This window comes from Pseudooceanicola nitratireducens, assembly GCF_900109195.1.
GTDB lineage: Bacteria > Pseudomonadota > Alphaproteobacteria > Rhodobacterales > Rhodobacteraceae > Pseudooceanicola > Pseudooceanicola nitratireducens.
Window position 1 is genome coordinate 924657 of record NZ_FNZG01000002.1, and the last position, 55868, is coordinate 980524.

At 61.0% G+C, this 55868-nt stretch carries 56 protein-coding genes and 2 pseudogenes (2 of these 58 cut by a window edge); 30 read left to right on the forward strand and 28 right to left on the reverse strand.

Features of this window, described 5'->3' with window-relative positions:
* On the reverse strand, window positions 1–806 hold the 5' portion of the coding sequence (locus BMX99_RS10320) for a mechanosensitive ion channel family protein (protein WP_244525518.1). The gene continues 214 nt to the left of window position 1, outside the view; only the first 806 of its 1020 coding nucleotides appear in the window; it begins with the start codon at window positions 804–806; its stop codon lies off the left edge, out of view.
* Window positions 807–1176: 370 nt separating this feature from the next.
* The gene (gene rnk, locus BMX99_RS10325) at window positions 1177–1617 is read right to left on the reverse strand and encodes a nucleoside diphosphate kinase regulator (protein WP_093450901.1); all 441 of its coding nucleotides are present in this window, start codon (window positions 1615–1617) and stop codon (window positions 1177–1179) included.
* A gap of 1013 nt (window positions 1618–2630) precedes the next feature.
* On the opposite strand from rnk, the gene napE reads away from it, so the two are divergent.
* From napE to BMX99_RS10365, 7 genes are all read left to right on the forward strand, one after another.
* Complete coding sequence (napE, locus tag BMX99_RS10335; RefSeq protein ID WP_093451353.1) at window positions 2631–2819, forward strand: periplasmic nitrate reductase, NapE protein; 189 nt, start codon at window positions 2631–2633, stop codon at window positions 2817–2819.
* A gap of 6 nt (window positions 2820–2825) precedes the next feature.
* Window positions 2826–3317: a ferredoxin-type protein NapF gene (locus BMX99_RS20080; RefSeq protein ID WP_093450907.1), complete on the forward strand. Its 492-nt coding sequence runs from the start codon at window positions 2826–2828 to the stop codon at window positions 3315–3317.
* Window positions 3310–3585, forward strand: a complete 276-nt coding sequence (locus BMX99_RS10345) for a chaperone NapD (RefSeq protein WP_093450910.1) — start codon at window positions 3310–3312, stop codon at window positions 3583–3585. Before BMX99_RS20080 ends, BMX99_RS10345 begins: the two co-directional genes overlap by 8 nt.
* On the forward strand, window positions 3570–6077 hold the full coding sequence (gene napA / locus BMX99_RS10350) for a periplasmic nitrate reductase subunit alpha (RefSeq protein ID WP_093450913.1): 2508 nt from the start codon (window positions 3570–3572) through the stop codon (window positions 6075–6077). Before BMX99_RS10345 ends, napA begins: the two co-directional genes overlap by 16 nt.
* On the forward strand, window positions 6077–6535 hold the full coding sequence (locus BMX99_RS10355; RefSeq protein WP_093450916.1) for a nitrate reductase cytochrome c-type subunit: 459 nt from the start codon (window positions 6077–6079) through the stop codon (window positions 6533–6535). The genes napA and BMX99_RS10355 overlap by 1 nt, the downstream gene beginning before the upstream one ends.
* A gap of 1 nt (window position 6536) precedes the next feature.
* Window positions 6537–7229, forward strand: a complete 693-nt coding sequence (locus BMX99_RS10360; RefSeq protein ID WP_093450919.1) for a NapC/NirT family cytochrome c — start codon at window positions 6537–6539, stop codon at window positions 7227–7229.
* Window positions 7230–7361: 132 nt separating this feature from the next.
* Window positions 7362–7532, forward strand: coding sequence for a twin-arginine translocase TatA/TatE family subunit (locus BMX99_RS10365; protein WP_088626385.1), 171 nt, complete (start codon window positions 7362–7364; stop codon window positions 7530–7532).
* 217 nt (window positions 7533–7749) lie between these two features.
* Here BMX99_RS10365 and BMX99_RS10370 read toward each other — a convergent pair whose 3' ends face one another.
* From BMX99_RS10370 to BMX99_RS10380, 3 genes are all read right to left on the reverse strand, one after another.
* Window positions 7750–8928 (reverse strand): HNH endonuclease, encoded by a 1179-nt coding sequence (locus tag BMX99_RS10370; RefSeq protein ID WP_093450924.1) that lies wholly within the window; start codon window positions 8926–8928, stop codon window positions 7750–7752.
* Entirely contained in the window at window positions 8912–9274 is a 363-nt protein-coding gene (locus BMX99_RS10375) for a hypothetical protein (RefSeq protein WP_244525520.1), read from the reverse strand. The genes BMX99_RS10370 and BMX99_RS10375 overlap by 17 nt, the downstream gene beginning before the upstream one ends.
* A gap of 134 nt (window positions 9275–9408) precedes the next feature.
* On the reverse strand, window positions 9409–10650 hold the full coding sequence (locus BMX99_RS10380; RefSeq protein ID WP_093450930.1) for a nucleotidyltransferase domain-containing protein: 1242 nt from the start codon (window positions 10648–10650) through the stop codon (window positions 9409–9411).
* 355 nt (window positions 10651–11005) lie between these two features.
* On the opposite strand from BMX99_RS10380, the gene BMX99_RS10385 reads away from it, so the two are divergent.
* The 10 genes from BMX99_RS10385 (at window position 11006) to BMX99_RS10430 (ending at window position 22909) form a co-directional block, all read left to right on the forward strand.
* Window positions 11006–13186 (forward strand): NosR/NirI family protein, encoded by a 2181-nt coding sequence (locus tag BMX99_RS10385; protein WP_093450932.1) that lies wholly within the window; start codon window positions 11006–11008, stop codon window positions 13184–13186.
* A gap of 13 nt (window positions 13187–13199) precedes the next feature.
* Window positions 13200–15098 (forward strand): TAT-dependent nitrous-oxide reductase, encoded by a 1899-nt coding sequence (gene nosZ, locus BMX99_RS10390; RefSeq protein WP_093450934.1) that lies wholly within the window; start codon window positions 13200–13202, stop codon window positions 15096–15098.
* A 17-nt stretch (window positions 15099–15115) separates the two neighbouring features.
* On the forward strand, window positions 15116–16369 hold the full coding sequence (locus BMX99_RS10395; RefSeq protein WP_093450936.1) for a nitrous oxide reductase family maturation protein NosD: 1254 nt from the start codon (window positions 15116–15118) through the stop codon (window positions 16367–16369).
* On the forward strand, window positions 16366–17274 hold the full coding sequence (locus BMX99_RS10400; protein WP_093450940.1) for an ABC transporter ATP-binding protein: 909 nt from the start codon (window positions 16366–16368) through the stop codon (window positions 17272–17274). The genes BMX99_RS10395 and BMX99_RS10400 overlap by 4 nt, the downstream gene beginning before the upstream one ends.
* Window positions 17271–18098 carry an ABC transporter permease gene (locus BMX99_RS10405; RefSeq protein WP_093450944.1) on the forward strand — a complete coding sequence of 276 codons (828 nt, stop codon included), beginning with the start codon at window positions 17271–17273 and terminating at the stop codon, window positions 18096–18098. The genes BMX99_RS10400 and BMX99_RS10405 overlap by 4 nt, the downstream gene beginning before the upstream one ends.
* Entirely contained in the window at window positions 18095–18628 is a 534-nt protein-coding gene (locus BMX99_RS10410) for a nitrous oxide reductase accessory protein NosL (protein ID WP_093450947.1), read from the forward strand. Before BMX99_RS10405 ends, BMX99_RS10410 begins: the two co-directional genes overlap by 4 nt.
* On the forward strand, window positions 18625–19542 hold the full coding sequence (locus tag BMX99_RS10415) for an FAD:protein FMN transferase (protein ID WP_093450949.1): 918 nt from the start codon (window positions 18625–18627) through the stop codon (window positions 19540–19542). Before BMX99_RS10410 ends, BMX99_RS10415 begins: the two co-directional genes overlap by 4 nt.
* Before the next feature lie 83 nt (window positions 19543–19625).
* Window positions 19626–20774, forward strand: coding sequence for a copper-containing nitrite reductase (gene nirK / locus BMX99_RS10420; RefSeq protein WP_093450952.1), 1149 nt, complete (start codon window positions 19626–19628; stop codon window positions 20772–20774).
* Between the two features lie 98 nt (window positions 20775–20872).
* Complete coding sequence (locus BMX99_RS10425; RefSeq protein ID WP_170848822.1) at window positions 20873–21685, forward strand: SUMF1/EgtB/PvdO family nonheme iron enzyme; 813 nt, start codon at window positions 20873–20875, stop codon at window positions 21683–21685.
* 78 nt (window positions 21686–21763) lie between these two features.
* Window positions 21764–22909, forward strand: coding sequence for an HPP family protein (locus BMX99_RS10430; protein ID WP_093450955.1), 1146 nt, complete (start codon window positions 21764–21766; stop codon window positions 22907–22909).
* 163 nt (window positions 22910–23072) lie between these two features.
* Here the strand turns inward: BMX99_RS10430 and BMX99_RS10435 are convergent, their stop codons facing one another.
* The 9 genes from BMX99_RS10435 to BMX99_RS10475 form a co-directional block, all read right to left on the reverse strand.
* Complete coding sequence (locus BMX99_RS10435) at window positions 23073–24194, reverse strand: MFS transporter (RefSeq protein WP_409371775.1); 1122 nt, start codon at window positions 24192–24194, stop codon at window positions 23073–23075.
* 362 nt (window positions 24195–24556) lie between these two features.
* Window positions 24557–25912 (reverse strand): oxygen-independent coproporphyrinogen III oxidase, encoded by a 1356-nt coding sequence (gene hemN / locus BMX99_RS10440; RefSeq protein WP_093450960.1) that lies wholly within the window; start codon window positions 25910–25912, stop codon window positions 24557–24559.
* 50 nt (window positions 25913–25962) lie between these two features.
* Complete coding sequence (locus BMX99_RS10445; protein WP_093450963.1) at window positions 25963–26655, reverse strand: NnrU family protein; 693 nt, start codon at window positions 26653–26655, stop codon at window positions 25963–25965.
* On the reverse strand, window positions 26655–26870 hold the full coding sequence (locus tag BMX99_RS10450) for an NnrT protein (RefSeq protein WP_093450965.1): 216 nt from the start codon (window positions 26868–26870) through the stop codon (window positions 26655–26657). Before BMX99_RS10450 ends, BMX99_RS10445 begins: the two co-directional genes overlap by 1 nt.
* A complete protein-coding gene (locus BMX99_RS10455; protein WP_093450967.1) occupies window positions 26867–27052 on the reverse strand; it encodes a hypothetical protein in 186 nt (61 codons plus the stop codon). Before BMX99_RS10455 ends, BMX99_RS10450 begins: the two co-directional genes overlap by 4 nt.
* Window position 27053: 1 nt before the next feature.
* Window positions 27054–28928: a nitric oxide reductase activation protein NorD gene (locus BMX99_RS10460; RefSeq protein ID WP_093450969.1), complete on the reverse strand. Its 1875-nt coding sequence runs from the start codon at window positions 28926–28928 to the stop codon at window positions 27054–27056.
* 4 nt (window positions 28929–28932) lie between these two features.
* Window positions 28933–29727, reverse strand: a complete 795-nt coding sequence (locus BMX99_RS10465; RefSeq protein WP_093450972.1) for a CbbQ/NirQ/NorQ/GpvN family protein — start codon at window positions 29725–29727, stop codon at window positions 28933–28935.
* 4 nt (window positions 29728–29731) lie between these two features.
* The gene (locus BMX99_RS10470; RefSeq protein WP_093450974.1) at window positions 29732–31087 is read right to left on the reverse strand and encodes a cbb3-type cytochrome c oxidase subunit I; all 1356 of its coding nucleotides are present in this window, start codon (window positions 31085–31087) and stop codon (window positions 29732–29734) included.
* Between the two features lie 21 nt (window positions 31088–31108).
* Entirely contained in the window at window positions 31109–31561 is a 453-nt protein-coding gene (locus BMX99_RS10475) for a c-type cytochrome (protein WP_043747686.1), read from the reverse strand.
* A 125-nt stretch (window positions 31562–31686) separates the two neighbouring features.
* On the opposite strand from BMX99_RS10475, the gene BMX99_RS10480 reads away from it, so the two are divergent.
* A complete protein-coding gene (locus BMX99_RS10480) occupies window positions 31687–31932 on the forward strand; it encodes a DUF1858 domain-containing protein (RefSeq protein WP_093450976.1) in 246 nt (81 codons plus the stop codon).
* A 66-nt stretch (window positions 31933–31998) separates the two neighbouring features.
* Here BMX99_RS10480 and BMX99_RS10485 read toward each other — a convergent pair whose 3' ends face one another.
* Window positions 31999–32694, reverse strand: a complete 696-nt coding sequence (locus tag BMX99_RS10485; protein WP_093450980.1) for a Crp/Fnr family transcriptional regulator — start codon at window positions 32692–32694, stop codon at window positions 31999–32001.
* A gap of 102 nt (window positions 32695–32796) precedes the next feature.
* On the opposite strand from BMX99_RS10485, the gene BMX99_RS10490 reads away from it, so the two are divergent.
* Window positions 32797–33225, forward strand: coding sequence for a pseudoazurin (locus BMX99_RS10490; RefSeq protein WP_093450982.1), 429 nt, complete (start codon window positions 32797–32799; stop codon window positions 33223–33225).
* Between the two features lie 76 nt (window positions 33226–33301).
* Window positions 33302–34492, forward strand: a complete 1191-nt coding sequence (locus BMX99_RS10495; RefSeq protein ID WP_093450985.1) for an NnrS family protein — start codon at window positions 33302–33304, stop codon at window positions 34490–34492.
* A gap of 343 nt (window positions 34493–34835) precedes the next feature.
* Here BMX99_RS10495 and BMX99_RS10500 read toward each other — a convergent pair whose 3' ends face one another.
* Complete coding sequence (locus BMX99_RS10500; protein ID WP_093450988.1) at window positions 34836–35264, reverse strand: hypothetical protein; 429 nt, start codon at window positions 35262–35264, stop codon at window positions 34836–34838.
* 354 nt (window positions 35265–35618) lie between these two features.
* Here BMX99_RS10500 and BMX99_RS20005 point away from each other — a divergent pair, with 354 nt between their 5' ends.
* The gene (locus BMX99_RS20005; protein WP_302846892.1) at window positions 35619–35744 is read left to right on the forward strand and encodes a hypothetical protein; all 126 of its coding nucleotides are present in this window, start codon (window positions 35619–35621) and stop codon (window positions 35742–35744) included.
* 534 nt (window positions 35745–36278) lie between these two features.
* Window positions 36279–36875 carry a site-specific integrase gene (locus BMX99_RS10505; RefSeq protein ID WP_139199485.1) on the forward strand — a complete coding sequence of 199 codons (597 nt, stop codon included), beginning with the start codon at window positions 36279–36281 and terminating at the stop codon, window positions 36873–36875.
* A 53-nt stretch (window positions 36876–36928) separates the two neighbouring features.
* Here BMX99_RS10505 and BMX99_RS10510 read toward each other — a convergent pair whose 3' ends face one another.
* From BMX99_RS10510 to BMX99_RS10535, 6 genes are all read right to left on the reverse strand, one after another.
* Entirely contained in the window at window positions 36929–37288 is a 360-nt protein-coding gene (locus BMX99_RS10510; RefSeq protein ID WP_093450994.1) for a hypothetical protein, read from the reverse strand.
* Window positions 37289–37790: 502 nt separating this feature from the next.
* Window positions 37791–38183, reverse strand: coding sequence for a hypothetical protein (locus tag BMX99_RS10515; protein WP_093451000.1), 393 nt, complete (start codon window positions 38181–38183; stop codon window positions 37791–37793).
* 247 nt (window positions 38184–38430) lie between these two features.
* The gene (locus tag BMX99_RS10520) at window positions 38431–39711 is read right to left on the reverse strand and encodes a tyrosine-type recombinase/integrase (protein ID WP_170848704.1); all 1281 of its coding nucleotides are present in this window, start codon (window positions 39709–39711) and stop codon (window positions 38431–38433) included.
* Window positions 39712–39910: 199 nt separating this feature from the next.
* The gene (locus tag BMX99_RS10525; RefSeq protein WP_139199487.1) at window positions 39911–42361 is read right to left on the reverse strand and encodes a site-specific integrase; all 2451 of its coding nucleotides are present in this window, start codon (window positions 42359–42361) and stop codon (window positions 39911–39913) included.
* A gap of 22 nt (window positions 42362–42383) precedes the next feature.
* Window positions 42384–42650 carry a hypothetical protein gene (locus BMX99_RS10530; protein WP_093451013.1) on the reverse strand — a complete coding sequence of 89 codons (267 nt, stop codon included), beginning with the start codon at window positions 42648–42650 and terminating at the stop codon, window positions 42384–42386.
* A complete protein-coding gene (locus BMX99_RS10535) occupies window positions 42647–43003 on the reverse strand; it encodes an excisionase family DNA-binding protein (RefSeq protein ID WP_093451016.1) in 357 nt (118 codons plus the stop codon). Before BMX99_RS10535 ends, BMX99_RS10530 begins: the two co-directional genes overlap by 4 nt.
* 255 nt (window positions 43004–43258) lie before the next feature.
* Between BMX99_RS10535 and BMX99_RS10540 the strand changes: the two genes are divergently transcribed.
* From BMX99_RS10540 to BMX99_RS10570, 7 genes and pseudogenes are all read left to right on the forward strand, one after another.
* On the forward strand, window positions 43259–44356 hold the full coding sequence (locus tag BMX99_RS10540; RefSeq protein ID WP_170848705.1) for an AAA family ATPase: 1098 nt from the start codon (window positions 43259–43261) through the stop codon (window positions 44354–44356).
* A 106-nt stretch (window positions 44357–44462) separates the two neighbouring features.
* Window positions 44463–44696 (forward strand): hypothetical protein, encoded by a 234-nt coding sequence (locus BMX99_RS10545; protein WP_093451027.1) that lies wholly within the window; start codon window positions 44463–44465, stop codon window positions 44694–44696.
* Window positions 44656–44901 (forward strand): annotated as a pseudogene (locus BMX99_RS10550) (transposase); the annotation flags it as partial. The gene BMX99_RS10545 and the pseudogene BMX99_RS10550, both read left to right, overlap by 41 nt.
* 228 nt (window positions 44902–45129) lie before the next feature.
* Window positions 45130–46491 (forward strand): IS110 family RNA-guided transposase, encoded by a 1362-nt coding sequence (locus BMX99_RS10555; protein ID WP_093451033.1) that lies wholly within the window; start codon window positions 45130–45132, stop codon window positions 46489–46491.
* Window positions 46469–47394: pseudogene (locus tag BMX99_RS10560) on the forward strand (IS3 family transposase); the annotation flags it as partial. The gene BMX99_RS10555 and the pseudogene BMX99_RS10560, both read left to right, overlap by 23 nt.
* Window positions 47364–47741, forward strand: coding sequence for a three-Cys-motif partner protein TcmP (tcmP, locus tag BMX99_RS19865; RefSeq protein WP_244525631.1), 378 nt, complete (start codon window positions 47364–47366; stop codon window positions 47739–47741). The pseudogene BMX99_RS10560 and the gene tcmP, both read left to right, overlap by 31 nt.
* Window positions 47738–48025 (forward strand): class I SAM-dependent methyltransferase, encoded by a 288-nt coding sequence (locus tag BMX99_RS10570; protein WP_093451041.1) that lies wholly within the window; start codon window positions 47738–47740, stop codon window positions 48023–48025. Before tcmP ends, BMX99_RS10570 begins: the two co-directional genes overlap by 4 nt.
* Before the next feature lie 247 nt (window positions 48026–48272).
* On the opposite strand, the gene BMX99_RS10575 is transcribed toward BMX99_RS10570, so the two are convergent.
* A complete protein-coding gene (locus BMX99_RS10575) occupies window positions 48273–48950 on the reverse strand; it encodes an NYN domain-containing protein (RefSeq protein ID WP_093451357.1) in 678 nt (225 codons plus the stop codon).
* Between the two features lie 292 nt (window positions 48951–49242).
* On the opposite strand from BMX99_RS10575, the gene BMX99_RS10580 reads away from it, so the two are divergent.
* Window positions 49243–50097: a DUF3800 domain-containing protein gene (locus tag BMX99_RS10580; protein ID WP_093451044.1), complete on the forward strand. Its 855-nt coding sequence runs from the start codon at window positions 49243–49245 to the stop codon at window positions 50095–50097.
* 234 nt (window positions 50098–50331) lie between these two features.
* Here BMX99_RS10580 and BMX99_RS10585 read toward each other — a convergent pair whose 3' ends face one another.
* From BMX99_RS10585 to BMX99_RS10605, 5 genes are all read right to left on the reverse strand, one after another.
* Window positions 50332–51093 (reverse strand): abortive infection family protein, encoded by a 762-nt coding sequence (locus BMX99_RS10585; RefSeq protein WP_212632864.1) that lies wholly within the window; start codon window positions 51091–51093, stop codon window positions 50332–50334.
* Window positions 51093–51905, reverse strand: coding sequence for a hypothetical protein (locus BMX99_RS10590; RefSeq protein ID WP_093451048.1), 813 nt, complete (start codon window positions 51903–51905; stop codon window positions 51093–51095). The genes BMX99_RS10585 and BMX99_RS10590 overlap by 1 nt, the downstream gene beginning before the upstream one ends.
* A gap of 545 nt (window positions 51906–52450) precedes the next feature.
* Window positions 52451–53650, reverse strand: a complete 1200-nt coding sequence (locus tag BMX99_RS10595; protein ID WP_093451050.1) for a methyl acetate hydrolase AcmB — start codon at window positions 53648–53650, stop codon at window positions 52451–52453.
* Between the two features lie 96 nt (window positions 53651–53746).
* A complete protein-coding gene (locus BMX99_RS10600) occupies window positions 53747–54769 on the reverse strand; it encodes an AraC family transcriptional regulator (RefSeq protein ID WP_093451052.1) in 1023 nt (340 codons plus the stop codon).
* Between the two features lie 378 nt (window positions 54770–55147).
* On the reverse strand, window positions 55148–55868 hold the 3' end of the coding sequence (locus BMX99_RS10605) for a site-specific integrase (protein WP_093451054.1). Its footprint extends 1202 nt past the window's final position; only the last 721 of its 1923 coding nucleotides appear in the window; the start codon falls outside the window, past its right edge — the gene reads right to left on this strand; its stop codon occupies window positions 55148–55150.

A 55868-nucleotide genomic window follows, 5' to 3' on the forward strand; every position in this document is an offset into this window, starting at 1 on the left:
TTGTCCACATAAGAAAGAACTTCGTCGCGACTGTCGGCATCAGTCTCAAATTTCGTCAGCCAGAACCGCAGCGCATACGTCGTCGTAACCGGCCCAAGTTCCACTACCTTCACGTCGGGTGCAGGCTCTGACTTAATGAGCTTCGCTGAAGCGGTGGCTTCCAGCAGCAGGCCCTTCGCTATTTCTACGGAAACCACCCGCGACAGCTTGACCAAGACATGTGCTCGGTATTGCGGCTTGGGTGCCGAGTAGTTCGTAATACGCCGCCGAGCGATCTGACTGTTAGGTAGGATGACGTAGGTTGAATCAAGAGTAAGCAACCTGGTCGTTCGCCATCCTATCTCGATGACTCGTCCGCGAGCAGCTTCATCGATGTCCACCCAATCGCCGATCCTGTATGGGCCTTCGATGCCAAGTGCGACCCCTGACAAGGTGTCTGCCACGACGTTCCTGACAGCGAACCCGAGCACGGCCAGTATAAGGCTTGATCCAGCAAGTGCGCCGACTAATCCTTGTTCCAGCATGGATGCAGCTGATGCGAAGAGAGCGGCAAAGAAGAAAAGAACCGCCATCAAGTCTTTGAATAGTTTTGGGTAGGGGCGATTTTGTGAGCGTCCGTGATCCATGGCAAAGCCGAAAATACGACTGCCGAACCACGCTACGCCGATATAGGTCAGTAGTGAACCGGCGGTTTCAACGCGGAAACCGAGGTATGGTTCTACTTCATGACGATAGATCCCGATGAGCACACCGCTGGTCATGATGCCAAGTGGCCATGTGAATCTGCGCGCGATGGACCAGATCATTGCACCAACTCCTTTGCCAACCGGGATGGACGCTGCTTGCGGCAAGAAAGACAGACAGCAGAAGTCGTCGGTTGAACAGTAGTCTCTCCGCATCTCACACAGAGATGCCCAGTTCTGGTGCTGGGAACTCGTAGAGGGTGGTGGCAACTCGGGCAGCGCGTGGCGGCGGCACGCGGCACGGATTCCTTACAAGCGGGGCAGGTGTTTGGTAGGAAGCGCATTATGACACTCTTGTCGTTCCGTTCTTGGTAGGGCGTGCAGTCACACGCGAATTCCGACCCGGAAGGAGTGTCAGCGTGGCTAATGCCGCTGGAACCTCCCTCCGGGCGCGACATGCGCGTCGTTCAGCCCTCTCGCCTGATGTCGCATCTCAGCCCTCATTCGGTGCTGCACAGGCAACATCCGCCACGTTCAAAATTGACAGTTCCCGGACCTCGCCCGAGCGGGTCTGCCAGGCGAACTTGGCACCTTGGGCGAGGCCAATGAGAGCGACTCCAATGGGGGTCATCACGGATATCTTTCCAACCGAGATGTCGGCGTCTTCGGGATATACGGGCGTAACCGTTTTCTCTTCGCCGGTTGTTTCGTCGCGATACGTGACGTTTCGGCCAATTGCGACGACATCATTCGGCACCTTCCGTGTTGGAACGATGCGAGCTCGACCCAGCTCGTCCAGCAGTAGGTCCGCAATCATCGGATTGCGGGAATAAGCGGCTTCAGCCATGGCTTCGAGTCGGCTCAGTGTCCTCTCATCAAGGACGACTTTGGGTCTGCGAGATGTTGCAGTCTTCGTTCTCAGAGGTTTGTTCATTGGTTTCTCCTTCGCCGCGACAGAGATGTGCGGAGTCTGAAAATTGGTTCTTCTAATACTATCTGGATCAGGTCGCGTTTGGACTGACGTCGAGCACGACCACTGTGTCGATCTGGCCGTCTTCCCGAAGCAGGGGGACCTTTTGGAGGGCCCGCATGCCGATAAGCGTAGCTCCCAACAGAGATGTGACGAGAATGTTTCCCGGGTGCGGGAGTGGGTCCAGACTTAGGACGCCGCTACGGGCACCCTCTCCGCTGATCATGTAGGATACCAGTCGACCTGAAATGGCCAGATCCGATGGGACAGGCTCGTCGACATGCGCCGAAATCCTGAGCTTGTGTCGCAGAAAGCCCTGGAGCATCGGTGGGTTTGCGGCGAAGCGCGTCCCCTGTGTGTCAAGCAAGGTCTGAATCCCACGTCTGTCCTTGGTTGTCAGGAAATACCCCCGACGGCTCGTGGCACGACGCACACGTTGGCGAAAAGTCTCATAGTGGCTCGGCTTGGGTATGGGGGCGTTGAACATGCCATTTCTCCCGGGGCGCTAAAGCCCTCGATCTCAAGTTGCATTTGTTTGAGATGCCCCGGTTGGTCGTGGACGCGACTATGCGCGGACCGCCCGGGGGACCGGGCGGTTCAGAAGCTGAAACCGAAAATGATTCTCATGCTTGACCATGCCACCCAGCGTAGACTCCGCGCCCAGTAAGTCAACGCCGCCATCAGCGGCTTCTCGCCCGGCAGATCGAGGAACTTTTCATTGACTGAGGCTCGTAAAGCTATGGCCGATTGATGGTGCTCAGATCTCTTCTTTCTTGATCGTTGAGCGTGAGAGACCATCCAGATGGTTTCCGCTCATTTTGAGTTTTCCATCGCCTCACGGTTGCGTGATGCCATGCAGAGCTGCCAATATGCATCAAAGATGCTGATTCATGGAGCGCTTGCTTCAACAGTTCCAAGACCGTGCATCGGCCGGATCGATCTGGCTTTCGCATCGCGGCGAGTATCGCAGGGGCATAATGATAGATAGCAGCAACAATCCGCCAGATGGCCCTCAAATCCTTAACAGGCGGCAAGAATTATTCAGGTTCTTCGTGCTCGCATTTGGCATATGGCCGATTGTAGCCGTGGGCGTTGTCGGCGGTTATGGCTTTCTTGTCTGGATGTATCAGATCATCGCCGGCCCACCGGGTCCCCTCGGGCATTGATCCTGAATGCCAGCCCAAGCCAGCATATCCCGCCGCCAACTTCTGAAAGGGTCTCCTCGACCGGCTGATTTCAGGCCGAGGCCGCCAGGTGTGACCGTGGCGTCGCTTGGTGAATGCACGCGCTGCGGGGATTGTGTCTCGGCTTGCCCGGAGGGGGTTCTCGGCCTTGCCGATGACGGTGTGGTCCTTTTACCGGATCGGGGTGAATGCACCTTCTGCGGCACCTGCGCGGAGGTTTGCGAGGAGCCGGTTTTTGCGACGGATCTTCGCATGTCCCACACGTTCGTGATTTCGAACGATTGCTTTGTGCAGGCCGGTATCACCTGCATGTCATGCCGGGACGCCTGTCCCGAGGAGGCCATTTCTATGCAACCGCGGATCGGTGGGCCTTTCCTGCCGGTCCTTAACCAGTCGGCCTGCACGGGCTGCGGCGCTTGCGTCGCACCGTGCCCGGCAGATGCCATTCATGCCGTGAGAAAGGAGCCCGCCGATGCCTGAGCGCTGGCACGTCTCGTCCGCTGTCGTGAGCGTCAGGGACACGCAACGCGATGCCGTTGCAGACAGTCTCATGAGCCTGGAAGGGGTGGAAATCCACGGTGGCGATGCGACCCGGCTGATCATCACGATCGAGGGTGGCAGCACCGGCCAACTGGGGGACCGGCTGACCGAGATAAATCTCATGCCCGGCGTGCTCGTGGCGAACATGGTTTTCGAACACGCAGAAGACCCCGACGAAACGGAGGAGCCAATATGCCACTCGACCTGAATCGACGTCAGCTTCTGAAGGCACAGGCGGCTGCGCTCGCCGCATCCGCCGCAGGGATTCCGCATGATGCGCTTGCACAACCGGTTCCAGGCGGTGTCGAAGCCCTGAAGATCAAGTGGTCCAAGGCGCCCTGCCGGTTCTGCGGCACCGGCTGTGGCGTGATGGTCGGCGTGAAGGAGGGCAAGGTCGTCGCCACGCACGGGGACATGCAGCATGAGGTCAACCGCGGCCTCAACTGCGTGAAGGGCTACTTCCTGTCCAAGATCATGTATGGCGAGGACCGCCTGACCACGCCGCTCATGCGCAAGACAAACGGTGAATTCGACAAGAACGGCGAATTCGAGCCGGTTACATGGGACGAGGCCTTCGACGTGATGGCCGAGCGGGTCAAAAAGCAGCTCAAGGAGAAGGGGCCGGAGAGCATCGGTATGTTTGGCTCCGGCCAGTGGACCGTGCTGGAAGGCTACGCCGCGACCAAGCTGATGCGGGCGGGGTTCCGGTCGAACAACCTTGATCCGAACGCGCGGCATTGCATGGCCTCTGCTGCCGTTGCTTTCATGCGGACCTTCGGCATCGACGAGCCCATGGGCTGCTACGACGATTTCGAACATGCGGATGCCTTCGTGCTCTGGGGCTCCAACATGGCCGAGATGCACCCGATCCTCTGGACCCGCCTGGCTGACCGTAGGCTCGGCACGCCCGGCGTGAAGTGCGCGGTGCTGTCGACCTTCACGCATAGGTCCATGGACCTTGCCGACATCCCCATGGTGTTCAAGCCGGGCACCGATCTGGCGATCCTGAACTACATTGCCAACCACATCATCCAGACCGGCCGCGTGAACGAGGAGTTCGTCGGCAAGCACACCACCTTCATGAAGGGGCAGACGGACATCGGCTACGGCCTGCGCGACGAGGACCCGCGTCAGCAGGCTGCGACGGGCGCGGCCAATGCAGGGCTGATGGAACCGTCGGACTTCGAAGCGTTCAAGGAGCATGTCTCGACCTACACGCTCGAATACGTCAGCGACCTGTCGGGGGTCGAGCCGGGATTTCTGGAAGAACTGGCCGAGCTTTATGCCGACCCGGACACCAAGGTCATGTCACTCTGGACCATGGGCTTCAACCAGCACGTCCGCGGCGTCTGGGCGAACCAGATGGTCTACAACATCCATCTTCTAACCGGGAAGATCTCCGAGCCGGGCAATTCACCTTTTTCGCTCACTGGTCAGCCCTCGGCCTGCGGCACGGCGCGAGAGGTTGGGACCTTCGCGCACCGTCTGCCTGCGGACATGGTGGTGACCAACCCGGAGCATGTGCACCACGCGGAGGAGCTTTGGAAGCTGCCACACGGCCTGCTGAATACCAAGCCGGGGTTCCATGCGGTGCTTCAGGACCGGATGCTGAAGGACGGCGTGCTGAATTTCTACTGGGTGCAGGTGAACAACAACCTGCAAGCGGCACCCAACTCGCAGAACGAGACCTACCAGGGCTACCGGAACCCCGACAATATGATCGTGGTCTCCGACGCCTATCCGACAGTTACCGCCATGGCCGCCGATATCATCCTGCCCGCCGCCATGTGGGTTGAGAAGGAAGGCGTCTACGGCAATGCTGAACGCCGGACACATGCCTGGCACCAGCTGGTCGATGCGCCGGGTGAGGCGCGGTCGGACCTCTGGCAACTGGTCGAGTTCTCGAAACGCTTCACGACAGACGAGATCTGGCCGGCCGAAATCCTCGATGCGCATCCTGAATACCGGGGGAAAACGCTCTACGATGTCTGCTTTGCCAATGGTCAGGTCGATGCCTTCCCCCTGGATGAGGTGCGCGACGATTACGAAAACCAGGAGGCGAAGGATTTCGGTTTCTACCTCCAGAAGGGTCTGTTCGAGGAATACGCCGCCTTCGGGCGCGGTCACGGCCATGATCTGGCGCCCTACGACACCTACCAAAGCGACGAGGTGCGCGGGCTGCGCTGGCCGGTCGTTGATGGGGAGGAGACAAAGTGGCGCTTCAAGGAAGGCTATGATCCTTATGTGACGCCAGGCAGCGGTTGGGAGTTCTACGGAAAGCCCGACGGCCGGGCCGTCATCATCGCGGTTCCCTACGAGCCGCCGGCGGAAAGTCCGGACGACGAGTTCAACATGTGGCTGGTGACGGGCCGGGTGCTGGAACACTGGCATTCCGGGTCGATGACGATGCGCGTGCCCGAGCTCTACAAGGCGTTTCCGGGGGCCAAGGTCTTCATGAACGCGATCGACGCAAGGGAACGCGGGCTGAACCAAGGGATGGAGGTGCGGGTGATCTCACGCCGGGGGGAGATACGCAGTCGGGTCGAAACACGCGGTCGAAACCGGATGCCGCCTGGCGTGATCTTCGTGCCGTGGTTCGACGCCAGCCAGCTGATCAACAAGGTGACGCTGGATGCGACTGACCCGATATCGAAACAGACGGACTTCAAGAAATGCGCTGTGCGCGTGGAGAAGGTCTGATGAGACATCTTCGCCTTCCCACTATCCTCGGCGCCTGCCTTACGGCGACCTTCGTTCTGGCTCAGAACGTGCCGGAGCTTTCCGGACCGTCCCCCAACCCGATGGAGCCTGTGCCAGCCGCCCCGTTGGAACGCTATGTGACCGACGACGTGCGCCAGATGCGGGCTTATCCAGAACAGCCGCCGGTGATCCCGCATTCGATCGAGGGTTACCAGCTGTCGGTCAATGCGAACCGCTGCATGTCCTGCCATAAACGCGAACATTCACTCGGGTCCGGGGCCCCGATGATCTCGATCACGCATTACATGACGCGCGACGCTCAGATGCTCGCCGACGTGTCCCCTCGTCGGTATTTCTGCACCCAGTGCCATGTGCCGCAGGCCGATACGTCGGCCCTGATTGGGAATACCTTCACGGACATGTCCGAAATGGGTGCGTCCGGCGCGGGGAGCGAGTGATATGCGCTGGATATTTGCCCCTTTCCGCTGGTTCTGGGACGTCCTTTGGACCCCTGCCGGAACGCTCGGGCTCGGGTTCCTGACTCTGGGCGGGTTCGTTGGCGGGGTGATCTTCTGGGGCGGTTTCAACACTGCGCTCGAATACACCAACACCGAGGACTTTTGCGTCTCCTGCCACGAGATGCGGGATAACGTCTTCGAAGAGCTGTCGCACACCGTCCATTTCTCTAATCGGTCCGGGGTAAGGGCAGGGTGTCCCGACTGCCACGTGCCGCACGAATGGACCGACAAGATCGCCCGCAAGATGCAGGCGTCGAAAGAGGTCTGGGGCAAGATCTTCGGGACCATCGATACCCGCCAGAAGTTCCTGGAACACCGATTGGTCATGGCGAAGCGTGAATGGTCGCGGCTGAAGGCCAACGACAGCCTTGAATGCCGGAACTGCCATTCAGAAGTGGCGATGGACCTCAGCCGCCAATCTCCGCGCGCGGCGGAGATCCACACCGAATACCTGCTGTCCGGTCAGCGAACCTGCATCGATTGTCACAAGGGCATCGCGCACGAGCTCCCGGACATGACCGGCGTCGAACCGGGCTGGACCGTGCCAAAGGAACTTCAGGGCGAGACGCAGCCCGGTCTTTCACCGGCGGAGGAGATCCAGAGTTTTCTTATGGAACGGCAGATCGGCGACTGAAGCCTCGCGAGTTTGCTGAAGCGCAAAGACAGCAGCCGCAGGGATGCGTATGTCTGCCAGCGTTCTTCGCCTTTGACGCGAAGTTAGGCGCGGCCGACGTGCCGGTGTAATTGCAAAAAAGGACATGACGTCATGCTCAACAATATCGGATTGCCGGGTCTGGCGATCATCCTCGTCGTCGTGATCGTGCTGTTCGGGCGCGGCAAGATTTCTTCGATCATGGGCGAGGTGGGGCAGGGATTGACCGCCTTCCGTCGCGGTATCAGGCAGGAGCCGGAGACAGACGAGACCACAGCCGCCTGAACCGCGGACAAAAGAAAGACAGAAAGAAAGTGTGGGGCTGAAGGCCAGCCGCTTTCAGAACGGCGCTCGCCACAAAAACAATATGCTGAGTGATATTGCCCACAAGATACTTCGGGCCGCAAAATCTTGCGGCCCGAAGTATTCGCGATTCGAGTGGCATAAGGGTCTTCGACTTGGTCCCGTGTGAATTCTCCACTCGCCTCGGCGACTGCGCCTACTACTGCGCTGAATGCAAATTCAAACCGTCCGCCTGCATCGCCGCTCGGATCTGGTGTCGGACAACGAACCCCTGGTCCGGAATTTGGTCATAGATCAAGAACGGCGGATGAACCTTATGCTGCCATGCTCGGCCGAACTCGACAGCACATGCGGCCGGCGCCGCTGGAAATACTGCCAGGTCTACGTCCATCCCGTGCTGATCTTTGATGGCGTCGAACGTCTTTCCGACGAGTTCCCGAAACCGGGAGAGATCATCCTTGTTGCGAAGCTCAGACGCGCCCAGCCGACTGCTCCGGAGCTCCCAGATCGAAACCGGTTGATCAGGTAGCGCCTGGATCACACGATCATCTGCAATGCCGGCGGTAACAGAGATTTTCAGAGCCACCTTTTTCGGGCCGGAAGCGCCAGGAGAGCAGGTGAACTCGAGAGGTTCTCGATCGTTCGGCCAGCCCCAGCCCGGCATCGGTTCCCTGTGCCTACCGTAGACTGAAACCGCAGACAGGTCTGAAAGCAGTCGACCAAGCTCCATGAGGACGGGCATGGGCGCGAAACCGAACACTGCGAGATGCTCGAGCTCACCGTCCGCGAACCTTCCGGCGATCTCTCGCTCGATCTTCTTGCGAAGTGCATCGATGACGACTGGGTAGTATTCGGGATCGCTGTCCTTTTGCGCAATGTCGCGGATCTTGATGTCGATCGGGCGCCGATCCGCCGGGGTGAACTCCGGCCTCATTGCCTCGATACAGTCCCGGAGCGGAACGGCTGTTTCGTTGTCGCCGATCGCCGCGGCAATCCGAAGGATATGGGCGGGTGTTGCATTCGGGTTCTCGAGGAGCCGCTCGATCCGCTCCTCGTTGGCACGCTTCATCTCCTGCAAAGTGTCCACGGTGTAGCGGTCGATCTTCGCGGGATCGTCGATCTCTCGGTGGTGCGGATCGCACATCAGCATCAGGTTGTCAGGATCGTCCGCGAGCTGGTGCGACAGGAACGGGTGGCCACGTTCGCCGCCCGGGTCAGAGGCGATGATATGAGCCAGGTAGGCATGGTTCTTAGCCAGATCGCCCGTCACGAGGTCGCCATCGAGGCGTTTGCCACAGCCGTGATATTGGCAACGGCCGGCGGCGCGGCCCCAGACGAGAATTCTGGTCTTTTGCGATGGACTACGCCCTCGTGCCATCCGGAGCTTCCTGTATCTGTCTTAGGATTTCGCCCACGGAGATCGGGCCCGGCGCGTTCGAGCCGCGCCAGACGCCGTCGAGCTGCCAGATTTCATAGAAATGAAGCCACTCGGACGCCCACGGGACGATCCGGTCGGCGATGAGCATCGTGCTGTCCCATTCCCCGGCATCGGGATCAAACAGGCAGAGCGCCGAGTCTTCTGGGTTCTGATGATCGTAGTTCAGGTGCGGTAGATCGATGAAGTCGGTTCCCGGCCGGGGCTCGATTGGCGGGTCCAGAACATGGACCAGGGGGACCGCTTTCGGGTTCTGCCATCCCCAAATGACGGCGACTTCATATTTCATCTGGAAACCCCGGAGAGGTCCGATCCAGGCGATAGCCCGACCTTCTTCCAATATCCGCGGCCGTAGGTCAGGCCAGCGATGCCGCATGCGGTTGAGCTGGACCTGAGCGGAGCGCGGCTTTCGGGGCTTGGTCTTCATTTTCCGCGGAAACCGGGATGGAAGTGATGGGCAGGGGCCTTCGAGACCTTGGCCGCCTGTTTCGGCGCGGGCGAGATGAGGCCGGGATTGGCCACGAACCCCTTGTTGTGCTCGTAATGTGCGGCGCCGGCGGACGAGGAAAGACCGTCGATATAGGCCCGAACCGCCTTCTCGCTGACCCGCTCGCCGAACAGGTCGTCGAAGATCTTGCGTGTGTCCGCCAGGGTGGAGGTCCGGGCGCGAGCCAGTTCCGATCCCAGATGCCGCAGATCCATCCGGAAGAGCTTCATCTCCCGGTCGTGCTTCGGCCACCGGTCGTTGAAGTTCTCTTCCCAGAGTGCCGGATTGCGCTCCTCGGGGCGGCGACCGCTTTCCAGGGCGACTGCCATACGCCGGTCGAGTTCTGCGGCATAGTTCTCGAGCTGCGCGCAAATCCCGAAGGGAGAGAGGGGGACCTCGGCAGCGACCTTGGAAAGATAGACAGACACCGGGCGCTTCTCGTCCCGGTTGGCATAGCGCAGGTTGAGGTATCGCTTCATGAGCTTGAGGGCGATGACCTGGGGCGCATCCCGGATCGGATCGATGGGCTCGGGGAGCGCGTCTATGTCCGTATCGGCCATAATTGTGCCGGGCACCAGACGATCTTTCATTTGCAACTTGGAGCGGACTCCATGGACATGATCCTGGAAGCCTCGGCTCGGCATCGTGATACGGGTCCTGAAGTCATCCGCGAAGCCGTAGGGGTTTACACGGAACCGTTCATCAGGTCCTTCGTCGGGGCTATGATAGATCTCACCGACGCGTTCACGCCGAGGATCGTGATCGGGGTCCATCGGTGTGACGTCCAAATGCATGAAGGCAAACTGGAGCTGGATGCAGCGCGTGCAGCGCTCAATCTTCTTCACGTCCGGAAAACCCTCGAAAGCTGCATGGAGTTCGTCGAGAACTTGCCGCGGAGTCCAGCCTATCGGTGTGCGGAATTCCAATATAGCGTCGAGATCAAACCTATCGTCGTCCGCGCCATGAACGATGGTGGCGCCGATGGCACGGGAACCCTGAGGGTAGACGAGCGCAGTCTCCATATATCGGCGAATCGGACTGTTCGGTCGTTGGAGGTGCTCTGGGATCAGGTTGTAGCGTTTCGAGGCAACTTGGTTGTCTCGAGGGCTCAGTTCCATTTCAAGGACTGTCCCCAGCAGTAGGGCGTCGAGTTGCGGGGCAGTATCGTCAAGCGGCATCGGTAAGGCCTCCTCCAAAATGGTGCCCGTTCGATTGCCTCCCTTCAATCTTAGGCGCTAACAATCCCAATATATGCCCGGTCCGGATTCGTTTCAACGCCACATGATGTAATTTGTTCTCGGTATGTCCCAAGGTTGCCGAATTCATTGTGAAAAAAATTCTCAGAGCCTGTTAGCGTCACCATTTAGGTAGTCAGCACAGGATCGACCTGATCCTGACGTAGTTGGCATAAGGCGCATCGGTTTCACCGCACCCGTAATTCGCCGAGAACGTTGCTCAATCGCAAACTCCGCATCCGGCCCCGCCTTTAAGCAACGCCCAAAGAAGTTTGGGCTGATGTGAGGCGGCGAGAAGATGCGAAGCGCGATACGCCAGATTGCTTGGGCGGTGGCCGTCCTGTTGAGCATTGCTGTTCAGGCCTTCGCGGCGCCTATGGTGGATCAATTCCTTGAGGCTGTAGAGCCCCAGGACCTCGTGCCTGGAGCCGAGGCCTTCGGTGTTCCACGCGACGACGGGCTCGTGCCGACGCTGAAGGGGAACGACACGATCGGTTGGGTGTTCCTGACCTCTGATTTTGTGCCCACGACCGGGTATTCGGGCAAACCGATCCACATACTCGTGGGCCTCTCGCCCGAGGCACATCTGACCGGCGCGAAGCTGATCAAGCATTCGGAGCCGATCGTTCTGGTCGGTATCCCCGAGAGCGAGATCCGGGCGGTCATCGACCACTATACCGGGTTCGATCTGAGCTCGGTGGCCGGTCCGCGGGATACGGATGACCTGGAAATCGTCTCGGGGGCCACGGTCACCATCATGGTGATCGACGACTCGATCCTGAGGGCTGGCGTGAAGGCTGCCCGCGCGTTGGGGCTGGACGGTTTCGCGGCCCCGTCCGCATCTGGTCCGAGAAAAGAATTCGCCCCCGATGCCGGTCAAGTGACTGACTGGGAAACGCTGGCCGGCAATGGCGCCATTCGCCGCCTCATGCTGGATGTTGGAACGATCAATGCGGATTTCGCCGCGCTCGGTGATCCGCGGACGGAGAAAAACGCGGAAACAGCGGCCCCCGATCAGGCCTATGTCGATGTCCGGACAACCGTCGTCAGCCATCCAGCCATTGGTCGGTCGCTGCTTGGCGACACGGGCTGGGACAATCTGGCCGCACGGCTGGAACCGGGGGACCACGCCATCGCCGTATTCGGTGCCGGAGAATGGTCCTTCAAGGGCTCGGGCTATGTGCGCGGCGGCATTTTCGACCGTTTCCAGCTGATCCAGGGCGAAATGTCCTATCGGTTTCGCGATCGCGGGCACCAGCGCATCGGACAGATCGCGGCCGAGGGCGCCCCGGAATTCGGAGAGATGGACCTGTTCATCGTCCCCGCAGCGTCTGGGTTCGATCCGGCCAGGCCCTTCCGGCTACAGTTCCTCGTCAGCCGTGCCGTCGGTCCGATCGAGAAGGTCTTCCTGACCTACGACCTGGGCTACGAGTTGCCGTCCCCATATGTGCGCGAGGTTCCTTCTGAACCCGTCGCACAGGCGGCACCGGCAGCAGCCGACGCGGACGCCCGCGACGCGCTCTGGCAACGGATATGGGACACCAAGCGGCTACAGGTGATCGTTCTTGCCACCGCGCTGGCGCTCCTGTCGGGCATCTTCTTCTTCCAGGCCTTCGCGACCCGGAACGCGCGAACCTTTGCGATACTGCGCAACGCCTACCTCGTGTTCACGCTCGTCTTTGTCGGCTGGATTGCCAATGCGCAGCTCTCGGTCGTGAACATTCTCGCGGTGGTCAATGCGCTCTTCAGCGACTTCCAGTGGAACACCTTCCTGATGGACCCGCTGATCTTCATCCTCTGGTTCGCCGTGGCGGCAGCACTGCTGTTCTGGGGGCGAGGGGCCTACTGTGGCTGGCTGTGCCCGTTCGGCGCGCTTCAGGAACTGTCGAACAAGATCGCGCGCCGGTTCCGGGTGCCGCAGGTGACGTTGCCCTGGGGCCTGCACGAGCGGCTCTGGGCGGTCAAATACATCATCTTTCTCGGACTCTTCGGCCTGTCGCTCTATTCGCTCGAACTGGCCGAGCGGTTCGCCGAAGTTGAGCCGTTCAAGACCGCGATCATCCTGAAATTCGCGCGGCCACTGCCTTACGTATTGATCGCATTCGCCTTCTTGCTGCCGGGGCTGTTCATCGAGCGGTTCTATTGCCGCTACGTCTGCCCACTCGGCGGCGGCCTCGCCATCCCGGCGCGACTGCACATGTTCCGCTGGCTCAAACGCTACAAGGAATGCGGCAACCCTTGTCAGCTTTGCGCGACGGACTGCCCGGTCGATGCCATCCACCCGACGGGCGAGATCAACCCGAACGAGTGCATCTCCTGCCTGAATTGTCAGGTGCTCTACCAGGATCACGCGCGCTGTCCGGTCGTCATCAAGACCGACAAGCGACGCGCCAAGGACGCGGCATCGGCGGCAGCGCTCGCGGCCCATGCCGAACGACCGAACCTCGGTCATCCCAACCAACTTTCCAATGCCAAATGAAGGAGGAAAGACAATGAGCGAAGAAACCAAGGGTGTGTCCCGCAGGGGACTTTTCAAGGGGACGGCTGGCGTCGCCGCGCTCGCGACGGTCGCCGGGACCAGCGGGCTGGGCCTGCTTGCGTCGACCCGCAAGGCGGCGGCCGCGACGGCCTCGATCGAGGTCGCACCGGGCGAGCTGGACAGCTACTACGGCTTCTGGTCCTCGGGCCAGTCCGGCGAGGTGCGCATCATCGGCGTGCCCTCCATGCGTGAACTTATGCGTATCCCGGTGTTCAACCGCTGCTCGGCGACCGGCTGGGGCTCTACCAACGAAAGCCTGAAGATCCTGACCGAGGGGCTTCTGCCGGAGACGAAAGAGTTTCTCGCCAAGCGGGGGCGCGTGACCTACGACAACGGCGACCTGCACCACCCGCACATGTCCTTTACCGAGGGCACCTATGACGGGCGCTACCTGTTCGCCAACGACAAAGCGAATACCCGCGTCGCGCGCATCCGCTGCGACATCATGAAAACCGACAGGATCATCGAAATTCCGAACACGTCGGACATCCACGGTCTGCGGCCGCAAAAATACCCGCGCACCGGCTACGTTTTCGCCAACGGCGAACACCGCATCCCGCTGCCGAACGACGGCATCGTGCTGGACGAACCTGAGAAATACGTCTCGATCTTCACCGCCATCGACGGCGACACGATGGAGATCGCCTGGCAAGTGATCGTCAACGGCAACCTCGACAACTGCGATGCGGATTACGACGGGCTCTATGCCTTCTCGACCTGTTACAACTCCGAGAACGGGGTCACGCTGGCGGACATGACCGCGAACGAGCAGGACTGGGTCGTCATCTTCGACATCAAGGCGATCGAGGCCGGCATCGCGGCCGGGGATTACACCGAATACAACGGTGTGAAGGTCATCGACGGTCGTGAAGCCGGGAAATACACCCAGTATATCCCTGTGTCGAACAGCCCGCATGGCTGCAACATGGCTCCGGACAAACGCCACCTGTGTATAAATGGCAAGCTGTCGCCCACGGTGACCGTGATCGACGTGACCAAGCTGCCCGAGGTCTTCGGCGGGGCAGAACCGCGCTCGGCCGTGGTCGCAGAGCCGCAGCTGGGCCTCGGCCCGCTTCACACCGCCTATGATGGCAAGGGCAACGCGTTCACGACGCTCTTCCTCGACAGCCAAATGGTGAAGTGGAACATCGAGGACGCCATCAAGGCCTTCAACGGCGAAGACGTGGACCCGATCATCGAGAAGATCGATGTGCATTACCAGCCGGGCCACAACCACACCACGATGGGCGAGACGCTTGAGGCGGATGGGCAGTTCCTGATCTCGCTGAACAAGTTCTCGAAAGACCGGTTCCTGAACGTTGGCCCGCTGAAACCCGAGAACGACCAGGTGATCGACATCTCGGGCGAGAAGATGGCGCTTGTCCACGACGGCCCGACCTTTGCCGAGCCGCATGACTGTATCCTCGTGCGCGCCGACAAGGTGAACCCCGTGTCGATCTATGATCGCGGTGACAGCCTGTGGGAAGAGGCGCGGCTTCAGGCCGAGAAGGACGGCGTGGAACTGGAATACGGAGCCGATGTGATCCGGGACGGCAACAAGGTGCGGGTCTACATGCACTCGGTCGCGCCGGCGTTCAGCCTCGATCAGTTCGAGGTGACACAGGGCGACGAGGTGACGGTCTACATCACCAACATGGACGAGGTCGACGACCTGACCCATGGCTTTACCCTGGGCAACCACGGTATCGCCTTCGAGGTTGGTCCGCAGGCCACGGCGTCGGTGACCTTCACCGCCGACCGTCCGGGCGTGCACTGGTATTACTGCCAGTGGTTCTGCCACGCACTCCACATGGAGATGCGCGGCCGCATGCTCGTGAAACCGGTCGCGTAAGGGGAGGGGACCGGATCATGCGCTCTCTGGGTTTCGTGCTGGCCCTTTGCCTCGCTCCGCTTGCGTCCCTTGCGGAGACGGTCGAGGTGCGGCCGGGACCGGGGGCGCTGGTGCGGGCCCTCGCGACCGCCCGGCCCGGCGATACAGTGGTGTTGGAGGAAGGCACCTACGCCGGGCCGGTGATTATCAAGACACCTGTCACGCTCACGGGACCTCTTGCCCGGATCGAAGGTCCTGGCGAGGGTTCCGTCGTCACGGTCGATACCGGCGGCGTGACGATCACCGCGCTTACAATTTCGGGCGCGGGTGCCCGGCTCAGCGATCTCGACAGCGGCATTCGCCTGACGAAGGCGGCCAACGGCACGATCATCGACGGGGTGACGCTGAACGGGAACCTGATCGGGATCGACGTCCATGGTGCCCGTGATGTCACCATCAGAAACAATCGGATCGACGGTCGCAACGACCTCCGTGTCGCTGAACGCGGACCGGGCATTTACGTCTGGAACGCACCTGGGCTCACGGTCGAAGACAACCAGATCTCGAAAGGCCGGGACGGCGTGTTCATCACCACGTCAAATGACGCGGTCTACCGGCGCAACCGTTTCAGCAATCTGCGGTTCGCGTTCCATTCCATGTATGCCAACCGGATCGAGGTCACGGACAATATCAGCCGCGACAATGACATGGGCTATGCGTTCATGTATTCGACGCGCCTGATCGTCGAACGGAACCTGTCGGACGGAGACTCCAACCACGGCTTTTTCATGAACTTCGCCAACCGCGCCGAAATGCGTCGGAACGAAGTGCGCAATGGCGGCGAAAAATGCTTATTCATCTACAATTCCAACCACAACCGGTTCGAGGGCAACCGCTTCGAAGGCTGTGGGATCGGTGTCCATTTTACCGCCGGAAGCCAGGGCAATGAGCTGGCCGGAAACGCCTTCATTGGTAACAGAACCCAGGTGAAATACGTCGGCACCACGTGGATGGAATGGTCGGCCGACGGCATCGGCAACTACTGGTCCGATCACGTCGCCTTTGACGTGAATGGCGATGGCGTCGCCGACAGTCCTTATCGGCCCAATGACAGCATCGACCGGCTTGTCTGGTCGCAGCCGGCGGCACGGCTGCTGATGGGGGCACCGGCCATGCAGCTCATCCGTTGGTCGCAGTCAAGGTTCCCGGGGCTATTGCCCGGGGGCGTGACCGATACCCATCCGCTGACGTCGCCGACCGGAACCGGACTGCCGCAAGGAGAACCATCATGACTGCAATTCTCGCCATCAATGCTCTCTGTCTGTCTTTCGGTGGGCAGCGGGTTCTCGACGATGTTTCACTGTCCGTTCAGCCCGGCGAGCGGTTGGCCTTGCTCGGCCACAACGGTGCCGGCAAGTCGACGCTGTTCAAGACGGTTCTCGGGTTTCTGCATCCAAGCTCCGGCACCGTTGCCGTCGCTGGTCACGCGCCGGGGTCCAACCCGGCCAGGGAGGCCGTGAACTACCTTCCCGAGGTCGTCTCTTTCCAGAGGAACCTGTCGGGCCGCGAGGTGCTGAGCTATTTTTCAGGCTTGCGAGGAACACCGAAGGCCGAGGTTTCGGACCTTTTGGCGCGTGTCGGCCTTCTGGATGCCGCTGATCGGGCGGTCGGGGCCTATTCCAAGGGGATGCGCCAGCGTCTTGGGCTGGCGCAGGCCCTGATCGGTGCCCCGCGGCTTCTTCTGCTCGACGAACCGACCAGCGGTCTCGACCCGGTGTCGCGGCACGAGTTCTACGAGGTGATCGCCGATGCGGCTGCCCGGGGATCTGCCGTGCTGCTCTCGTCGCACGGGCTGGAGGAAGTGCAGGACAAGACAGACAGCATTGCGATCCTCGCCCGCGGACGGCTGAAGGCAGAGGGCACCCTGGCAGAGTTGGCCCAGGAAGCAGGTTTGCCGACCACGATCCGCATATCGGCCAAGCCGGGGGCGGCAGACGATCTTCATGGCGAATTCGGCGGGCGGCGGGTCAACGGATGCCGCCTGGACCTCGATTGCGCGCAGGGCGCGAAGGTGGACCTTCTTGCGCGCCTCGGGCGGCACCATGACAAGCTTCGGGACGTCGAGATTGCGCCTCCCGGTCTCACCGATATCTACAGGCATTTTTCCCGAATGGGCCCGACGGAGGACCAGATATGAGCACGCGCATCGGCACCGTTTTCGGACAGGAGTTGCGGCAGGCGCGCCGAAACCTCTGGGTCATTCTGGCAACCGCAGTGCTTGGCTTGTTCGCTTTGGCGCTGGCGCTCTTTGGTGCTGGGCAGGGAAGTGGCCTGAAGGTCGACGTGCTGACCCTGACGGCGGTCAGCCTTGCGACCCTTTCGGTCTACCTGATCCCGCTGATCGCCTTGCTCATGTCCTATGACTCGATTTCCGGTGAGGTCGAGCGGGGATCTCTTGCCCTGACCTTTGCCACGCCGGTCCGTCGGTGGGAGGTGTTCGTCGGAAAGCTTTTGGCACAGACGGTTGCGGTCTGCGTCGCCATCCTGATCGCCTTCGGCACAGTCGGATTTTTGATCGGCTTCCTGGCCGAGATCAGCCGGGACGGCGTATTAGCATGGCTCCGGTTGATGCTATCGGCGGGCGGGCTGGGGGCGATCTTCGTCGGGATCGGGCTGATGTTGTCGGCGCTTACTGGGCGAACCGCGCGGGCCGCCGCGGCCGCTGTGGGTGTCTGGCTGCTGCTGGTCGTCCTCTATGACGTCGCGCTTCTGGGTGCCATCATGGCGGCGGGTGAGGGCATCTTCGCCACTCATGTCTTCCCATGGCTTGTCATCGCGAACCCCGCCGATGCGTTCCGCCTCTACAACCTTGCCATGATCGACGCCGCGCCCGTCGCGGGGATCGACGGTCTTTCCCAAACGCTTCCGTTCCCGCCGGTGGCCGCGCTGGCCGCCCTCGGGCTTTGGCTGGTGGCAACGATCGCCATTGGCTCCGCCCGCACCAAGAGGATTGTCCCATGAAGAAAGTCGTGTTCGCCCTTGCCGTGTCTCTGGCCCTGACCGCCTGCAAGGAAGATGTGGCGAGCGTCGTTGTCCCCGTTGAGATGACGGACGATGCCCTCGGCCATTACTGCCAGATGTTCGTCGCGGACCATCCTGGGCCCAAGGCGCAGGTCCACCTGAAAGGCCGGGCAGCGCCGCTCTGGTTCAGCCAAGTGTCCGATGCCGTCGCTTACATCCATGACCCGGAGCGGGAGATGGAGATCACTGCGGTTTTCGTCTCCGACATGAGTCGCGCGGAAAGCTGGAGCGTGCCGGGCATCGCCAACTGGCACGCTGCCGAAACGGCCTTTCTCGTCATCGAGAGCGATCAGCTTGGCGGAATGGGGGTGCCGGAAGCGCTGCCGTTCAGCCGCCGTGAGGATGCCACCGCGTTCGTAGCGGATCGGGGTGGACGCATCGTCCAATGGGGTGATGTGCCGGAAAGTTATGTGCGTCCGGCGGAAATCGGGATGAGCGGGCATGCCGCCCACGGGGAGGTCATGCAATGACCCGGTTCTCGAGACGTCGTTTCATTGCCATGTCGGCCGCGACCCTTGCGGCTGGCCGTGCATCCGCTGCGGGCAGAGAGGTCGCCTACTGGCGGGGGCAAGCCCTTGGCGCGCGCGCCGAGATCGCCGTTTGCGGCATTTCGCAGGCCGAGGCGGCTTCCCTATTCGATGGCCTTGAATTGGAGCTTTCGCGTATCGAGAGCCTCTTCTCGCTCTACCGGACGGACAGCGCCCTGGCTCAGCTGAACCGGGATCAGATACTGCGTAACCCCGATCCCGCCATGCTGCATCTCTTGTCGGAGGCCCGGGCGGTCTTCACGGCGACGGAAGGCGCCTTCGATCCAACGGTCCAGCCGCTGTTCGACCTTCATGCTCGAGCGTTTGGCGAAGGACGCCGTGTCGGGGCGGACGAAGTGCAGCACGCGCGTCGCCGGGTCGGATTCCAACATGTGTCGCTATCCCCGCAGGCTATCAGGTTTCAAAGGGGCGGTATGGCTCTGACCCTGAACGGGATCGCACAGGGCTATGCCACGGATCGCCTTGCCTCTCTTCTGAAGAGTGCCGGTCTCCGGCACATCTTGGTAAACGCAGGAGAAATCCGGGCCCTTGGGGACGGGCAGGGGCAGGGATGGCGTGTATCGATCCCCGGCGGCCGGACCGTCACCTTGAAAGACCACGCAATCGCCACTTCGGATGTTGTGGGCACCTTGGTCGATCCCGCCGCGGGTATCGGACACATCTTCGATCCCAGACGTGACGCGCAGCTCACTTCCGGGCCAGCCTCGATATGTCATGACAGTGCGGCGATTGCGGATGCCGCATCGACTGCGGCCGTTCTCATGTCGCCATCGGAACGCGACCTGCTTCGGCCGCTCGGGGCGAAAATCGTCGGCTCGGCTGGCATTCGGTCGTGAAGTTTGTGTTTCCGCAACGTTCGAAAACAACAGGGCCGGTAGCGTCTTCTCAAACAGCATTCATACCTGAAAGGAGATTGAAAATGCTGACGAGAAGAGCCGCACTGATGGGCGCCGCCGGCATAGCTGCGCTGCCCGTTCTCGCCAAGGCCGCCAAGGCCGAAGAGATCATGGACACCTCGATGGCCCCCCCCGTGGATCTGTCGAGCCTGAAGCGCATCAAGCGCAAGCTCGTGCGTCCTCCGATGGTCCACGAACATGAACAGGAAGCCCCGGCCGAACCGCGCATCGTCGAATTCGAGATGCAGATCGTGGAGAAGGAGATCGAGGTCGATAGCGGTGCCTACCTTCAGGCGATGACCTTCAACGGGTCGGTTCCCGGCCCCATGATGGTTGTCCATGAGGGCGACTATGTCGAACTGACGCTGTTCAATTCGCCTGAGAACATGATGCAGCACAACGTGGATTTTCACTCGGCGACCGGTGCGCTTGGGGGCGGGTCCCTGACGCTGGTCAATCCCGGTGAAAAGACCACGTTGCGGTTCAAGGCGACGCGTCCGGGGACCTTCGTCTATCACTGCGCCCCGGGTGGCCCAATGATCCCCTGGCACGTCGTGAGCGGCATGTCCGGCTGTATCATGGTCCTGCCACGTGGTGGTCTGACCGACCACAAGGGCGATCCGGTGCGCTATGACCGCGTGTTCTATATCGGAGAAAACGACTTCTATATCCCGAAGGACGAAAACGGCGACTACAAGCGGTTCGAGGATGTGGCCGAAAGCTATCCCGAAACGCTGGAGGTGATGAACGGCCTGATCCCGAGCCACGTCGTCTTCAACGGGAAGGTCGGGTCGCTGACCGGCGACAACGCGCTGCACGCGGCCCAGGGTGAAAAGGTCCTGTTCGTGCACAGTCAGGCCAACCGGGACACCCGGCCGCACCTGATCGGTGGCCACGGCGACCTCGTCTGGGAACGCGGCAAGTTCAACAACACGCCGCAGCGTGACCTCGAAACGTGGTTCATCGCGGGCGGATCCGCGGGCGCGGCTCTCTACGAGTTCCTCCAGCCGGGTGTCTATGCCTACGTGAACCATAACCTGATCGAGGCTGTGAACCTCGGCGCGACGGCGCACGTGGTGGTCGAGGGCAACTGGAACAACGACCTGATGGAGCAGGTTCAGGCACCTGTCGAGTATAACGCCGCCTACGAAGGTAAGACTGCGCTGCCATAAGGCGCGGCTGTTCCAAGGCGAAAACTGACTGGGGCGGCCGGCCAATCCGGGCGCCCCTCTTTTGATCATGAGGTCCCGATATGGACATGATGAGAGTGATGATCGGGCTGGCGGGTCTGACGCTGGTCTGCGGTCTCGGGGCAGGGGCGTGGCTTGGGGATCAGGCGCGCGACAGGGATGCTGCGCAGGCTTTGCGCGCGACCGCCCTGCAAGGTGATATCGTGCGGGTGCCCGCGGGCGCAGTGGCCTATCGGCCGCTTGGCAATTACAGCCGGGATGGCAAGGCTGCGACGCCCGGTGTGCAAAGCCTTCCGGTCGGTGCGTTCGACATCATGAAGTATCAGGTCTCGCAACGGGAATATTCGGCCTGCGTTGCAGACGGGGCCTGTGTGGACGTCGAAACCGGGGCTGGCGGACTGGCCCAGACGAACGTCAATTGGATCGATGCGACGGCCTATGCCGCATGGCTGTCCGAACAGACAGGTCAGGTCTGGCGTCTTCCGACCGCGCTGGAATGGCAGCGAGCCGCCGCCGAGCGGCAGGGCGATGCTGCCCCGGACGAAGGCGACCTCGATCCGGGAGAGCGCATGCTGTCGCAATACCAGCGCGGCGTATTCCTGCGTGGCAGTTCCAGCCCGGCACTGAGACCGCGCGGCGGCTTTGGTGAAAACAGCCTCGGTCTGGCGGATATGGGCGGCAATGTCTGGGAATGGACGGACGGATGCATGGAGAATGGCGAGGTGGGTGCCGATGGTGTGATCACCGCCCGCGACCCCTATTGCGGCGTGCGCATCGCGGGTGGGCGTCATCAGGCGGCGGTCATTGACTTTATTAGGGACGCCAGCGTCGGTGGGTGTGCCGTTGGGCTTCCACCGGATCACTTGGGATTCCGGCTGGTGCGGGAACGATAAACCGGCATTGCTCGAACATGTGCTTGAACTCTGGGCGATGTGCTGAAAATTTGCGCGCCATATAAATGGGGGTCTTGTTTGCAAATTTTCAGATCTTTTGGACCTGCGGTAGGACACGTTCATACCAGCGAAGCTTTGCGTGCTGGTCTCGGCGCGGTCGTCGGTCTGGGGCTGACAGGGCTGTTGCTACTGTCGCCGTCTATCGATTTGGAGTGGGGCCGTTACCTCGTCGCCCCTTTCGGAGCGACGTCGGTCCTTCTCTTTGCTGTTCCGAACTCGCCTCTTGCTCAGCCCTGGTCAGCGGTCATCGGCAATACCGTCGCAGCACTGGTTGCTGTTGCAGTGTGTCTGCTTGTCTCGGATCCCCTGACACGGGTGGTTGTGAGCGTCGGTTTGGCAATCAGTGTCACCATGATGTGCCGCGCCTTGCATCCACCGGCCGGTGCCGTGGCGATGACCGCGGCACTCTCTCCGGACGCTATCCAGAGCCTCGGCTTTTGGTTCGCGATTATGCCGATCGGCTTGGGCACAGCGGCTCTGGTCGCTGTCGCGATGTGCTTTGCACGTCTGACCGGCCGACGTTATCCCTTCCGGCAATTTGAAGATCCGGGTCCGCAAGGCACAGAAGACGCCTCTCCGATTGAACGCCTCGGCCTTACAGAGAGTGAACTGAGTTCTATTCTCGAACGATACAGACAGTCATTTAACCTGGGGGTCGAGGATCTGGCCCGTTTGATCGGTGCTGCTGAGATCCAGGCGGCCACTCACGAGACCGGACCGCTTACCGCAGCCCAGATTATGTCCACGGACCTTGTTACGGTCGCTCCTGGCACGGAACTTGTGGAAGTCGCGGATTTATTTCGACGTCACAAGTTCACCTCACTCCCGGTGATTGACCAGAGCGGCAAGTATTTGGGCGTCATCTTTCAGATCCACTTGATTGGGAAAGCGCGGGAGGACGCGCTGCGCCTGGATCGACGGTTCGTGTCGGCATTTAGGCGGTTGCTGGATAGTCGGAGAGACCGACCTGTTCAGGCTAAGGATATTATGAGCGTCGCCGGACCTCGTGCCACGACCAATACGCCGATCAGTGCTCTGCTCCCAATGATGGCTGATGGTGATGTCGATGCAGTGCCGGTTATCGAACACGGTGCGATCACGGGCATCGTAACGCGAACGGACCTGATCGCTGCGCTGGCCAGAAGCGTCGTAAGGAAGACGTAGAAAAGCGCGGTTGCTGTTCGATCACACCGGGGTTTGGGCATGGCTTTGGTAGTTGTCTGTCCCCCCAAGAGTCCCAATTCGGCGCTTCGTGTTCCCCCTGTCGTCGTGGATTTTTGTGGTGTTCGAACAGTATCTCTTTCACCGGCGTGAATATCGAACTTGTCTACATGACACGCCGTTCCTCGATCGGAGGCAAGAACCAGACAGCAAGCCCCGCCAAAGGCAGAAAGGCGCAGAGTCGATAGACCGCCTCGACTCCGTAGCTGTCCGCCGTTACGCCAAGAAGTGCCGCCGCGATCCCACCAAGACCGAAGTTTAGACCGTAGAACAAACCGCCGATCAGACCGATGCGGTTCGGCAGCAGGTCCATGGCGTAGATCAGGATTGAGGCAAAGGCGCTGGCCATAATCAGGTTGATCGCCACCGTCAGCACGCCGGTCCAGAATAGGTCGGCGTAGGGCAGGATCAGTGTCAACGGAAGGGGCCCCAGCACAGAGATCCAGATAATCTGCCGCCGCCCGATCGCATCACCGACGATCCCGCCGATCAGCACGCCAACCGCCGCCGCGATTAGGAATAGAAACAGCATCATCTGCGACGCGGGGATCGAAAGACCGAACTTCTCGATCAGGTAGAAGGTGTAGAAGGACCGGAAGCTCTCGCCATAGGTGTTCTTTGTGAACATGAGGAAGGTGAGCACGCTCAATCCCAAAGCGATCGTTGCTGCGCTATGCTCGGGGGAGGGGGTATCGGCTCGGCGGCGGGCGGAGCGTTCCGTGAACTCTGAGCGGATCCGATGCTGCTGGCTCCCGATCCAGGTCAGCAACGCCATCGCGAGAAGCGCGAGCACTGCGAACCAGGCCAAGCTCGGCTGGCCCCAAGGCACGATGATCAGCGCGGCAAGGACAGGACCGAGAGCGCCACCCGCCTGTCCGCCCACTTGGAATATCCCCTGTGCAAGTCCCTGTCGGTCGCCTGCCGCGTAGCGTGCCATGCGCGTTGCCTCAGGATGAAAAATCGAGGATCCGATGCCAATCAGCGCCACCGCGACGAGGATCCCACCATAACTTGCGGCGAAGGCCAGGCACCCCAATCCGGTCAAGGTGAAGGCCATGCCAACCACGGGTGAATACGGCGCTGGATAGCGGTCCGTCACCATACCCATCACTGGTTGCAGCAGCGATCCGGCGATTTGGAATGTTAATGTGATGAGTCCGATCTGCACGAAGTCGAGCCCGTATGCCTCCTTCAGGATCGGATAGGCTGCGGGTATGAGCGACTGCATCAGGTCGTTCAATAGATGAGTCGCGCCGAGTGCGGTAAGCACGACGACGTAGGTCCGGGCAGGCGTGGTGGTGGTCAATTCAGTCACTTCTGGCGCATTTCGTCGGATTATGCCTCCAATTGCCGAAGCTACAAGTATGATGAGGAAGAGTTAGAATCCGCTAAGAGGCGCGGAATGGATGTCGTCGGCGCTTTATGCGCGTGGGGCAGTTCGCTGCTGACATCCGCAGCGAGCCGCCGACAGTTCTGCCTAAAGCGATGGATAAAGGCAGTTGGCCCTGTTCGCCATTGGTTTGTGCAATCTCCAAGTTGTTGGAGACCAGTCGAGAAATTCAGCGCTTCCGACACTCGTAGAGCATCCGTTCATGAGGCCTGACTATATTTGACGCCGTCCGGGACGTGAGCGTCGAACCAGCTTGCGATGATGCGCGTGAGGGGTCTGCCCGCACGGGAAATGTCGAGATAGTTTTCCGAAAGCTCCACGTAGTCGCTAAACCGGGTAGCCACCTGAGCAATCAATGGATCGACGATGTTTGATGTGTCGCCGAACACCTGACGAAGTGCAGGTCGGTTGATGCGGAAATCGCACATCAGCATCTCGATGACGCGAGCCCTGAGCAGGTCTTCCTCTGTCATTACGTGACCGCGCGACCCTGCCAATGTCCCGCTCTCAATGCGCTGGATATAAGCGGCGGTGGCCGGCGCGTTCTGGACGTAGCCCGAGGGCAGACGCGAGATTGAGGAGGCCCCGAGGCCGATCAGCGTCGGGCAGGTGTCGTCAGTATAGCCCTGGAAGTTGCGCCGCAGGTGGCCGGTGCGGGCTGCCCGCGCCAGAGTATCGCCGGATCGCGCGAAATGGTCGATCCCGATCGCATCGAAGCCCGCATCCTTGAACCGCTGCGCCGCCAGTTTTGCGAGTTCATATCGCTCGACCTCCTTCGGCAGCGCCTCCTCGTCGATGAGCTGCTGGCGTTTCGACACCCACGGCACATGGGCGTAGCCGAAAAGGGCCAGCCGATCGGGCTCCAGCTCGAGCACTTTCGAGATCGTGTCATCCATCCGCGCGATGTCCTGATGGGGCAGCCCGTAGACGAGGTCTGCGTTCAGCGAGTGAACCCCCGCTGCGCGCAGGTCTTCGACACAGGCCCGTGTCACGTCGAAGGGCTGGATGCGGCCGATGGCTTGCTGCACCTTCGGGTCGAAATCTTGGATGCCGATGCTGGCGCGGTTCATGCCCTCTTGGGCCAGCGCTGCGATCTTGTCGGGATCGACCATAGTGGGATCGATCTCGACCGAGAACTCGTGGTCCTCGGTTGGGGGGATGACGGCGCGAACGGCCTGTGCCAGCCGGTGGATGAGATGCGGCGGCAGGATCGTCGGCGTGCCGCCGCCCCAGTGCATCCGGCCCATCCGCAGCCCGGCGGGTAGGGTATCTTTCAGCAGCGCCAACTCCTGCTCCAGCGTGCCGATGTAGCTTTCAACGGGGGAAAGGGTCTTTGTGCCCTGCGTGCGGCAGGCGCAGAACCAGCACAACCGCTCGCAGAAGGGTATGTGGAGGTAGACCGAGACGGGTTCGTCCGGGTTCAGCGCGGCGAGCGCTTTGACCTGGTGAGCGGCACCGACCTCGGGCGAGAAGACCGGGGCGGTGGGATAGGAGGTGTAGCGGGGCACCCGGGCGTCGAAGAGGCCGAGGGATCTGAGGCGGTCGATCTGTTTCATATGCCCCGTATGTGCCTTTCCCGGGTCGTGAACTTTGCGCAGGATCAAGCTCAGAACGGAAAGGGCGATGCGCCGATCAAGGATCCATGCAGGTGAAGGGCGGCGACCCAGATCAGCAGGCCAATGATGGCCCGGATTGTCAGCGGACGCGCGTTGTCGTGGAGCCAGGCTCGGTCGGTCAGGGGGAGTAGAGAGAATGTAGCTGTGGCGGAGAAGAATGCCGTGGCTTCGGCGCCGAGTGAACGGCGGGCTTTCGCGTCGAAAGCGGGGATGGCGGCGAGGGCCATTAGGCTGAAGCTGCCGAAGAGGATGACGTGGGCGAGGTCACCATTCGGCACGAGATGCGCCCCGGCCCAAAGCGCCAGAGCGAGGAACAGCGGGTGTCGGGACACGGCTGCGAAACCCGGAAGGTCGGGATCGACGATGGTGTCGCGCTTCCCCCCGAGCGTGAAGGGGTTTCGCAGGCCGAAGCCGCAGGTGACCAGAACGGTGGCGAGCGGGAGGGCGATGTTGGGGATCCATCTGGTCCAGGGCGCCTGTGACCAGAGCTCGACATACGGCGCACGACCCGCGGCGACGATGACCCAGACGAGCAGGGCGAGGGACAGCAGCCCGTAGGCCGAGAAATACACGCGCCGCCCGACCGCGCCGATCAGCCCGTCGCGCAGGCCGCCGATGCGCGGCAAAAAGTGGCTGGCGATGAAGATCGCCAGTGCGAGCGTGTATTCCGTCCATCCGGTCATCAGCTTTCGGCTTTCTCCATCAGTCGCACGATGTGACAGGCGAAGGCGTAGGTCGCGGGCAAGCCGATGACCAGCCCCCCGGCGGCGGATTGCCAGGGCGTCAGGACGGGTAAGCCCATCCATGACCCGATGAGCGACGCGAAGAAGAGGTTCACCCCCATGGCGCCGGCCCCGAACGGATAGAGCGCCGCGAAGAGCTTCGGTGAGGGTCTCATCGGCGGCTCACCAGCATCTGCACGGCGACAAGTGACAGGACCAGCGCGACAGAGCCCACGAAGAACCAGAACTCCGCCGTCTCTGTCTGGGGTTGGGGGATGGGTCTGTCGAACGCCTCCGCCAGGGCGGACGTGGGCAGTGCCAGTGCAAGATACGGGGTGACGGCGAGAATGCGTTTCATCTCAGCTCTCCATGGTCAGGGTTTGATAGATCTCGGGCAGGGCGCGGGGCAGGCGCTCGGGATGCGGCAGCAGGGTAAAGCCCGCGCGGCCGAAGATGCGGGCGAACCAGTCCTGGCCATCCTGATCGACGATGACGCCATGCACGGCCTGGCCGAGGGCGCGGGCCTCGCGGACGGCCATGCGGCTGTCCTCGATCCCGTGCTGACCCTCGTAGTGGTCGAGGTCGTTGGGTTTGCCGTCGGTCAGCACCAGCATCAGGCGGCGGGTCGCGCCTTCTTCGGCGAGCTGGGCCGAGACATGGCGGATCGCCGCGCCGAGCCGGGTGTAATGGCCGGGTGCAAGGCCCCCGATCCGGGCGGTGACGTCGCCGGACATCGGTTCCTCGAAGGTCTTCGCACGATGCAGAAAGACGCGATCGCGGCGGAGCGAGGAGAAGCCCCAGATGCCAAGCCGGTCGCCGGCGGTGTCGATCCCTTCCGCAAGCGATGACAGGGCTTCGCGGGCGACCTCGATGACGGAGGTGTCGCCGATAGCGGCTTCAGTGGAGCGGGAGCAGTCCATCAGGATCGCGACGCTCAGGTCGCGCGCCACTGGGCGTCCCGCTTGCCAGACCCGGTCTGACCCTTCCTGCCCGCAGGCGATATCTGTGCGGGACGTGACGATGGCATCGAGGTCGAGATCCTCACCGTCGATCTGGCGGGGCAGGACAACGCGGCGCGGGTGCAGCGGCGCGAACTGGCGTTTGACCCGGGCGACGAGGCGCGGGTCAGGGGCGTATTCGGTGCGCGGTTTTGCGGGCGCTTCCAGGACGCGGGTATGGCCGGGCATGTAATCACCGGAGCGGCGGTTCCATTCGGGATAGGTGAACTTGCCTGCCAGCATCTCGTGATCGGCATCCTGCGGCGACAGATCCAGCGACAGGCGCAGACGGGTCGCGGCGCGCTTCATGTTCTCCGAGAATGTCAGATGGTCCTGATCCTCGGCCGCCTTTGCGGCGTTGTCCTGATCGTCGTCATCGACCATGCGGTTGATGTTCAGGCTTTCGGCCCAGGACATGATCGTTTCGAACCGATGGATGATGAACCCGTCGTTGCGGTTCGCCTGATCGCGATCTTCGCGTTTCGCCTCTTTCCGGCTGGGAACCGCGAAGGCGGGGATCTGATCGGGGTCCTCCGCTGCATCCGCCGCTCCCTTGCCGGTGGTGCGCGGCAGGAACCGCAGCCAGATCGGCACCGGGGCATAACTGCGGTAGCCACGCGGGGCGGGGGTGTCGATTTCTTCGATCCCGCCACGCTGACAGCCGATCTGGTCGAGGATCATCAGCTCGACCGAGGCCTCGTGCCGGGGCAGGGCGCCGCGTTTGCGCAGGGCGCAGGTTTCGAGGCAGAGCACCCGGTAATCTTCCTGAAGACCGGGGCAGGCGCGGAAGGCGCGGTCCATGGCACTTTCGTTAGCCGCGATCTGGGCGAGGTCGTTGCGGTAAGGGTCGGCCAGCCGCGCGGGCACCTGGGCAAAGGCTGCGATAGAGGCGAGCCAGAGATAGGCGGCGCGGTTCAGCTCCCGTGTGGAAAAGCAGTCCATCACCGGCGGCAGGCGCAGGCGGTCACCGTCGAAATCTGCCACATGCACCATTTCGCGCGGGGTGCCGACCCGGCGGAACAGGCTGGGCCGGTGGTCGGAGGAGGCGAGTGGGGACGCCACGATCTCGACCCCCGCCGGGCCGCCGAGCGCCCGGAAGAGCGCGGCAAGGCTGGGGCGCATGGCGTCGAAGGTGACGGCGCGGTCGGCGTCTGAAGCCGCCCTGCGCGTGGCCATGTCGTGCCAGAGGTTACCGACGGTTTCCTCCGGTTCCATGAGGTCGAGAACGTGGATCATGGAATCACCCGAATACGGCGCTGGCAATATCGCGCAGGGCCTGTTGAACGTCCGGCTCATCGCTGAGCGGTTCGATGATCGCGGCCTGAAGCGCCCGGTCGACGGGCATCCCCTTGGCAATCATCGTGCCGGCGTAGATCAGCAGGCGGGTGGATACCCCTTCCTCAAGGTCCATGCCCGAGAGGTTGCGGATGCCGCCCGCCAGTCGGACCAGCGCCTTCGCGCGGCCCTCGTCCAGCCCGCTTTCGCGCATGACCACTGGCACCTCGACCTCAGGCGTCGGGAAGTCGAACCCGACGGAGACGAAGCGCTGCCGGGTCGAGGGCTTCAGCTTTTTCAGGATGTTCTGGTAGCCGGGGTTGTAGCTGGCCACGAGCATGAAGCTGTCGGGCGCCACCAGTTCCTCGCCCGTCTTGTCGATGACCAGCCGACGTCGGTCATCGGTCAGCGGGTGCAGGACGACGGTGACATCCTTGCGGGCCTCCACCACCTCGTCGAGGTAGCAGATGCCGCCTTCGCGCACCGCCCGGGTAAGCGGCCCGTCGACCCAGACGGTTTCGCCCCCTTTCAACAGGTAGCGCCCGATCAGGTCGGCGGCGCTGAGGTCGTCATGGCAGGCCACGGTGTGGAGCGGCAGGTCCAGACGAGCCGCCATGTGTTCGACGAAGCGCGTCTTGCCGCATCCGGTCGGCCCCTTCAGAAGAAGGGGCAGAGCGTTGGCATGGGCCGTTTCGAACACCGTGCATTCATCTGCGACGGACTGGTAGAACGGCAGGTCGGCTGTGTTGAAGTCTTTCATCGGATCACTCTCCCGGAACGGCCGCGTCTTTGATCACGGGGCCGGGTTTGACCACCTCGCGGCGCACCACGAGCATGGAGTAGATGAAGAGGAGCGCCCCCAGCACCACCGCCACACCCGAGCCGAAGCGCATCAGGTAGAAGAGGCCAAGCTGGTCCTGGACGTCCATGTAGTAGTCGCCCACGATCCGCTGCATATGCGTCTGGATCGTTCCTGCGAAGGTCAGCGTGAAGGTCATGAAGGCCATCCCGCCGGTCATCAGCCAGAAGCTCGCCATGTTGAGCACCTGGTTGTAAGGCGCGCGGTTCCGCAGCAGCGGCATCGCATAGCTGAACATCGCGAGGTTGAGGGCCACGTAGGCGCCGTAGAAGGCAAGGTGCCCGTGGGCGGCGGTGATCTGCGTGCCATGGGTGTAGAAGTTCACCCCGTGCAGCGTGTGCAGGAAGCCCCAGACGCCCGCGCCGAAGAAGGCCACGGTGGAGGACCCGAGCGACCACAGAAGCGCGGCCTTGTTCGGGTGGTTCTTACGGCCCTTCCAGACCATCACGAAGGCGAAGGACATCATTGCGAAGAAGGGGACCACCTCGAAGGTCGAGAAGATCGAGCCGATCCACTGCCAGTAGCCCGGCGTGCCGATCCAGTAGAAGTGGTGCCCGGTTCCGAGGATGCCCGAGAAGAGCGCGGTGGCGACGATGACGTAGAGCCATTTTTCGATCACCTCGCGGTCGACGCCGGTCAGTTTCAGCATCAGGAAGCCGAGGATCGCAGCCATGACGAGCTCCCAAGTCGCCTCGACCCAGAGGTGCACGACCATCCACCAATACATCTTGTCGAGTGACAGGTTGTCCGGGTTGATGAAGGCAAAGACCCACAGCAGGCAGAGCAGCCAGAGGCCCATCATGAGGATGTTGGTGATCGCCGTCTTGCGGCCCGCGAGGAAGGTCAGCGAAACGTTGACGAGGAAGATTACCGCCGCGACGAGGATGCCGAATTTGACCCAGAGCGGCTGTTCGAGGAACTCGCGGCCGCCGTGGACACCCACGAGGTAGGAACCGACGGCACCAAGCGTGCCGACCACGAGGATCGCCAGCTGGATATAGGCCAGCTTGACCGAGAAGATCTCGCGCTCCGATTCCTCGGGGACGAGATAGTAGGCCGCGCCGAAGAAGCCGAGGAGCAGCCAGACGATCAGCGCGTTGGTGTGGATCATGCGCACGATGTTGAAGGGCAGCACCTCGGATAGGGTGTTAGGCGAGACGTAGATCCAGCCCAGCAGCAGCCCGCCCAGCACCTGGATGCCGAATAGGCCCATGGCCGCGAGGAAGTAGGCGTAGGCCACCTTTTGTGTTTGGTATTTCATGGTTTTTCTCCTGTCCCTCGATCAGCCCGCGTCGTTCGGCGGCCAGTTCTGGGTGTCGGTCTGATCGGCCCAACGGAGGAATTCGGCGAGCGCGCGCATCTCCTCTTCGGTGATCTCGAAATGCGGCATCTGGCGGCGGCCCTCGATGCCCGAGGGCTGCGCCTTCATCCATCCGTCGAGGATTTCATAGGCCAGTTCCGGATCGTCCTGGGCGCCCCACCTCGTCATCACGTTGCCGACCTCGGGCGCGAAGTAGGCGCCCTCGCCGTGAAGCGTGTGGCAGTTGATGCAGGAGTGGCGTTCCCAGACGTGCTTGCCCAGCCGGACCTCTTCGGTGAGGGGCATTCCGGCCGTGGCCTTGTCCACGATGTGACGGTGGCTCTGCGCCGTCAGGGCCACGAACACGACGACGAAGAAGATGGATCCCCCGTAGAACACGTTCCTGGCCCGCGATTTGGTGAGTAGTTCTGACATGTCGCGGTCCCGACAAATTGTTGCGGATACCGGATGTCTATTGGCTTCGATATCGCCACTTGTTGCGAAATCGCAAAGAACGGGACGAAAGGTGAGCGCAACATGCGGGTATGAAAGGACCCGCCATGAGCAAGCCTGACTTCGATGATCCCAATCTGCCCTTGTCAGAGTTGTTTGCGGCCTGGCCTGAAGTTGCATCGGTATTTTTTTATCGCAGGATGTTGTGTCCTGGCTGTCCGATTGCGCCCTTTCACGCGATTACAGATGCGTGTCTCGAATATGACCTGGACGAAGACGCTTTTCGGGCAGAGTTATCAGCGCGCATCGATGACCAGGCTGATGGCGACGGGAAGCTGGGCTCAGACAATTGACCAAGGTAGCGACTCGCTAAGATCATCCCGCCCTGCGATGTTCGGGGCGGCGCCTTCAAGCGATGGCTATCCTTCGATGCCGCTCAAAAGAACAAGACGGTGTGGAGCTGTGACCACGATGTGTTTGCGCGTCGACTGCACAATACCGTCCTTCTGCCAAGCGGAAAGCAACCGGCTGACCGTGTGCAGGGTAGTGCCGGTCATCTCTGATATGTCGTGCCGAGTGACGGGAAAGGCGATTTCGATTCCTCCCTCTGTCTTCCGCCCTGTTTGGTTCACAAGTCGCAAAAGAGCGCAGGCCACGCGTTTCTCCACGGCCTGCGTAGCCATTTCGGTCAGCGTATCCTGAATCTGGCCCAAACGCTGGCCGAGAGTCTTGTAACTCTCGGTCGCGAAGCCAGGGTAGTTCGTGGTGAAGTCTGACCAGAGGCTGACGGGCCACGAGAGGGCAATCGACTCGGCAGCAGCGATGGATGTTGCCGGGTAGGTGTCGCGCTGCAAGGCCGGGGCTATCCCGAACAACTGACCGGGCGAAATATGCAGAACGATGATCTGGTCACCGCCGGGCGTTGTCCGAACCACGCGCAGATAGCCGTCGAGCAGCATATAGAACCGGTCGGCGTCGTGTCCTTCACGAAAGATCGCAGTGCCTTCCTCGTAGCGACGTGACACCGCGTGGTCGAGGACCTCGCGAATCTGCGACCTCTCAAGAAGGGAGAATGGTGGCAGGTCGCTCAGAAGGCTTTCGTCGAGTTTGGGCAATTTTTGGGTCCGGAGTTTGTTTCAGAGCAACGTTCGGTTGCTCACCTTAACGCATAACGCGACCAGAGAATGCAACCGGACAAGATACGAAAGGATGTTCCGATGCTTACGAAACTGATGATGACCGCCGCGCTTGCCCTTGCTGCCGGTGCCGCCAATGCCGAGACCTTCGAGGTCCACATGCTGAACAAAGGCGAGGCCGGTGCCATGGTTTTTGAGCCTGCCTTCGTCAAAGCGCAGCCCGGCGACGTGGTGAAGTTCATTCCGACCGACAAGGGCCACAATGTCGAGGATATCGACGGGATGCTCCCGGACGGAGTTGAGGGCTTCAAGACCAAGTTCAACGAGGAATTCGACCTGACCGTCGAAGCTGAGGGCGTCTATGGCGTCAAGTGCACGCCGCACTATGCCATGGGGATGGTTGCACTGATCCAGGTGGGCGACGCGGTCAACCTCGAAGCAGCTGAGGCCGTGAAGCAGAAGGGCAAGGCGAAAGGCCGTATGGCGGATCTGATCGCCCAGGTCGAATGACGCAGCGTCCTACGTCTGATGACCGATCCGGGCGGTGCCATTGGTGCCGCCCGATTGCTTTCAAAGGGTAAGATCAATGAAAACGCGCGAAATTTATCAAGGCCCGGCACTTTTCAGCTATGGCTTTCGTCCTTTCTTTCTTTTTGCGGGCCTCTTTGCCGCCGCTGTAATCCCGGTGTGGTGGTTGATCTGGCACGGGGATGTCCGCATCGGCGGCCACCTCGCACCGACCGACTGGCACATCCACGAAATGATCTTCGGATATAGTGCAGCCGTGGTTGCCGGATTCCTGTTCACGGCAGTTCCGAACTGGACCGGGCGGATGCCTACACGCGGCTGGCCATTGGCGGTTCTGCTGGCGCTGTGGCTCGCGGGACGGGCCGGTGTCGCGGGGCTGTTGCCGGTCGGTCCGGTCGGGGCCACCATTATCGATCAGATATTCCTGCTCGCTGTCGCCGGGATGATCGCACGGGAAATCGTGGCCGGTCGAAATTGGAAGAACCTCAAGGTCCTCGTTCCGGTGTCCCTGCTGTGGGGTGCGAATATTGTGTTTCACATCGAGGCGTTGACCCAGGGCGTCTCCGATATCGGTCGTCGTCTTGGGATCGCCCTGCTTGTCTTCCTAATCATGCTGATCGGAGGGCGCATCGTGCCGAGCTTCACGCGGAACTGGCTTGCCCAACGCCGGTCGGCGCGGATGCCGGTTGCGTTCAACCGTTTCGACGGTGTCTGCATCCTGATCGGTGCCGCCGCACTTGTCAGTTGGGCTATCGCGCCATTTCATGCGGCGAGCGTTCTTGTCGGCGGCGCCGCAGCTTTGCTGCACCTGATGCGGCTGCTGCGCTGGCGGGGACTGGCCACTTGGCGGTCGCCGCTTCTTCTGATGCTCCATGTCGCATACCTGATGGTGCCGCTGGGTTTTGCGTCCATCGGAGCCGAAGCGGCAGGCCTCGTGGGGCCGGCCGCCAGCGCCCACGTGCTGGGCATCGGCGCCGTCGCCGGGATGACACTGGCGGTCATGATGCGGGCAACAATGGGGCATACCGGCCGTCCGCTGGTTGCCGGACCTTGGCTCACGGGAGCATTCGCCCTGATCTGTGCCGCCACTTTGGCGCGTGTGGTTGGCCAAGGCGCTGAGGTTGGTAGGTTCGACGGCATCGACTTTGCCACCGCCTTCTGGACTATGGCATTCATTGTCTACCTTTGGCGCGTTGCGCCCTGGCTTCTTGGCCCCAAGGTCGGGCGGAAGCCAGCGTCAAAACCCTAAAATGCCCTATCTGTCGAAAAATAGAACGCTCGAACCTGGAGCTTCCGACCAAACTTGACTGCTTGGTGGAGGAGGGCGAGCGAGGAAGCCATCGAAGTTATTGGCCCGAGCGATGGCATTTGAATGCACGCGGGAGATAGTCGCGGACCATCCAATCCGGCCTGGATCGATCTAACCAACTCCGTCACGCCATGTTGTATGCTCTATCGGACGAAACCCTCGTCGATGCTCAAGTCGATTTCGGGATCGAATCGACGGTGTTCATCACGAGGTCGTAGCCGTCACCTCTTTCAAAAACATGGTTTGCCAATCACAGAGAGCGTTTTCGGTCTTTAGCGTCGAACTAAAAAGCGTCATCGACTGGCATCGACGCAATTTCCTCATCCGTCGGGCGTGGACGGCTATAGTCATGTGCCGAAGAGTATTTGCCGTTGATCGCATCGTAGACGCGACGGATGCTGCGGAGTTTCTGGTGCGCTGACATCCCTTCCCGAGACGCCGGGCCCGTGTCATAGACATCTCCGCCCGCCGGCGCCACGGTGTATCCCAGCGCTTGGAGCGCCTGGGTCGCTTCTTGGCGAAGCATGCGCCGTGTATCCTGATCTTTACAACTGACTACGACGTGAGAGATCACGCTCGGATCCGAGCTGTAGTTTCGATCAACGCAGAAGCCAAATAGCGTATCTACATGCCGGCTGCTCAGCCACACGCAGACATCACGCAGGTCGAGAGAGAGTCTTAACAGTTTGCCGACCATTGCGATTACGATCATTCCCGATCATGTTTCAATATCCAACGACGCCGGGTCCTCGCTGAGACGGACCGGGCCCCTCATTCGAAGCTGAAGGCAAGGGGCACTACCCAGAACTGGTTGCAAACCCTCGACAATGCGAATTTGGTTACCGACAACATAGCAAGTCACGGAGGTCACGGATACACCTTACCCGCTGACACATCGGCTTTGAGGCGACAGGAGTGGATGAGGACGGATGGTAGCGCATCGCGCAAATGGCAAAGGGTTCGCTGTTGGTCCGCAAGTTGTCTGCCGTGTCGAAAGTCCACCGCGAGCGGCGGTGCCCGATGTCAGTCAAGAAGAATACCATCTTCCAAGGCAGAAAAGGACGAGGTGCCTTCGGCCACATCGCTGCTGCTTGAGGACTATTTCGACCTTTACATCGCGAAGAAGCTCCAGGGATATACGGACGATTTCGGTGAAGAAGAAGTCCCGGATGAATTGGCAGGCGAGCGATGAAAAAACATCAGCCGGAACAACCTTGAGGTTGGTAAGGGGCTCTGGGTGCGTCTGCTGGGCAACCGCCCGTTGAGTGAGATTTCCGACAAGGATATCCGCGAAGCCAAGAAAAAAAATTCGGAAGCTTCCGGAGACCCACGGCAAGAGTTGCTCGGAAACCCGTGACCTTGATGCCCTGATCGCAACAACGGACGAAAAGGAAAAGAGAAACGTCGAGCGCGCTGTTGCAGAAGCGACGCTGTCCGGAGGTTCCGAAGCCAAGATCGAGCGCGCCCGGCTGAACAACCTCATCCCGCGTATCCGGGTCGAGACGATCCTGAAGCACACGCGTTCCCTCAACCGGCCCGCCAAGATGCTGGTCAAGCTCGGACACCTCGACGCCAGCCCATTCACAAAGCATATGATCAGCAACAAGAGCGCAGAGGCAATGAGAAGTCTGAAGATAAGCGCGACCGTCGTCCCTGGGATGACCGGATCTACAAGTTCCTCGCGACGCCGGTGTTCCGCGGGGCGTGCGATGACGTTGGCGACCCCATGTTCTGGGCGCAGCTCATGGCGCTGCTCGGCGGAGGACGCGAAGAGGAAATCCTCCAGCTCTCACCCGAGGATTTCGAAACGACCGGCGGGATTCATTACTACCGGCTGCACAATAAGCCCGGGAACAGCATCAAGTCGGACGCTGGACACCGGCTGATACCGGTCCATCCCGAACTCGTGCGGCTCGGTTTGATCGAACTCGTCGAGTTGCGTCGCCGAGCAAGCGAGCCCCGCCTCTTCCCGGATCTCAAGCGCGGCAAGCACAAGGAAACTTTCACAGAGCTTTGGACTAAAGAATTCACCAAATACCGCCAAGCGCACAAGGTCTACTGGCGCGGTCTCGACTTCCATGCGCTCAGGACGACATTTCACCATGCGTTGATGGAAAATCTGGTGCCCGGCTACGTCAAGAGGGCGCTGATGGGCCATGAGCCGCTCGATGAGGGCGAGAAGTCCTACGCTCAAGATGGCATCTCCATGAAGACGCTCCACGGCGTGATTTCGGAAATCCACTTCAACCTCGAGCAGGTGCGCAGCCCCTTCAGCCACCGGAACATAGGCTCCAAAGCTGCCCCCTTCCGGGTCGTCGGGTGACCCGATGCCCCCATGGTCGCCGGCGCCCCTATCCCAGGGGCGCCGAAATGGCATCAAGCCGCCTCGATAATGCCGAGGAGGTCCGTCAGCCTTGCACCGGTCCAGCGGATTGCTGCGGGTGCATCACGCTGACAAACACCCGCGATCATCATGTGCTCGACGAATGACGGCTGGATGTCGTCCAGTCCGGCAAGGACCCGCTTGATCGCGTTGCCGAGGCTTTGCAGTTCCGGGACCCGCGCTTCCGAGAGCCGTGCGGCTTGTCGCGCGGCTTCAGCGGCTTCGAGATCCCCGAAGGCTTCCAAAAGCTCAACGAGCGCGGGCTCTTCCCGACCGAGAAAGTCGGCGATTTCAGAAATTTTCGGACTGTGCACATTCGCCCGAAGATCGGTGTGGGGTGTAATGGTGAGCATGAAGCCCTCCTGCTCTGACAGCCGACGGCGTTTGCCGTCCGTTGATCTGCTGTCGTCAAGTTTGGCGAACGGGCGCGGCCATAATCAGCCGCGCAAGCCCGATCAGTTCCTGGGCGGGCAGCCAGTCGGCCGATAAGTTCGGAGAGCCCTTTGCATTTTAGCCTCAGAGGCTGTCCGAGATTTGTATTGAACCCTCAAGCCCGCTCAGCGCGCGACGAACATGGCCGGTTCGTTGCCGGTCATTTTAGTAGGGGCAACAACGGCATCCCGCCGCTCCCGTCCCTTCAAATGGCTGCCGCCAGCCGCGCATTTGAGCCTTTGTCAGTGGTGTTCTGGAACAGCTCCCTTGGGTCCGCTCGATTGCCAGTCGAGCCTGACGCCTGCCTTGGACTTGACCTCACTGCCTCCAGTCGGTGACCCATGATGTGGATGGCGCCACGGCCAGGTATGGCCGTCAAGCGCTGCCAGCGGGGTGCGCCAGCAGCGCCTGTGGCATTCCTGCCTACGCGGCCACGCGGCGTGACCCGGCGGTTTGGGCGGCAATCAGCGGTTCGAGCGCATCACGCAATCCGTCGGTGAGTTCGCAGATCTCCTCGACGATCGGATCGGCTGGATCGATCGCCGCGAACCGCGCCGCCTCTTCACGGGTTTCGTCGTGGACATTCTCGAGGGACAGAAGCTCGAGAAGTGCCGCGAGTTCGGATCGCGTGCGCCGGGCAGGACTGATCCCGGACGTAAGACCGTCCAGGGCATCGAGCGAGAGGCGTGCCCCCCGGCTCCCCCCGAGAAGCGCCGCGGCATTGATCAGAGCCTCCCGATGGGAAGCTGCGAACTCCCTGAGGGGAGCGAAAGGGTCATCGGTGGTGAAAGTGTCGGGGCGGATGTGGTCGAACATGACGTCCTCCAGTTCGGTGGTCCGGCTCCTGGCCGGGTCAAGATCGTCCCTTCCTCACTTTCGTCCTCATCCGCGCCAATCGGGCCGGGTGTCCGATCAGGCCCTCACAGGGAGGGGCCTGACCGGACACCCGGCCATCGGCGCGCCATTCAGTTCCTCTGCCGTATGGTTGCGTTGCCGAAGTTTCCGGGCTGTGCACTTCTGCTGACGAGACTTCTCGTCGCCTTTTGACAGCCCGGATGCCTCTTCACTTTATCGACTTCCGATGAAACCTCGTTTGGGCTCTGCTCGTGATTGCCCTGCGTCGCAGATTTCCCAGTTTCATTCGACCTGCGTTTCTGCGGGTCGGGCTCGTGTCGACCGACAGCGCGGCGGCGCTGCTCTCCGCGGCCTCACGCAGCTTCCGGGAGGCCACGATCTGATCGGCGCGCTGATGATACGCAGGCGTCACGGCATCGCTGCGGTGGTTGAGGATTATGGTCGCAAGTGCCGCTTCGTCTGGGGCCGTGGCGACGATGAAGTTTCCGACCGAATGGCGGATCGCGTGCGGTGTGACCCGAACTCCGAAGAGCGGCTCGGTGAAGTCACCCAGGTTTTTCGAGAGTTGTGCGGCTTTGATCGGGCCGCCACGCTCGCCGACGAGCAAGCGTGTTTCCTCTCGCGCCGCGACGACGGCACGATGCAGACCGACGTAACGGCCAATGGCGTCGGTCAGCGTTGCACTGAAAGCTCGCCTGTCGATATCGCCTTCCTTTGTGCTCGAACCATCGAGGAAAAGCCCCGTAAGATCGTCCAGTAGACCGCTTCGCAACTCCACCTCGGCGCAACTGGTGATGCGGATCGGCGCCTCGGCAAGCAGGATCATCATCAATGCGGTCCGCGCTTTCGTGTGTGCCGCGACCAAGGCTCTTCGGTTGCGGGCAGCAGCATGGAGTGCATCGGCCTTGTCGAGTAGTTGTTGCCCGGCCGCCCGTAGCTCGGCGGCGTCGATGGCGCGCGATGCATTCCGAGACCCGTGGTAGTTTGCGAGCTTTTTGAGCCGATTACGCGCGGTCATCAGCCACGCCCAGGATCTCTCCGGTCGCACTGCGGCGGCAAAGCCGGCCAGACCGGCCACATCTATGGCAACGCCTCCAAGGCGACGTTCGCCGCTTTCCACGCGGGCCTGGTCCTCTCGGAGCTTGGCTCGGAGAGACTTAGGCGTGATATCAACAGCCAGCTGTCGTGTTCGGCAGTAGTCGAAATGCAATGCCGCTCCTTCAAGACGCCGTTTGATCGTGCTTGGGGCCCAAGCCTGAACGAGGATGCCGTCACCGAGCCCGGCCTCGTCGACATGAAGGAGCGGCATCGCGGCATCACGCCAATCGTCCGGAAACCTGGCCAGGTTGCGTGCGATCATTGCACGCAATTGGACGCGGGGGTCCTGCCGCAAGGTCCCATGGTAGTCATCCGCATAAAGCGACGCCGCCGCATCCGGGAATGCTATGGCCAGCGCCTGGCGCACCTCGTTGCGCAGCGCTCGTGTCATGTGTTGGGTGCGCTCCAGCCACGTCTGCCGAGATACGGCCCGGGCATCAACTCCGAGGTCATCCGCGATCTTCAACCAACGCCCTAATGCACTGCCCAGTCGCTTCCGTTGAGACTCCGAGAGTTGGCGACGCTCAAACCGGGTCCGAAGGTCCTCGGGCCAGCTTGACCGCGGCAGGGTGAGACTGTGCTTCGGCATGTCATATTTCCTTTCCGGTCTGCGGATCGACGAACTTGAAAGCAACGGTTGCAAGCACTTGCCGCGACTGGCGCTCCAGCAGGTGGATGTAGCGGCGTTGCGCGATCAACCTCGAAACCTCGGCGTAGTAGGATTGGGTCGTTTTCAGGCGCTTGTGACCGAGAATTTCCTTGACCAATGCCATGGCGGACGGGTCCTGATCGAGGATGACCTTTCCGGCGAGGTGGCGCATCACGTGCAGGCAGAGGTCCAGCCCGCAATGCTTCTTCATGTGCTTCTTGAAGCTGTTGTTGAGCTTGGCTCTGGTGAAGTAACCCATACCGGGGGCGTAGCCGCCATTCTCGATTTCGCGCCCGCCGGCACCTGGAAATAAGTGAGGGTTGTCGGGGGAAGCTTTCGCCCGTCTCCGGGCAATCGGCAGGAAGTGCTTGATGTAGTATTTCAGCATTCGGACGGTTTCACGGTCGATCCGGACGTGGATCTCCTTCAGAGTCTTGCCCTCGTGCGCAGGAATGATCAGCGTGCCCTCTCCGTCACCTTCGGGCAGGATAAGGTGACGATCATCCCCGACATGGCGATATCGCGCGTGGTTCGTGCGCCGGACCGGCGCCACGTATTGCCCCATTCGAGCGATGAGCGCGTTGCGTGCGAGGGCCACGTGGGTGGACCGCGGCTTGCGACCCTGCCGGATCGGGGCGCATGCCAGGCTCCAAAGGACGGAAGGAGCCTCGAACCAGCGCTTGAGCTGAGATGTGTCGGCAAATTTCGCGAGCATAGTGGAATGGCGAGTGCCAATGCGTCGTTCGGCATAGACGCGCTTGAAGCTTCCGTCTGCCGACCGCTTCATTGCGATAACGCTTGGGTCGAGCTGCCGTTTTAACTCCTCGACTTCCGCCAGCCGACTGGGGTCGATGGCAAGCGCCCGCCCGACGGAACAGAGGGCTTCCACCAAAGTGTGTTCGTAGCGGCCTTTCACCTTGGGGTCGAAGACGCGCCCCTGCGACTCCTCCCTCTTGCGCCGCGCCGCGCGGACAGAAGCGACCAAAGCCGAAACAATGGACCGACAGAACAGGTCTCCGAGGGCCATGGGTTTCGATTGCACCCGCGGGTCGGATTCCGCAGCATGCCATGCGCGTTTGACTGCATCCCGCCAGTTCTTGTGAGTGCCGGGCTCCAAGATCGGTGCGGCCGCCCTCTGATCTGAAACCGGGGTCTCGAAGGCGATGCCCAGATCGGCGTATTCCGGGTCTTCGTCCGGGACAAGGCCTCCCCAGTCGCCGGGGTTCCGGACCGAGATCGCCGTCGCAAGGTATGCGTCTACAGGCGTGCGAATTCCTGGAGGGACGGCGGTCCATGCCACGTTCTGCTGGCGGTGCACGGGAGCACCGGGTAACCGCAGGTGCGGGCCCTCGAAACCGTCTTCGACTGTGTCGTTCCACCGCCGAAAGGCGGCGCGTAGCTTCTCGATATAGGTCGGCGAATGTGTTGCCAGTTCCATGGCGACGAAGGCCTCGATGAGCGTGTCATCAATCTCTACCGGGGCAATCCCCTGCCGCGCGCAGAACCCGGCAAGGCGTCGTAGGATCGCGACGGCACTCTTCTCGTGTTCCTTCATCTGGTGGTCGAGACTCGCGAGAATCTTTTGCCACTGCGAAGGCAGGGTCGCGGGGGCCGTCTCCCGCATGCCGGTGCTTAGCGGATCAACGAACCGCACTACCTTGCGAATGAGAGTCCGTTTGTTCTCGAGTGACTTCATGCTCGCGACACCGAAGGTCTCCGGAGTAGCGGTCCGCAGGAACGGCTCGATTGCACTGGCAGTCGCAGGGAGATCCTCGAGTGCGCCATTTTCCGATGCAGCGAGAGCTTCGAGCGCCGAGACGGCACGGCGCAACTCGTCGCTGCCGAGCCGGAGCCCAGCCGCGGTCGCCGCATCTGCAAGAGTCGGAAGTCGTGCGCGAAGGCGCTGAGCCAGCCAGCGCGTGGGCCGATCGTCCCAAGCCCGCAAGGCGCGGCGCAAGTCACTTGCGACCTGCAACCAGCGTTCCCCCACCTTCGCCTTCGTATCGGCATCGGGCGACTCGACCATCTGCCGGAGTCTTTCCACTGGCACCTCGCCGCCATCCCCCATGGCAGCACAGACGGTCGCCAGGCTTGCGAGAGTCGCGGTCCGGGTGGCCCCTTTCATGGTGGTTAGCCAGAGGCACCGGCGCAGGTCTGCGGTATCGCCGTTCTCGGTTGCGACATCGGTGCTTGCAAAAGTTTCGTGCTTCATTGTCTGGTTCGTCCTGTTTGATTGGTCCTGCGACCCGGTTTCGAGGTCCTGGCGCGTTCCGGCACACGCCGGCGGGACCTCGAGATCGGGCGACAGGGGCAGTCGCGGCGCGCCGTGGTCGGTCATCTGGCGACAAGGGATGTCATCTGCCGCCACCGGGGGGATTGGGGTGGTCTGCATGCCAACGCCGTGCAGTCCAACCTCACTCCCCGGGTTCCGCAACCTTATGTTTTTCAATAATTTCTTCTGGCGCGCCCGAAATGCGGCAATAAAGCCGCCAGCTCTCCATCATTTCTTCGGCGATGCCTTGGAATTCCCATATGTGTAGCGCTGTGACTGTCCACCGTCCGGACGCCCTCGATCCACGCAGGCGACCGCTATCGAGGTAACGGAGCACCTGGCGCTCGGAGCGCGCCAAGACCAGGCCGGCGTCAGCTGCGGTGTAGGTCTCGTCTGGAGCAACGATCATGGCCGTGCCTCCCCGCTCACACAGCACTGAAGCTCGAGCGGCAACCAACGCACAGATCGGCCCACACGGAGAGATTTGAGTTCACCACGCGCCGTGCGTGCTCGGACATCGTCCGGCGCACAGCCGAGGCGTGCCGCGACTTCGTGCAGGGTGAGCAGTGCCTGCGGTCGGTCGCCGTCGAAACACATTTGAAGAAGCGCGGGCAATTCTCCGACAGGGAGAGCGAGGGTCGCGCCGATGCGGATCGCGCTGAGATCACCTTTGTCGACCAATCGCGTCACCGTTCGTGGAGAGACGGCAAGAAGCCTGGCGGCCTCGGCAATCGAGATGGGCTGTATAGTGCTGATTTTCATTGGCTTTATCCATGTCTTGGTTGGGTTTGAGATGGACATAGGGAAAATTCGCCCGATCAAAAAACACGTCGCCGACAAGCAGCCAATCCACCTGACAGACATACGGACCCTCCCCGTAGGGAGAGGGTCCGTATGTCTGTCAGGCGGCCATCGAGAAAATTTCGCCGTGCCGTTTTTTTTCTTCCAGCGGTCGGACCTAAGTCCCTTCTGACAGCAAGTCGGACATTCTCACGAGCCGCCAAAAGGACACCCGCAATGCACAATCATCGACACCCCGAAGTGAACCCGAAGACGCCGGAGGGCCTCTATCGGGACGCCCGCACCCACCGACCGAATCTGGTATGGAACTACGCCGTGAAAGGCTGGTTAAGGCGCGCGGAAACATCTGTCCTATTCGGACCGAGCAACTGTGGAAAATCTGCCTTGGTATGCCATCTCGGCAACTGCATCGTCACCGGAACGCCCTACTTCGGTGCACGAGTGCGGCAAGGTATTGTCGTCCATGTCGGCGCAGAGGCCCCTACGTCCGTGCTCGACCGAATGCAGGCGCATGGAATCGGAGAGTCTCCAACGACCTCGCCTTACATTGTTCGCATGGAACCTGTGAACCTTTCGGATCCCGAGCAAGTGGAACAATTCATTGCCGAGCTCAACAACCTGGTTCGTGATTTTGGCCAAAAAGTCGTTCTGATCGTCTTCGACACCCTGGCTCGGTCGATCACTGGCGTCGATGAGAACTGCGCCGCGTCCATGACCGGCGTTGTCAATGCTGCCGAGAGGATCGCGCGGCGCAGCAACGCGCATGTCATGCTGGTGCACCACACCGGAAAAGATACGGATCGCGGCGGCCGTGGAAGCTCTGCCCTGCGCGGTGCTGTCGACACCGAGATTTCGCTCATGCCGCAGAAAGCAGAGGCAGTGCGCGTCCTTCAGGAAAAACAACGCACGATGCCGAAGGCGGGAGACCATTACTTTCGAACCGAGAGCTTTGTCCTGGGTCATGATGAGGATGGTGAAGACCGCACTACGGTGAAAGCTGTCGAGAGCCAGAAACCGTCAGACAAGGAAGCTGTGGGCAAGCCGACGCAAGCATCGAAATATGACACGGCGGTCCTGACCGTCCTCTACATCCGCGGCCTGACCGGCAAGCGCGGCGCAGAGACTTTCAAGGCACGCGATATCCTCGAATGCGTGCCGCCAGAGATATTCGGGGGCATGTCGGACGAAAACAGTATGGCGACCATCCGACGCGTGCTCGGCCGGTTGTCCGAGCAAGAGGCCCCGGTTGTCGAGAAAGTCGGCAGCGACTGGCGCCTTCGCGGTGCCGACGGCACCGCCTCGTCTGGAACGTGACGGGCGGAATTTCCGGTCACGCCCACTTAGCCAATATTCCCATCAACCGCAGCCATTAGACCGGGTTTGTCATTCCCGGTTTGACCAACCGAAAGACAAAGTCCTTATGACCAAGACCCTCGCTACGCAAAACCAAGGCGGCCGACCGAGAAGCTATTCACCGGATCTCGTCCATCAGATCGTCTCTGACATGCTGGAGAACGGCAAAACGGTCGTCGACATTGATGCCGCCGCTGTCAGGGAGGTGGACTTGCCCGGAAAAAGTGGAGAGCACCAACTGAGGAACCAGGAGGTGTTCTATGGGAAACGGAAACAGACCTACGCCGGAGTTTCGGCGTGAAGCAGTCAGACTGGCGCTGACAAGCGGTCGGACACGGCGCGAGATCGCAGAAGATCTGGGCATTGGCCTATCGAAGTTGACGCGATGGCTCAGTCGTGAACGGGGTGCTGGTGAGCCGGTCGAGGCGTCGATGGACCTGCACGCCGAGTTGAAGCGGTTACGACGCGAGAACACGGTTCTGAAGCAGGAGCGTGACATCCTAAAAAACCGTTCTGGGCCGCAGCCCGCCTGTGCGGGGTAGCAACAGCTTGTGCTATGCTCGTAGCGAAGGGCAGTTGCCGATGGCTTATTGGTGGGCTGGACCCCGTTAAAAAACGTGGCACAAGGGCTGATGCGCACTTGAGAGTGGTGACGGCGCGATAGCGGCGATCCCGGTTAGGAAGATGAAGAACTTGCATGGCCCACGCCCTTCGTTCCGAACGGAGGAGATGTCATGCCCAGACCTACGACCGGCGGCCACCCGGACTTGAAGATGGTCAATCCCGATGCGGCCGCGATCGACATCGGCTCGACGATGCATATGGCAGCGGTGAATCCGTCCAGCTGTGACATGTCGGTTCGCGCCTTCGGCACGTTCACCCAGGATCTGCACGACCTCGCCGACTGGTTCCGGTCTTGCGGCGTCACCAGCGTGGCCATGGAATCCACCGGTGTCTACTGGATACCGGCGTTCGAGATCCTCGAGGCCCGAGGCTTCGAGGTGATCCTCGTGAACGCCCGTTATGCCAAGAACGTGCCCGGCCGCAAAACCGATGTCAGCGATGCAGGATGGCTGCGCCAGTTGCATTCCTACGGCCTGCTGCGTGGTAGTTTCCGCCCCGAAGCCGAGATCGCAACCCTGCGTGCTTACATGCGCCAGCGCGAACGTCTGACAGAGTATGCGGCCGCGCATATTCAACACATGCAGAAGGCGCTGATGGAGTTGAACTTACAGCTGCACCATGTCGTCTCCGACATCACCGGCGCGACCGGCATGAAGATCATTCGCGCCATCGTCGCGGGTGAGCGCGATCCGGAGGTGCTGGCCGCTTACCGGGATGTGCGATGCAAATCCTCGCCGGAGACGATCCGGGCAGCACTTGTGGGCAATGACCGGGCGGAACATGTCTTCGCTCTGGCGCAGTCGCTTGACCTTTATGACTTCTACAAAGCCAAGATCAAGGAATGCGATCAGCGGCTGGAAGCGGCTGTTGCCGCCCTCTCAGTCAAGGGAGGGGACGATCGGCCGCCGCTGCCGAAGGCCCGGATCAAAGGCAGGCAAGTCAATGCACCGGCCTTCGACGTGCGAGCAGCGCTCTACGGGGTATTGGGAACCGACCTGACCCAGATACATGGCCTTGGTCCTTCGCTGGCGCTGAAGCTGGTGGCTGAGTGCGGCACTGATCTGCGCGCGTGGAAGACGGCAAAGCACTTCACATCCTGGCTCTGCCTGGCACCCGGCAACAAGATCTCCGGGGGCAAGCTTCTGTCGTCGAAGACGCGGCGCTCCTCAAGCCGGGCGGCGGCCCTGTTGCGATTGGCCGCCACAACCATCGGACGCAGCGACACGGCCCTGGGCGCCTTCTATCGCCGTCTCTCGGCGCGGATCGGAAAGCAGAAGGCGGTGACGGCCACCGCCCGCAAGATCGCCGTCCTGTTCTACAACTCCATCCGGCATGGAATGACTTATCAAGATCAGGGCGCCGCAGCCTATGATGAGCGACACCGCCAGCGCGTCCTCGCGAACCTCCAGCGACGCGCCAAGACCCTGGGCTACGCCTTGGCGCCCGTTTCGCCTGAACCGGCTGTTTCTTAGGAAAGCAGCAGCCTTCTTCGCGAAAGACGCAAGTCGATGAGCTTCGCTTTCATAGAGGCGGAGAAGACCAGCTTTCCTATCCAGAGGATGTGCAGGGTTCTCGGAGTCAGCCAGAGCGGGTTTTTCGCCTGGAGGGACCGCCCCGCCTGTCATCGCCAGCGGCAGGACATGATCCATCTGGCCCACATCCGAACGGCCTTTGCGCTGTCGAACGGGACCTATGGCAGTCCCCGCATGCACCGCGATCGCGTCGATGAGGGGCACCAGATCGGGCGGCACCGCACGGCACGACTGATGCGCGAGAGCCAGTTGATCGCGCGGCAAAAGCGGCGCTTCAAACGGACGACGGACAGTGAACATGCCTGGCCAGTCGCGCCCAACCTCGTGGCACAAGACTTCGCGGCGGACGGTCCGGACAGGAAGTGGGGGGCGGACATCTCCTACATCTGGACGGCAGAGGGCTGGCTTCACCTTGCCATTGTCTTGGACCTCTTCTCGCGCCGCGTCGTCGGTTGGGCCACGAGTGATCGCTTGAAGCGTGACCTCGCCGTCGAAGCCCTGCGCCATGCTCTGGCCGCTCGCAACCCTGAGCCAGGACTGGTTCACCATTCCGACCGCGGATCGCAATACTGCTCGGTGGACTATCAGGCGCGGCTCCGCAAACGTGGCATCTTGATCTCGATGAGCGGGCGCGGGAACTGCTACGTCAACTCGATGGTGGAAACGTTCTTCAAGACCATCAAGTCGGAGCTGATCTGGCCGGTCACCTGGCAATCCCACCAAAAGGCGGAAAACGCCATCGCCAGACACATCGACGGGTTCTACAATCCCGTCAGACGCCATTCATCGCTCGGCTTCCAGAGCCCGATCGCATTCGAGCGAAAGGCCCGCGAAGTGAGCTAAACGCTCTCCACGAAACCCGGGCAAGTCCACACCGGCATTATTTCTTCGACCTCGACGAAACTCGCGCAGAGACGCTGCGCGCTCTCACCGAAGAGCGGAACGGCGTGACGGTTCAGGTGGGCGACTGCAACCCGCTGATCCGCAACCTCGCGCCGTCTCTCAAGGCGCGCAACATTCGCGGGGTCGCTTTCCTCGACCCCTATGGCGCTCATATGGAATGGGCGACCTTAGAGGCGTTGGTGGACACAGGCACAATGGAAGTGGTGATCAACTTCCCGCTGGCGATGGCTATCAATCGCCTATCACCCGCTCCGGAAATGTTCCGGAACGTTGGGCCGACCAGTTGACCGCCTGCTTCGGAACAGACGAATGGCGCACCATCGCCTATAGCCGGGAGGTCGATTTGTTCGGCAACGAGGTTACGACCAAGAACGGCGATGTAGCGGAAATGTTGCTCGAACTTTATGTCAGTCGGCTAAAGTCGCTTTTCCCATTCGTCGCCAAACCGCACTTGATCCGGAACACGCGCAACGCGCCGCTCTATTACCTAATCTGGGCCGGGCCAAACAAACTTGGGCTGAAAGGTGCCGACTACATCCTTCGCCAAGGCGAGAGGGTTGGAAAACGTTGATTTGAATGGTCGTTACTCATTGCGAATGCGTAAAGCGGTTTTCGTTGCCCGCTCATCATCTGTGGTTCGGGCTCGATGCTGTCATGGGGCGGCGCAGCGCGTTGGACGCCAAGGCGAGTGTGCCCGCCCGGCCGAGCCGGCCCAGAGCCAACCTGAAATGCGGCAGCCGCAAGCCGCATTGCCGCCATTCATGCTTTCAGCTGTAACATGACCAAGGACGGGCTCGCGCGGGATGTCTTCTGGCCGCCTACGCAGCTTGAGTGAAGCCTTCGGGACGGAAGCGAACCATAGCTTCAGGGCCCCGAGGGCTCAGTTCGTAGAGCGATGGCCGCGCAGCCAAATAGGCGCGCCAGCTCCGCTCGGGATATGTGCTGATCCGAATCCCATGTTGAGTGTGCATCTTTGGGGCGAGTTCAGCGATGTGCATGCCCATGCCCTTGTTGCTGTGCATCGCAATCATGGCCCGGATCTTGCGGTCGAGCGCCGTTACAGTCGCTGGCGGCTCCGGCACAAGACGCACGGGCTGCGGCGTGCCGATTTCTACAAAATCGCTACAACCTGCGCGAAAGGCGTTAGGCGCCTTTACTTCACCAATCCCGATGACCTTAGCTCCATGCTCCCGCAATCTGGTTACAAGATGGATAAAATCACCGTCTGAACTTGCGATTACGAAACAGCGCATATTTTTGGACAGAAGCAATTCCAGCGCATCCAGTGCCAGAAGAATGTCAGCGGCGTTCTTACCCGTTCCACAATGCAGCATTCGGTAGCCAATCGCACCATGCCAGTCAGAGGGACGTTGTGCATCGGCATAGACGCGAACCAGAATTGGCTCGCCGTGCTGAGCGGCTATAGAAAGAATTTTTTCTGCGTGCTTGCCGCTAATGTTGTCACCGTCGACAAGCACTGACACTGGCTGCGCCATCGAAAACTCCAAGCCATAGATATCCAGGCTTATTGAAAGAAAAATGCGCCGAAAATTTGGCGTCTTTCGAAGTGCGTGGCGTGGGGATCGCCTCCGGAACATGGGGGCGTCGCGACCGGCCCGAAGCCGACATTCACTCCTACCATTGAATGCCGCACTGCGGCGCATCATTCCTGCCGTTCGCTGATGCCGATACCACCACATCTCAGCTAAAGAAATCGAGGATCAAATTCTTTTTCGGGGCATAATCTGCCATGCTTGGACTTGGCAATTAGAAGAAGCGAATATCGGTATGCATTTCTTTTATCTGGATGAAGCAGGCTGCACGGGAGCTGACATTGCACCAGGCCAGCAACCGATCTTCGTTCTGGGCGGTATCTCCGTGAGGGACGAAGGTTGGGTTCGAACGACCGGCGAGTTCGAGCGGGTGATCACTCAGTATTTTGCTCCTGATCGGGTTCCAGCCGGTTTCGAACTGCACTCGAGTGAACTTCTCAGTCCGAACGGCGAAGGCTTCTTTGACGGTCATGATCGGGAGAGGCGCAATCAACTCGCGCTGGATTTGCTCGAACTCATTGGTCAACGTTCGCACCATGTGCATTACGTCGCCCTATCGAAGGACGCGTTGAGCCGCGCGGCCAATGGAACAGAGCATGACACCTTCAATTGCCGTGTCCCTTATCTACTGGCATTCGACTACATGACAACGGTCGTCAATGGGCACGTAAAATCTCGGTTGGGTCGGTCCGCCCGCGGCATCATAATCATTGACGAGAAGGAGCAATTCGAGGCCGATGTCGCTTCCATTGCCAGGTTCCGTCGCTTCGAAGTTGTGCCGACCCAGAGGGTAAAACACGTCGTCGAGTTTAGTTATTCGATCGACTCGAGAAAGCATCCGATGATCCAGATGTCGGATCTCGTCGTGTTCTGCATCAAGAAGTTTCTCGAGGTCGATCAGGGGCATAGGGACGCATGGCCTGAAGCAGCAAGGCAGTTCTTCGCTCAGTGCTATGATCGCATTCACCCGCGCCTCATACGGACCAACTTGATTGATCAGGCTGGATTGCACGCGAGGCGGATAAATCCGGTGATCCAAGCCGCCGCGGTGCTGCCGCGCCGGGCGTGGAGGGATCACTACGGGTTGTGATCGCGGACAAGCGCTTGCATGACCCTTGCCTGAACCTCGTGCCATGTCTCCGTCTTTGTAGAAGTGAACTGGCCAATCTCGATCGCTCCGCCCCTGTCGAGCGCGATCACGACCAAGCTCGGCCACTCGAGCCTGACCTGGCAGCCGTATCGCGTCATCAATGGTGTATTGTCCGGGGTCATGCCCGTTTATGGCGCAGGCCCGCGTAGGGATAGATTGACGGGACGAGCGCCATTACGTCCTCTCGGTGTGGGTCTCGACGATAAAGGCAGCCAGGGCGCCGGCCGAGTTCACGGCCAAGGCTGCATGGCGCGCGGCCGGCTTCACGGGAGCTTTGCCTCCCCGGCCATGGCTGTCCGAGAGGCGGTTCCGCAGCGTGCCGAGACCATTCACCAGTTTCATAGCGCCGCCCAGGATCGCCTTGATCGGCTCCTCCGCGTGCTGGCTCGGCGCGAGGTTCAGCTCCTGTGCGACCATGCCGTAGAGCTTGGGGAGATCTTCCTTGTCGGTGTAGGGGGTGCCGACCTCATCCAGGACGTGCTTGCAGACGGTCTCCAGAAGCGTGCGTGCCGCAGTGATGGCACCTTCTGGATCCGTAGACCGCCTGTTCAGTGCGCGTGCCCAGGCTTCACTTACACCATCGGCAGAGAAGGCCGTCATCGCGTCTGTGACTGTCGCATCTCCTGGTGTCCGATAGGGCGCTTCAAGGTAGTCGATCAATGGCGTGAAGGCCTCAGTGATCAGCTGCCGCCGACCGGCATAGTTGCCACTTTCCTCTTTGATGTAAGGCCAGAATGCCGAGAGGGTCCGATACTTCCGAACGAAGTGTGGCAGCCGGTCCCGGATATCCGGGTCATTCATAAATTCTGTCCGGAGGATCCGGTAGAACGGGTCTTCGTGGCTACCGCCAGTGGCCGCGCTGATCATGATACCTTCGAGCATGGAAACACGTTCCGCCAGGGTGTCCGGCAATTCTGCCTCGATATTGTGATACATCATACCCCTTCCATCAGCCCCCGGATCTCGGTGGTATCCGGCATGATGATAACCGAACCCTCGTAGGTCGTCTCCCAGAAGTCGTATTCGCCGAGATGCGTGTCCCACTTACCGGCGACCATGACGTTGCCCGACATCTTCATTTCTTCGTAGCCCGCGCCCTCGGCCAGGCCGCGAAACCGGCTCCGAATGCGGTCCGGGCTAATCGCCTTTACGCTTTCCTGGAGAAGCGCGAATCCCTCTCGGATCGCGTCATTGACGAGTCCTCGCTTCCGGAGAATTTCCTCGATCCTGCGCTCGATCAGCTTCTCGTCAGCCGCCTTCAAGATCGTTGCCAGGCCGCCGCAAGCCACTGCCAACTTCGGAGGCTTCCTTCGCCGAAGGGCCGGGAAGATCCTCTCGAGTTCTTCCATGACCTGTTGCAGGGATTGCTCGATCGGGATGAGGTCACGGTCAAGGATCTCTATCAGTTGTGGCACTCCTTCGAAGACAGCTCCGGAGATCTTGCGCTGTTCTGCCTGGGCAACGCGCCGGTCGAGATCCTTCTCTATCTTCGCGACGGTGACCTTGTCCGTGAACTCCACCGCGCAGCAATGGTCGCAGAGAGCCTTGCTGACCTCGGGGAGGAGGGCGAAACACCCCTTCCGGTGACGTTGCCGTTGCTTGCAGAATGAGCACCGGACCATCTTTTCGGAGAGGTAGCCCTCCAACATGGCCGGGCGAATACCCGGTTCGACTTCAAAAACGACGCCCGGCTGTTGGTCCGGGTCGGTGATGACGAATTCTTCGTCGGGAGGCAGCGCCTCGCTCATAGTGTCGCACCCTTATCTCATCGATTGACTTCACTCCTATCCTTCCGGGGTTGATATACCCGATTTGTTCTCTTGTTGAAAGACCCGGCGTCACCCACAAGATGCTGTGCTGCGCCGCTGCGTGAAAAGCCCCCTCCGTGGAGGGGACAGTTGACGGGAGAGGCCGAGGCCCGTGTCTCCGATATCACTTGCGACCGCTGATGGGCTTTGAATTGACCCGAATTCGCAGGGAATGGCTGACCGCACCCTTGTCGCGTCCCGCACACAGAGAATCCCTGCGTTGCCCCGACCTAATGGACTTGGCAGTAGAGCCGCTCAGAACGCCACGAAAGTCCGCTATTGGAATGGCGAGCTGACATGCTGCGCGTGTAGAGAAGGACCGCTTCCCGCTCTCCCCGGCCAAGTGTGTTCCCGGCCCTTAGCGGACGTTCGGTCCAAACCCGTCCAAGGGCTTCTTTATCTCATGACCAATCTAAGGCGCGAGAACCGGCAAGTCGGACGGGGCGCTCAGGCGCCCGGTCCTTCAGCTTAGCAGGAAGATGCCGCTATTGCCCCGAGAGGGCCGCGTAGACCGCGCTCTCGAAATCCATATAGCCCGGAAAGGAGACCCCATCTGCGAACGGCAGGATCTGCGTTGCCCAGTAGCCGCCGATCCCGTTCTTCCGATCTATCCAATAGTAGCTGTTCGCCAGCCCGGCCCAGCCGATGGCGCCGGCCGGGCGACCGGTCGGGGCGTCTTCGGTGTTGACCATGAAGGTGTAGGACCAGTCCTTGGGCATGCCCGGGAAGAACTCTGCATCATTTGAAAGCGAGGGAATTACGCCGGGCAGCATGGTGACCTTCTGCGGCGGGACAAGCGCGCCCTTCACGGCCCATTCGACGGTTTCGGGCTTCAGGACCCGTCCGTTCGGCCCGTCTCCGTCGTTCAACCACATGCGGATGAACTTCATGTATTCCGGAACAGATGCGTAGAGCCCGTGGCCACCCATGTGGACCTCGGGATCATCGGGCAGTGCGAAGTCGTCCATCGGGGTCAGCCCGCCATCCTCGCCCCGCGCATGGATCGTGGCGGTCCGATCCTTCATGTCGGTGGTCCGGGTAAAGGCGATGTCCTGCATGCCGAGCTGGTCGAAGATACGCTCCTTCATGACCTCACCCAGACGTTTGCCGCGGATGCCTTCGACGACCTGTCCGACCCAGTCGATGTTCGTGCCGTATTCCCATTTCGTGCCCGGATCGAACAGCAGCGGCGTCTCGATACAGGCCCGGCTTCCGGTGACGACAGAGGGCTGGCCCTGCTCTTCGGCCAGGCGTCTGTAGGTCTCGTTGAAGAAGTCGTAGCCGAACCCGGCGGTGTGCAGCATCAGTTGGCGCGTCGTCACATCGCTTTTCGGGGCGCGCAGGCGGGGGGTGCCATCGGCACCAAAGCCGTCAATCACCTGAAGCTCGCCAATCGCCGGGGCGTAGTTCTTTGCGGGGGTATCAAGATCGAGCAGACCCTCCTCGACACATTGCAGAGCGGTCGTGCCCGCGATGGCCTTGGTGGTCGAGAAGATGGCGAAGACCGTATCCTCCGTCATCGCGTCGCCGTCCAGCCTCCGCTCTCCGGCAGCGCCGGAGTAGATATCGCCATTGCGGTCCGTCGCCATTGCGACAACCCCGGGCACACGCGACGGACCGCTGACCAGCCCGTTCAGAACGGCGTCACACCGGGTTTTCAGATCGTTTGTGTTGATGTCCTTCATTGGTTCCTCCTTTGAAGACGTGAGGGGAAGAATGCGGGACACATGCCGGGCGCGCTGTCCGCGACCGGCATGGCCTGTCCGGTTTCGGTAACAAAGTCAGTGTGGGCGGATGCGTCGCGCGGATCGGCCACGCGTCTGCGAAGGCGTTTCTCCGAACCTGTCTCGATACCGGCCGGCCAGAGCGCCGAAGTTCGAAAAGCCCCAGTCTGCGGCGATCACGGTGACGGTCACATTGGCTGGCAACGTTTCAAGATCCCGGCGAAAGCCCTCAAGCCGCCGCGCCACGAGGAATGCCCGAGGCGAAATACCTCGAAACTTCTGAAATCCGCCGGAAAGAGTCCGTGCAGAAACGCCGACACGCTTGGCCACATCGCCAATTGAAGGTGCCTCGCGCGCTTCGGCTTCCATGATCTCTTCGGCCGCTCGAACATAAGCGGGAGCGGCACAGCGGGCCCCGGTTTCAAGGCTCAACCCATTAGCCGATGCCCACTGGCGCAGCAGTTCGACGCAGAGCATCTCTTCGACATGTCGCGCCAGCACCGCGTTCGATGAGACTTCACCCTCGCGCGTCAATGCACGGGTGGCATAATCGAGCAGAGCGGGCCAGGCTGAGTTGGGACCACCGATCTTGACGCGGCTCGTCCATAGCCGGTCATCCGGAACGAAACCGAACCACCGCTCGGCCGTATCCACCATCGCCTGATGCGGGATCGTGAGGTTGAGCTGCATATGGTTGGGATCACCTTCCAGCCAATATTCAGCTCTGGAGCAGTCTACGACAAAACTTTCCCCGGCACCGGTTGCAACAGAGCCACCATCGGCTTGATGATCCAATGCCCCGCGCAGGGTGTTAAGAACAAGGATGTTTCCGGCGTCAGGATCGAAACGGTCAAGGTGAATACCGGTGCCGTAGGCAAACCGGGTCATGGTCACACAGCCCGCCTTCGCCGAAATCATGGTCGCGTCCGGGCGGGACAAGCGATCCAAAGGCCGCACCCGATACCGCATATAGACCGACCGGCAGAAGTCCTCCACTTCGTCCCAATCAGCTGAATGCGTCTTCTGCTGGTGCCGGATCGGCGACCCCAAAGAATCCAGAACAAGTGCATGTTCCAGCAAAACCGCGCTCCTCCTCGTGGTTCCAGCGTCAATGTAACACGATATTGGCGAGGTAGACATCCGGCATTCGTCGTCAAGAAATGAACGTGTTGGTGGCGACGCTCCGACGCGGTCGCGATCTGGCGAAGGCTCTAACCGAGCGCGTTGTCCCCCCGGCGTGTGAGGCTCAACAATGCCGACATTGGTTCAAGTCGCAGCGAATGACCGCTTCCCGCCCTATACCGACCAGTTCAGTTGCCAGTTCGCACCGTTTTCTAAGGATCAGCTGTGGCTACGGTCAAACAGTTGTCCATGGGGCAAGGCAAGCAGCATCGGCCCGGAAAAAGGACGGCAGGCTCTTCAGAACCTGCCGTAATACGTGTTTTTCTGCCTTTCTTTTTAGCCGAGAGCGCGGAAGTGCTCAACAGCCTGGCGCTTGAGCGGATGCTTCGGAAGACGCATCGTCCGCTCGTCTGTAAGTTCTTTGAACGAAGACGCCAGCGTGCACAGCTCGATAGGTTCGATCTTCTGCCCTGTGGCAGCGTTAATCGTCGCGAACTTGCGCGGCGCCTTTCCGTCTTCACTGACCACAATCTCTGAGGCAGTCCCGTCATCGGCGAGCGTGACGTCAACGGACAAGGGCGAACCCTTGCTCAGGCCGCACGACAAGATGATGGGAAAGCCGTGCTCCTCTGAAAATCCGATCTCGAGTGCGAATTCGGCTTTGTCTACGGCCTCCTTCAGCTCCTTCGTCCGATGCGCTGTGTAGTGAATGTTCATGATCGACCCTGTCCGGTGGCCGGCGATTGCCTGGCGCTGTCCGTCGGCAACGTCAGCGGCTCGCAAGAGGGAATGGAATGTCTTGCGAAGCGCATAGAAGTCTTCGTCGGCGTCACCAAGATCAAGGCGGTTCAGGATGATGTAGTATGCCTTGCTGAACGGCTCAGTCACTTTTCCCACCGCCGAACGATTGGCGGCTTCCGGGAAGAGGAGGGGACCATGAGCATCATCGAGGCCCTTCCACCATTCGATAAAGCCGAGATCGAGAAGGATCTGGGGAATGGGGACAACACGGTATGCGTCGTCCGTTTTTCCCAGTTGAGCTGCACCCTTAGCGATA

What these genes read in the sequence shown, in the direction of transcription:
- BMX99_RS10445 (WP_093450963.1), bottom strand. Translation starts at nt 26,655, where the DNA reads ATGACCGGATGGACGGAATACACGCTCGCACTGGCGATCTTCATCGCC.
- BMX99_RS10355 (WP_093450916.1), top strand. Translation starts at nt 6,077, where the DNA reads ATGAGACATCTTCGCCTTCCCACTATCCTCGGCGCCTGCCTTACGGCG.
- BMX99_RS10410 (WP_093450947.1), top strand. Translation starts at nt 18,095, where the DNA reads ATGAAGAAAGTCGTGTTCGCCCTTGCCGTGTCTCTGGCCCTGACCGCC.
- BMX99_RS10540 (WP_170848705.1), top strand. Translation starts at nt 43,259, where the DNA reads ATGCACAATCATCGACACCCCGAAGTGAACCCGAAGACGCCGGAGGGC.
- BMX99_RS10465 (WP_093450972.1), bottom strand. Translation starts at nt 29,727, where the DNA reads ATGAAAGACTTCAACACAGCCGACCTGCCGTTCTACCAGTCCGTCGCA.
- BMX99_RS10500 (WP_093450988.1), bottom strand. Translation starts at nt 35,264, where the DNA reads ATGATCGTAATCGCAATGGTCGGCAAACTGTTAAGACTCTCTCTCGAC.
- napA (WP_093450913.1), top strand. Translation starts at nt 3,570, where the DNA reads ATGCCACTCGACCTGAATCGACGTCAGCTTCTGAAGGCACAGGCGGCT.
- BMX99_RS10490 (WP_093450982.1), top strand. Translation starts at nt 32,797, where the DNA reads ATGCTTACGAAACTGATGATGACCGCCGCGCTTGCCCTTGCTGCCGGT.
- BMX99_RS10595 (WP_093451050.1), bottom strand. Translation starts at nt 53,650, where the DNA reads ATGAAGGACATCAACACAAACGATCTGAAAACCCGGTGTGACGCCGTT.
- BMX99_RS10520 (WP_170848704.1), bottom strand. Translation starts at nt 39,711, where the DNA reads ATGACACGAGCGCTGCGCAACGAGGTGCGCCAGGCGCTGGCCATAGCA.
- napE (WP_093451353.1), top strand. Translation starts at nt 2,631, where the DNA reads ATGATAGATAGCAGCAACAATCCGCCAGATGGCCCTCAAATCCTTAAC.
- BMX99_RS10555 (WP_093451033.1), top strand. Translation starts at nt 45,130, where the DNA reads ATGCCCAGACCTACGACCGGCGGCCACCCGGACTTGAAGATGGTCAAT.
- BMX99_RS10475 (WP_043747686.1), bottom strand. Translation starts at nt 31,561, where the DNA reads ATGTCAGAACTACTCACCAAATCGCGGGCCAGGAACGTGTTCTACGGG.
- BMX99_RS10470 (WP_093450974.1), bottom strand. Translation starts at nt 31,087, where the DNA reads ATGAAATACCAAACACAAAAGGTGGCCTACGCCTACTTCCTCGCGGCC.
- BMX99_RS10395 (WP_093450936.1), top strand. Translation starts at nt 15,116, where the DNA reads ATGCGCTCTCTGGGTTTCGTGCTGGCCCTTTGCCTCGCTCCGCTTGCG.
- nirK (WP_093450952.1), top strand. Translation starts at nt 19,626, where the DNA reads ATGCTGACGAGAAGAGCCGCACTGATGGGCGCCGCCGGCATAGCTGCG.
- BMX99_RS10525 (WP_139199487.1), bottom strand. Translation starts at nt 42,361, where the DNA reads ATGCAGACCACCCCAATCCCCCCGGTGGCGGCAGATGACATCCCTTGT.
- BMX99_RS10510 (WP_093450994.1), bottom strand. Translation starts at nt 37,288, where the DNA reads ATGCTCACCATTACACCCCACACCGATCTTCGGGCGAATGTGCACAGT.
- BMX99_RS10405 (WP_093450944.1), top strand. Translation starts at nt 17,271, where the DNA reads ATGAGCACGCGCATCGGCACCGTTTTCGGACAGGAGTTGCGGCAGGCG.
- BMX99_RS10375 (WP_244525520.1), bottom strand. Translation starts at nt 9,274, where the DNA reads ATGAAATATGAAGTCGCCGTCATTTGGGGATGGCAGAACCCGAAAGCG.
- BMX99_RS10345 (WP_093450910.1), top strand. Translation starts at nt 3,310, where the DNA reads ATGCCTGAGCGCTGGCACGTCTCGTCCGCTGTCGTGAGCGTCAGGGAC.
- BMX99_RS10370 (WP_093450924.1), bottom strand. Translation starts at nt 8,928, where the DNA reads ATGGCACGAGGGCGTAGTCCATCGCAAAAGACCAGAATTCTCGTCTGG.
- BMX99_RS10455 (WP_093450967.1), bottom strand. Translation starts at nt 27,052, where the DNA reads ATGAAACGCATTCTCGCCGTCACCCCGTATCTTGCACTGGCACTGCCC.
- BMX99_RS10400 (WP_093450940.1), top strand. Translation starts at nt 16,366, where the DNA reads ATGACTGCAATTCTCGCCATCAATGCTCTCTGTCTGTCTTTCGGTGGG.
- rnk (WP_093450901.1), bottom strand. Translation starts at nt 1,617, where the DNA reads ATGAACAAACCTCTGAGAACGAAGACTGCAACATCTCGCAGACCCAAA.
- BMX99_RS10505 (WP_139199485.1), top strand. Translation starts at nt 36,279, where the DNA reads ATGTTCTGGGCGCAGCTCATGGCGCTGCTCGGCGGAGGACGCGAAGAG.
- BMX99_RS10425 (WP_170848822.1), top strand. Translation starts at nt 20,873, where the DNA reads ATGATCGGGCTGGCGGGTCTGACGCTGGTCTGCGGTCTCGGGGCAGGG.
- BMX99_RS10460 (WP_093450969.1), bottom strand. Translation starts at nt 28,928, where the DNA reads ATGATCCACGTTCTCGACCTCATGGAACCGGAGGAAACCGTCGGTAAC.
- hemN (WP_093450960.1), bottom strand. Translation starts at nt 25,912, where the DNA reads ATGAAACAGATCGACCGCCTCAGATCCCTCGGCCTCTTCGACGCCCGG.
- BMX99_RS10575 (WP_093451357.1), bottom strand. Translation starts at nt 48,950, where the DNA reads ATGGCGCAGCCAGTGTCAGTGCTTGTCGACGGTGACAACATTAGCGGC.
- BMX99_RS10415 (WP_093450949.1), top strand. Translation starts at nt 18,625, where the DNA reads ATGACCCGGTTCTCGAGACGTCGTTTCATTGCCATGTCGGCCGCGACC.
- nosZ (WP_093450934.1), top strand. Translation starts at nt 13,200, where the DNA reads ATGAGCGAAGAAACCAAGGGTGTGTCCCGCAGGGGACTTTTCAAGGGG.
- BMX99_RS10435 (WP_409371775.1), bottom strand. Translation starts at nt 24,194, where the DNA reads ATGCAGTCGCTCATACCCGCAGCCTATCCGATCCTGAAGGAGGCATAC.
- BMX99_RS10530 (WP_093451013.1), bottom strand. Translation starts at nt 42,650, where the DNA reads ATGATCGTTGCTCCAGACGAGACCTACACCGCAGCTGACGCCGGCCTG.
- BMX99_RS20080 (WP_093450907.1), top strand. Translation starts at nt 2,826, where the DNA reads ATGCCAGCCCAAGCCAGCATATCCCGCCGCCAACTTCTGAAAGGGTCT.
- BMX99_RS10495 (WP_093450985.1), top strand. Translation starts at nt 33,302, where the DNA reads ATGAAAACGCGCGAAATTTATCAAGGCCCGGCACTTTTCAGCTATGGC.
- BMX99_RS10360 (WP_093450919.1), top strand. Translation starts at nt 6,537, where the DNA reads ATGCGCTGGATATTTGCCCCTTTCCGCTGGTTCTGGGACGTCCTTTGG.
- BMX99_RS10515 (WP_093451000.1), bottom strand. Translation starts at nt 38,183, where the DNA reads ATGTTCGACCACATCCGCCCCGACACTTTCACCACCGATGACCCTTTC.
- BMX99_RS10480 (WP_093450976.1), top strand. Translation starts at nt 31,687, where the DNA reads ATGAGCAAGCCTGACTTCGATGATCCCAATCTGCCCTTGTCAGAGTTG.
- BMX99_RS10385 (WP_093450932.1), top strand. Translation starts at nt 11,006, where the DNA reads ATGCGAAGCGCGATACGCCAGATTGCTTGGGCGGTGGCCGTCCTGTTG.
- BMX99_RS10380 (WP_093450930.1), bottom strand. Translation starts at nt 10,650, where the DNA reads ATGCCGCTTGACGATACTGCCCCGCAACTCGACGCCCTACTGCTGGGG.
- BMX99_RS10545 (WP_093451027.1), top strand. Translation starts at nt 44,463, where the DNA reads ATGACCAAGACCCTCGCTACGCAAAACCAAGGCGGCCGACCGAGAAGC.
- BMX99_RS10450 (WP_093450965.1), bottom strand. Translation starts at nt 26,870, where the DNA reads ATGAGACCCTCACCGAAGCTCTTCGCGGCGCTCTATCCGTTCGGGGCC.
- BMX99_RS10585 (WP_212632864.1), bottom strand. Translation starts at nt 51,093, where the DNA reads ATGTATCACAATATCGAGGCAGAATTGCCGGACACCCTGGCGGAACGT.
- BMX99_RS10580 (WP_093451044.1), top strand. Translation starts at nt 49,243, where the DNA reads ATGCATTTCTTTTATCTGGATGAAGCAGGCTGCACGGGAGCTGACATT.
- BMX99_RS10365 (WP_088626385.1), top strand. Translation starts at nt 7,362, where the DNA reads ATGCTCAACAATATCGGATTGCCGGGTCTGGCGATCATCCTCGTCGTC.
- BMX99_RS10535 (WP_093451016.1), bottom strand. Translation starts at nt 43,003, where the DNA reads ATGAAAATCAGCACTATACAGCCCATCTCGATTGCCGAGGCCGCCAGG.
- BMX99_RS10590 (WP_093451048.1), bottom strand. Translation starts at nt 51,905, where the DNA reads ATGAGCGAGGCGCTGCCTCCCGACGAAGAATTCGTCATCACCGACCCG.